The following is a 56477-nucleotide window of genomic DNA, read 5'->3' as shown; positions in this document are numbered from 1 at the left end:
GGGCCCGGTTCGAGGTCGCTCCAGCCCGTCTCCTCCCAGAGTTCGCGCCGGGCGCCGGTCCACGGGGTCTCGCCGGGTTCCAGCCCGCCGCCCGGCATGGTCCAGTGGACGCCGACCTCGTCGTTGTCCGAACGGAGCAGGAAGACCGAGCCGTCCTCGTCCAGGACCACCGTGCGAGCCGCCTGCCGGGGGACACGTGTACGGAGTCTCAGCAGATTTCGCATCGGATCACTCTCCCAGCACCCGGCCGGGCCGTCGAGCGGGTTTGACGCGCCGAAAGCCGCCGACGCCGCCCCGCCCGGGCCTTACCCTGACGGCCATGCCCGTACCCGCGATCCTCTTCCCCGCCGACCCGCTCAACCCGCGCCGGCCCGACCCGCACTTCGCCTGGGAGGCCAGGCTGCTGCGGGAGTTGGGCGGCGAGCACCACCTGGTCGACCACGACGCGCTGCTCGCCGGGCACGCCGGGCACGCCGAGCAGGCGGTCCGGCGGGTGCCGCAGGACCGGGGTCCGCTCTGGTACCGGGGCTGGATGCTTCCGTCCGCCCGCTACGCCGGTTTCGCCACCGCGCTCGCCGCGCGCGGCTGCGCCCTGCTGACCAGCCCCGCCGGCTATGCGACGGCACACGAACTGCCGGGCTGGTACGACGTGTTCGAGGGGGCGACTCCGCCCAGCACGTGGATCCCCACCGCCGCTTCCGCGGTGCCCGGGCCGGAAGAGCTGGCGGCCGCCGTGGCCCGGCTCGGCGGGAGCGGGCCGGCGATCGTCAAGGACTACGTGAAGTCGCGCAAGCACGAGTGGCACGAGGCCTGCTACATCCCCGAGTTGGCCGATCTGGCGAGCGTCGGGCGGGTGGTGGCGCGGTTCGTCGAGCTCCAGGGCGAGTTCCTGACCGGCGGGGTGGTACTGCGGCGGTACGAGGAGTTCGAGCGGCCGGCCGACGGGCCGGGCGGCAGCTCGGGCGACGACTCGGGGGAAGGATCGGGCGGAGGGTCGGATGACCGTTCGGGCCGTGGGAGCGGGCGGGCCATGGAAGCGCGGGTGTGGTGGCTGGACGGCGAACCCGTCCTGGTCGGGCCGCACCCCGACGCACCCCACCACGATGTCGAACCCGACCTCACCGGCGTCCGCCCCCTGGTCCGGATGCTCGGCTGCCGCTTCGTCACCACCGACCTCGCCAGCCGGGCCGACGGCTCCGGCTGGCGTGTGGTCGAGGTCGGGGACGGACAGGTCAGCGACCTGCCGCACGGGATCGACGCCACCGGACTGCTGGCCTCGCTGATCGCCGCCTGACGATCAGTCTGGCGGGCCGCCGGCGACGGTCCGCCAGGCTGATCGCGGGCAGTCGGCTACCCCGCGGCGACGGCCTCGACCGCCGGGTGGCCGTCCGCGATGAACGCCTGCCAGAGCCGGGCGTACGTGCCGCCCCGGGCGAGCAACTCGGTGTGCGTACCGTCCTCGACCACCCGGCCGTGGTCCAGCACGACGACCCTGTCGGCGCGCTCGGCGGTGGTCAGCCGGTGGGCGATGACCAGCGTGGTGCGGCCGCCACTGAGCCGGTCCGCGGCCTGGTTGACCACCGCCTCGGTGGCCAGGTCGAGCGCCGCGGTCGCCTCGTCGAGCAGCAGGACGTCCGGATCGACCAGTTCGGCCCGGGCCAGCGCGATCAACTGCCGCTGGCCCGCCGAGAGGTTGCGGCCGCGACCCGCGACCTCGTGGTCGTAGCCGCCGGACAGCCGGACGATCATGTCGTGCGCGCCGACCGCCCGGGCCGCCGCCTCCACCTCGGCCGGCGAGGCGTCGGGCCGGCCGTACGCGATCGCCTCGCGCACCGTGCCCGCGAACAGGTACGCCTCCTGCGGCACCACGCCCAGCCGGTGGCGGTACTGCGCCAGGTCGAAGCGGGTGAGGTCGACCCCGTCCACCCGCACGGTGCCCTCCGTCGCGTCGTAGAACCGGGCGACCAGCTTCACCAGCGTCGACTTGCCGGCGCCGGTCTCGCCCACCAGCGCCACCGTCTGCCCGGCCGGAATGTGCAGGTCCACACCGGTCAGCACGTTCGGGGCGCCGTCCGCACCGCCGTTGTAGGCGAAGCCGACACCCTCGAAGGAGATCTCGCCGCGCAGCCCCTCGGGCACCGGCACGGGGTCGGCCGCCTCGGCCGTGGCGGTCGGGGTGCGCAGCAGCTCCCGGATCCGGCCGAGGCCCACCGAAGCCTGCTGGTAGCCGTCGAACACCTGGGACAGCTGGTTGACCGGCGCGAAGAACAGATCGATGTACAGCAGGTACGCGACCAGCGCGCCGACCGTCAGCGTCCCGGCGTCGACCCGGGCCGCGCCCACGATCAGCACCAGCGCGGCGGCCACGCTGGAGAGGAACTGGACGAACGGGAAGTACAGCGAGATGTACAGCTGCGCGCGCACCCGGGCCTCGCGGTAGGCGACGCCCCTGGCGACGAAGCGGTCCGTGTTGGTGTCCAGGCGGCGGAAGGCCTGGACGATCCGCATGCCCGCCACGTTCTCCTGGAGGTCGGCGTTGACGGTGCTGATGAGGTCCCGGGACAGCTCGTACTGGTCCCTGGACTTCCGTCGGAACACCAGCGTCGCGATCACCAGCAGGGGCAGCACCGCGAAGACCACCAGGGCCAGGCCGGCGTCGATGATCAGCAGCGCGGCGAAGATCCCGCCGAAGGTCAGCAGGCTGACCACGGCGGTGACCACGCCGGTCTGCAGGAAGGACGTCAGCGAGTCCAGGTCGGTGGTCATCCGGGTCATGATCCGGCCGGACAGCTCGCGCTCGTAGTAGTCCAGGCCGAGCCGGTTGAGGTGGGCGAAGATCTTGAGGCGGAGCATGTAGAGCACCCGCTCACCGGTACGGCCGCTGACCCGGTTCTCGGCGCTCTGCACCAACCAGTCCAGCAGCACCACCACCAGCGCGGCGAGCGCGGCCACGGCCACCCCGGACATCAGGGCCTTGCTGACGCCCTGGTCGATGCCGTGCCGGATCAGCACCGGCAGCACCAGGCCGGAAGCCGCGTCGAGCGCGACGAGCAGCAGGGCCAGGGCGAGCGGGACGCGGAAGGGGCGCAGCAGGCGGCGGAGGGTGAAGTCCGGGTCACCGGCCTCGGCCTCGGCGCGCGGGACCGCCGGGGAGTCGGCGGCCGGCGGGAGGGCCGCGACCCTGGCCAGCAGGTCGGGGTCGGCGGTGCGGGCCGCCTTGACCAGGGCGGGGGTGGGGAGGTCGGGGGCAGCCGGGGCAGCGGGTTGCGAGGCGACGGGTTGCGAGGCGACGGGTTCCGGGGCCGGGGCCTGCGTGGGGGTCGGTCCGTCGACCTGCTCGGAGGCGGACCGCGCCTCGGTCTGCTCGGCGGCCTGCTCAGCGGTCTGCTGCTCGGGGGTCTGCTGCCCAGCGGGCCGCTCGGGGGTCTGCGGAGAGGTCTGCTCGACAGTCTGCGGGGCCTCGGACGACCGGGGTGTGCGGCCGGCCTCGGGGTCGGTGATCAGAGCCCGGTACTGGGGACATCGGGCGTCGAGTTCCTCGTGCGTGCCGATGTCCAGCAGCCGGCCGTGATCCAGGACGGCTATCCGGTCGGCGAGCTGCAGGGTCGAGCGGCGGTGGGCGATCAGCAGCGTGGTGCGGCCGGTCATCACCGAACGCAGCGCGTCGTGGATCTCCGCCTCGACCTGCGGGTCCACCGCCGAGGTGGCATCGTCCAGCAGCAGGATCCGGGGGTCGGTGAGGATCGCCCGGGCCAGCGCGATCCGCTGGCGCTGGCCTCCGGAGAGGGTCAGGCCCTGCTCGCCGACCTTGGTCTCGTAGCCGTCCGGCAGCGCGCGGACGAACTCGTCGGCCTGGGCGGCCCGCGCGGCCGCCACGACCTGCTCGTCCGTGGCGTCCGGACGGCCGTAGGCGATGTTGGTGCGGACCGACTCGGAGAACAGGAAGCTCTCCTCGGGGACGATGCCGACCGCCGACCGGACCGAGTCCAGGGTGAGGTCGCGCAGGTCGTGGCCGTAGAGGCGGACGGCGCCGGCCGCCGGGTCGTAGAAGCGCGGCACCAGCTGCGCCACCGTCGACTTGCCGGAGCCGGAAGCCCCGACCAGGGCGAGGGTCTCGCCGGGGGCCAGCTTCAGGCTGAGGCCGTGCAGGACGGGGGCGGGGTGCTCGGGGTCGTAGCGGAACTCGACCTGGTCGAACTCCAGGGCGACATCGGAGGTTCGGGGGCCTGCGGTGGCGCGGGTGTCTGCGGTGGCGCGGGGGCCTGCGGTGCTGCCTTCACGGACGCCGGTGGCGGCGCCTTCGCGGGTGCCGTCCCCGGTGAGGTCCAGGGTGAGCGCGTCCGGGCGCTCCTGGACCAGCGGGCGCTCGTCGATCAGCTGGAGGACGCGCTCCACGCCGGCCCGGGCCTGCTGGCCGACCGTGATGACCATGGTGAGCATCCGCACCGGTCCGGTCATCTGCGCGACGTAGGTGGAGAAGGCGACGAAGGTCCCGAGCGACACCTGGCCGTCGACAGCCAGCCAGCCGCCGAAGGCCAGCACCGCGACCTGCGCGAGCGCCGGGACGGCCTGCATCGCCGGGTTGTAGCGGGCGTTGAGCCGGATCGACCGGAGCCGGGCCGCGAACAGGTTGCGGGAGGCCCGCTCCAGCTTGTCCAGCTCCTGCGCCTCCTGGCCGAAGCCCTTGACCACCCGAACACCGCCGATCGCGCCGTCCACCACACCCGCGACGGCGGCCGCCTCCTGCTGGGCGGCCCAGGTGGCGGGGAAGAGTCGCTTCCGACTGAGGACGGTGATCCACCACAGCGCGGGGGCCATCACCAGGGCTATCAGGGTGAGCGGCGGGGAGAGCCAGACCATCACGGCCAGCGACATGACGAACATCAGCAGGTAGCCGGTCATCATCGGCAGCATCGAGAGCAGGCCGTTGATCAGCTGGAGGTCGGAGGTCGCGCGCCCGACCACCTGGCCGGTGTCCAGCCGGTCCTGGCGGTGGCCGTCGAGCCGGCCGAGCGAGCGGAACAGGTCGCTGCGCATGTCGTGCTGGACGTCCAGGGCGAGCTGGCCGCCGTAGTAGCGGCGGACCTGGGTGCAACCGAAGACGACGACGGCGGCGAGCAGCAGCACCACCGCCCAGGGGACCAGCGAACGGGTGTGTGCGGTGATGACGTCGTCGATGATCAGCTTGGTGACCAGCGGCACCAGCGAGGTGACGGCCATGCCGACGAGCGAGGCGCCGAAGGCGAGCAGCACGCTGCGGCGGGAGCGCCAGCAGTAGCCGACCAGGCGGCGCAGCCAGCCGACGGCCTGCGGGTCGTTGCCGTCCGGCTGCGGGTGGGCGCCGTCCGGCTGCGGGCTCGCGCCGGGGGCCGGTGAGCCGCTCGGGGATTGCTCCACCGTGGATCCGTGAGTCTCAGGCATATTTAGGGATGCTAACCATTTCGTCGGGTGGCCGCCATGGCGTTTCCGGCCCGGATGGGGCCGGAGCGGGCCGGGGCGGCCCGGATCGTCCGGTCCGGCGGACTGGCCAACAGCCTGCGGCCTGCGGTGATTCCCGGCCGAACGAACGCACGGCCCGCCGACCCGCCCGCCTCCAGGGTCGCCCGCCTCCGGGGTCGCCTGCCTCCAGGGTCGCGGACGGGCCGCCGAAGGCCCAGCGGCCCGGGGCGGGCGGGCGCCGTCCTTTGGTCCTAGACCTCCGGCCTCGGAGCCGAAGCGCCAACCTTGGGCCTGGACTGCCGAGCGGGCCGTCCGGGTGCGCAGGACTCAGGGCTGCGCGGACGCCGACTCGGCCGCCGCCGCGAAGGCGCCGTGGGCGAGGGCGTGCAGCAGGACGGCCATGCCGTCGCGCTGGAGGCCGGAGCGCTCGTCCTGGGCGGGGCCCGGGCCGAGGCTGTGCGGGGTCGAGTTGATCAGGCCGAAGACGGCGTGGACGGCGGCCCTGGCCACCGGTTCGGCGGCGGGGCCCGTCAGCTGCGGATAGACCTGCCGGACCACGCCCACCCAGAGCTCGACGTAGCCGCGCTGGAGCCGGCGGACGGTGCGGCGGTCCTCCTCCTTGAGGTTCAGCAGCTCGCGGTCGTGGAGGGTGATCAGGTCGCGGTCGTCGAGGGCGAAGTCGACGTGGCCGCCGATCAGCGCGTCCAGCGCGGCGGCCGGACCGTCGCCGCCCCCCGCCCGGCGCCGCCCCTCCTCCAGCAGGCGCTCGCTGATGCCGATCAGCAGATCGGCGAGCATCGCGTCCTTTCCGGCGAAGTGGCGGTAGAGCCCGGGGCCGCTGATGCCGACGGCCTTGCCGATCTCGTCCACACCCACCCCGAGGAAACCCCGGGCCGCGAAGAGTCGCGCGGCCTCCCGACGGATCTGGTCGCGGCGTGGGAGCGCGGAGGCTGCGGGGACGTTCGGCATGCTGCCCATCGTAGACAGTGGGGTTATCGGCCGTTAACCTGGGCGCGTAAGTTAACGTTAATTAACGTGGGGTCCATGGGCGCACCGCATCCGGCCGCCCGCCTCGTGCCGAGGGCAAGGGAGCTCTTGGGAATGGTCATCTCAACCGCTGGTGTACCCACCGGCGTCTATGGCAGCGCAGCGGCCGGCACCACGGCGGCGCCGGGTGCCGTACCGCCGGGAGCCGCTGCTCCCGCGCCCCGGCTCGGCACCGCGGTCGACCCGGGCTCCACCGCCTACCGCGCCAACACCGAGGCACACCGGGCCCTGGTCGCCGAGCTGCGCGAGAAGCTCGACGCGGCGGCCCTCGGCGGCGGCGCCAGGGCCCGCGCCCGGCACACGGCGCGCGGCAAGCTGCTCCCCCGCGACCGGGTGGACGCCCTGCTCGACCCGGCCTCGCCCTTCCTGGAACTGGCCCCGCTGGCCGCCGACGGGATGTACGACGGGGCGGCGCCCGCGGCCGGGGTGATCGCGGGCATCGGCCGGGTCGCCGGGCGCGAGGTGGTGGTGGTCGCCAACGACGCCACCGTCAAGGGCGGCACCTACTACCCGATGACCGTGAAGAAGCACCTGCGCGCCCAGGAGGTCGCGCTGGAGAACCGGCTGCCCTGCGTCTACCTGGTGGACTCCGGCGGCGCCTTCCTCCCCATGCAGGACGAGGTCTTCCCGGACCGCGACCACTTCGGCCGGATCTTCTACAACCAGGCCAGGCTCTCCGCCGCGGGCATCCCGCAGATCGCCGCCGTGCTCGGCTCCTGCACGGCCGGCGGGGCGTACGTCCCGGCGATGAGCGACCAGGCCGTGATCGTCCGCAACCAGGGCACGATCTTCCTGGGCGGGCCACCGCTGGTGAAGGCCGCCACCGGAGAGGTGGTCACCGCCGAGGAACTGGGCGGCGGTGACCTGCACTCCCGCACCTCGGGGGTGACGGACCACCTGGCCGAGGACGACGCCCACGCCCTCTCCATCGTCCGCACGATCGTGGCCGGGCTCGGCCCGCGCTCGGCCAGGCCGTGGCCGCTCACCCCGGTCGAGCCGCCGGCCGTGGACCCGGCCGGCCTGTACGGGGCCGTCCCGGTCGACCCGCGCACGCCCTACGACGTGCGCGAGGTGATCGCCCGGCTGGTCGACGGCAGCCGGTTCGCCGAGTTCAAGGCCGAGTACGGCGCGACCCTGGTCACCGGCTTCGCCCGGATCCACGGCCACCCCGTCGGCATCGTCGCCAACAACGGCGTGCTGTTCTCCGAGTCGGCCCTCAAGGGCGCCCACTTCATCGAGTTGTGCGACCAGCGCGGCATCCCCCTCCTCTTCCTGCAGAACATCACCGGGTTCATGGTCGGCCGGCAGTACGAGGCGGGCGGCATCGCCAAGCACGGCGCCAAGATGGTCAACGCCGTCGCCAGCACCCGCGTCCCGAAGCTGACCGTGGTGATCGGCGGCTCGTACGGAGCCGGCAACTACTCGATGTGCGGCCGGGCCTACTCACCTCGCTTCCTGTGGATGTGGCCGGGCTCGAAGATCTCCGTGATGGGCGGCGAGCAGGCGGCGTCCGTCCTCGCCACCGTCCGCCGCGACCAGTTGGAGGCCCACGGCGAGCAGTGGCCGGCCGAGGCGGAGGAGGAGTTCAAGCGCCCCGTCCGCGAGCAGTACGAGCGCCAGGGCAACGCCTACTACGCCACCGCCCGCCTCTGGGATGACGGCGTGATCGACCCGATGGACACCCGCACCGTCGTCGGCCTCGCCCTCACCGCCTGCGCCAACGCCCCGCTCCCGCCGCCCGGCCCGTACGGGGTCTTCCGGATGTGACCCCGCCCCGGCGGGTGTGACCCGCCCCCTCCCACGCGACCTCTCCTCTCCTGTCGGTGTGACCCCGCTCCTGCGGGCGTGACTCCCGCGGCGCCGGCGCACCCGGGCCGGCGCCCTCCTCTCCACCGCCGCCACCCCGCCGCCACCTCCTTCGTACGGCTCCCCTCGACCCGGAGGAACGCCTCCCATGTTCGACACAGTTCTGGTCGCCAACCGCGGCGAGATCGCCCTCCGGGTGATCCGCACCCTGCGGCGGCTCGGCGTGCGCTCGGTCGCCGTGTTCAGCGACGCCGACGCCGACGCGCCGCACGTCCGCGAGGCCGACGTCGCCGTCCGGCTCGGCCCGGCCGACCGCAGCGACAGCTCGGCGGCCGAGACCTACCTGCGCACCGACCAGATCCTCGCCGCCGCCCGCCGCACCGGGGCCCAGGCCGTCCACCCCGGTTACGGCTTCCTCGCCGAGAACGCCGGCTTCGCCCGCGCCTGCGCCGACGCCGGCCTCGTCTTCATCGGACCTCCTCCCGGTGCGGTCGAGCTGATGGGTGACAAGATCAACGCCAAGGAAGCCGTCCGAACCGCCGGCGTTCCGGTGGTCCCCGGCAGCCAGGCCACCGCGCCCACCGACGGGGATCTCCTCGCCGCCGCCGAGGAGATCGGCTACCCCGTCCTGCTCAAGCCGTCCGCCGGAGGCGGTGGCAAGGGCATGCGCCTCGTGCGGGACCGCGCCGACCTGCCCACCGAGATCGCCGCCGCCCGCCGCGTCGCCCGGACCGCCTTCGGTGACGACACCCTGCTGCTGGAACGCTGGGTCGACCGGCCGCGCCACATCGAGGTGCAGGTGCTCGCCGACGCCCACGGCACCACCGTCCACCTCGGCGAGCGCGAATGCAGCCTCCAGCGCCGCCATCAGAAACTGATCGAAGAGGCTCCCTCCGTTCTGCTCAATGCCGAGACCCGCGCCGCGATGGGCGCCGCGGCCGTCCGCGCCGCGGAGTCCTGCGGCTACACCGGGGCCGGCACCGTGGAATTCATCGTTCCCGGCATCGACCCGGACTCCCCCGCCACCGCCTCCACCGAGGGGGTGCGGGACTTCTTCTTCATGGAGATGAACACCCGCCTCCAGGTCGAACACCCCGTCACCGAACTCGCCGTCGCCGTCGGCGACGATTCAGCCCGACTCGACCTGGTCGAGTGGCAGCTGCGGATCGCCTCGGGCGAACGGCTCTCCTTCGATCAGTCCGACATCTCCTTCCTGGGCCACGCCATCGAGGCCCGGATCTGCGCCGAGGACCCGGAACGGGACTTCCTCCCCACCGGCGGCCGCATCCTCGTCCTGGACGAGCCCCAGGGCGAGGGCGTGCGCGTCGACTCCGGAGTCGCCCCCGGATCCGTCGTCACCAGCGCCTACGACCCGATGCTCGCCAAGGTCATCGCGTACGGGCCCGACCGCCCGACCGCGCTGCGCCGGCTCCGCGCCGCGCTGGCCGACACCCGCATCCTGGGCGTCACCACCAACACCGGCTTCCTGCGACGGCTGCTCGCACACCCCGAGGTCGTCGCCGGCCGACTGGACACCGGCCTGGTGGAACAGACGGCCCAACAGCAGCCCGCCCTGCTCTCCTCGCCGTACTCCCCGGCGAACGCGCCGAACGGCGCGAACGAGACCGGCGAGGCCGACAAGGCCAACGAGGCCGATGACGCGCACGAGGCCGACGCCACAACTGCCGACCCGCTGACGGCCGAGACGCCACCACCTGCCCACCTCCTCTACTACGCGGCCGCGCTGGCGCGGCACCTGGACCTCACCCCGGCCGCCGACCCCGGCGGCTGGACCGACCCCTTCTCCCTTCCCTCCGGCTGGCGCCTGAGCGGCACCCCCGCCTGGACCACCCACCGACTCCGTACCCCCGGCCAGGATCCGGTCTCGGTGCGCATCCGTTCGATCACTGCGGGCAACGTAGCCGATGCCACTGACAATCCCGCCGAGCTCACCCGCGAGGTCGAGCTCCGGCTCGGCGCCGGGCCCGTCCACCGGGCCCGCGCGACCCGGACCGCCGACCGGCTGCACCTGACCGTCGACGGCCTGCAGACCACGTTCGCGCTGGCCACCGACGCCGCTCCCGGCCCCGCCGCCGGCCCGGTGACCTGGCTCGGCATCGAGGGCGACGCCTGGTCGCTGCACGCCCACGACCCGGTGGGCGAGCGCGCCGCCGGAACCGCCGCCCACCACGGCGCCCTGACCGCCCCGATGCCCGGAACCGTCACCGTCGTCAAGACCACGACGGGCGAGACGGTCCGCAAGGGCCAGCCCCTGCTCGTGCTGGAGGCCATGAAGATGGAACACGTGATCGCCGCCCCGCACGACGGCGTGGTGGCCGAGCTGCGGGCCACCGCGGGCGCCACCGTCGCGATGGAGGAACTGCTGGTCGTGGTCGCCCCGGCCGGGGACGGCGCCGACGAGCAGGCCGCCCCCGCGCCCGCCGGGGTGCGGTCATGACCGCACCCGCCCGCGAGCCCGACGCGCTGGACCTGGGCCTGCCCGACCCCGTCCGCGCCCCCGGCCTGCCCGAGGAGGTCCGGATCCACGAGGTCGGACCGCGCGACGGGCTGCAGAACGAGGGCTCCCTGGTGCCCGTGGAGGTCAAGGCGGAGTTCATCGCCCGGCTCGCGGCCGCCGGGCTGCGCACCGTCGAGGCGACCAGCTTCGTCCACCCGAAATGGGTTCCGCAGCTGGCCGACGCCGAAGAACTGATGCCCCGGCTCGCCGGCCTGCCGGAGCGCCACCCCGGCCTGCGGCTGCCGGTGCTGGTGCCCAACGAACGCGGCCTCGACCGGGCGCTCGCCCACCACGCCACCGACGTCGCGGTGTTCGCCAGCGCCACCGAGACCTTCGCCCGCCGCAACCTCAACCGCTCGGCGGACGAGGCGATGGCGATGTTCCGCCCGGTCGTGACGCGGGCGACCGAGGCCGGGCTGGCGGTCCGCGGCTACCTCTCGATGTGCTTCGGAGACCCCTGGGAAGGTCCGGTCCCGGTCTCCCAGGTGGTCGGGTACGGCGTGCGGCTGCTGGAGATGGGCTGCGCGGAGCTGAGCCTCGGCGACACCATCGGCGTGGCCACCCCCGGGCAGGTCGGCGCCCTGCTGGCCGGCTTCGCGCGGGCCGGGGTGCCGGCCGACCGGCTCGCCGTGCACTTCCACGACACCTACGGCCAGGCGCTCAGCAACACCCTGGCGGCCCTGCGCGAGGGGGTCACCACGGTGGACGCGTCGGCGGGCGGCCTCGGCGGCTGCCCGTACGCGAAGAGCGCCACCGGCAACCTGGCCACCGAGGACCTGGTGTGGATGCTGCACGGGCTCGGCATCCGGACCGGGGTCGACCTGCGCGCGCTGGTCGCCACCAGCGGGTGGATGGCCGAGCGGCTGGGCCGTCCGAGCCCGTCCCGCACCGTCCAGGCGCTGCTCGGCGCCGCCCGGGGCTGACCCCGCCCCACCACCGCTCCCCGGTGCCGGCCGCGCGGAATCCCGGCCGCGGCCGGCACCAGGCACCAGGCACCACGTTCATCGTCCAACCACACCGTGCGACCGTCACACCGTCAGACGGACGCCGGTCGTCCCGCTCACGCCCGCGGCCACCCCGGCCGGGCTCCAGGAGGATCACCGTGTTCGACCACCGGCTCAGCAGCGAGTACGAGGAACTGCGGCGCACCGTCGCCGAGTTCGCCCAGGACGTGGTGGCGCCGAAGATCGGCGGGTTCTACGAGCGGGAGGAGTTCCCGTACGAGATCGTCCGCGAGATGGGGCGCATGGGCCTGTTCGGCCTGCCCTTCCCGGAGGAGTACGGCGGCATGGGCGGCGACTACTTCGCGCTGGGCATCGCCCTGGAGGAACTCGCCCGGGTCGACTCCTCGGTGGCGATCACCCTGGAGGCGGCCGTCTCGCTCGGCGCGATGCCGATCCACCGGTTCGGGACGGAGGAGCAGAAGCGCGAGTGGCTGCCCCGGCTGACCTCCGGCGAACTCCTCGGCGCCTTCGGCCTGACCGAGCCCGAGGGCGGCTCGGACGCCGGCGCGACCCGCACGACCGCGCGGTACGACGAGACCACCGACGAGTGGGTCATCAACGGCACCAAGTGCTTCATCACCAACTCCGGCACGGACATCACCGGTCTGGTCACCGTCACCGCACTCACGGAACCGATCGCTCGTTCGAGTGAAGAAGGCGAATTCCGCTCGCCAACGCGCGAAATCTCTTCCATCATCGTGCCCACCGGGACCCCGGGGTTCCAGGTATCGAAGAAGTACTCGAAGGTCGGGTGGAACGCATCCGACACCCGCGAACTGTCCTTTACCGACTGCCGCGTCCCCGCGGCCAACCTGCTGGGCGAGCGTGGCCGAGGCTACGCCCAGTTCCTGCGGATCCTCGACGAGGGCCGCATCGCGATCGCGGCCCTGGCCACCGGCCTGGCCCAGGGATGCGTCGACGAGTCCGTCAAGTACGCCGGCACGCGCCGGGCCTTCGGCCGGCCGATCGGTGCCAACCAGGCCATCCAGTTCAAGCTCGCCGACATGGAGCTGCGCGCCCACACCTCCCGCCTGGCCTGGCGGGACGCCGCCTCCCGGCTGCTGCACGGCGAACCGTTCAAGAAGGAGGCCGCGATCGCGAAGCTGTACTCGTCCGAGGCCGCCGTCGACAACGCCCGCGAGGCGACCCAGATCCACGGCGGGTACGGCTTCATGAACGAGTTCCCGGTCGCCCGTTTCTGGCGCGACTGCAAGATCCTGGAAATCGGGGAGGGCACATCGGAGGTTCAGCGCATGCTCATCGCCCGGGAGATCGGCGCCGGGTTCTGATCCGGCCCCACCGGAGCAACACCCCGCTCCTCAGGCGGCGTTGAGGAGCGCCCGACGCAGAGGAGCAGGCCAACGCCGGCGGGGCGGTCGACACCATCGGCGGCCGACACCAGCGGCCGACCTCATCGGCCGACAACGGGGAGACGCCTCCGGGGGCGCGGAAACGCGCCGCCCGACGGAACGTCAGGGAATCACGATCACCGGGCGGTTGGCCCGCCGCGCCAGCCGTCCGGAGACCGAGCCGAAGATCTTGCCGAGCAGGCCGTGCGTCGTGCCGACGACGATCGCGTCGGCGGCGTACTCGCGGCCGACCTCCTCGATCTCGTGGCAGATGTCGCCGCCCCGCTCGATCAGGATCCACGGCACCCCGGTGAGGAAGTCCGCGCAGGCGAGCTCCAGGCCCAGGACCTCGGTCCGGTGGTCGGGGAGGTCGACGAAGACGGGAGGTTCACAGCCTGCCCAGACAGTGGCGGGCAGGCGATTGGCGACGTGCACGATCACCAGGCCGCACTGCGAACGGCGCGCCATGCCCACCGCGTACGCGAGGGCGCGCTCGCTCGACAGGGAGCCGTCGAAGCCGACGACCACGCCGTGCTGGAAGACCGGGTCGAGGGAGCGCGCGGACGCGTCCCGGGCCGTCGACTCGGTGTGCGCGCCGGGCAGGCCGGACGCCTCCGGGCGCTCGGCGCCCGGGCCCAGGCGGCCCGTCACCGGAGACCCTGCAGGGTCGGCCGGGTGCCCGCCACGCCGCTGGCGAGGCCCTGGACGGTCGTGCCGGGCGAGGCCGCCCCGTCGGACCAGGCCGCACAGAGCACGCACGAGGCCCCGGGGAGCACCCGGCCCCGGGCCGGCTTCCTCAGCGCCCGGGGTGCGATCGGCGGCACCAGCGACACCCGAGGTGCCAGCCGGCGCGTCGGCTCGCTGGGCGGCGGCGTCGCCAACCCGCTCGCCGACAACCCGCTCGCCGGCGTGCTCGTCGACACGGTCATCAGCCCGCTCGCCCCTGCGCCCACCCCCGCGCTCGTCGGCCGGTGCGCAGCCGGGCTCGTCGGGTTGGGCGTCGACCTGGTCGTCGGCTCGGTCATCGGCCTGCCTACTGGCGGGCAGGCGACCCGATACATCGGCGTGCCCGTCGGCTGGAGCGAGGTCCGCGCGGCCGCCGTCGTCCCCGGCGCCTGCGCCTGCGCCTGCGCCCACGCTGCGGGGCGCGTCCGGCTCCACCGGTCGGAAGGACTCAAAACCAGCCATGGCTCACGGCTCTTCAGGGGAGAGGGGCCGACAGGAGAGGACAACGCCGCCCGGGCAGCAGGCCCGCCCACGGGATGACGTCGGTCTGCGCCGCGCAGCACCGTATGTGACCTGTTCCTTTCAGAGTACGACGGGTGTGAGGCCCAGCCCAGCGGTGAGGCCTCGGAGCGGCATTGTTCCCGCGAAAGGAGGATGCGCCCGCCGTCGGCAGTGCGCCCCGCCCGCAGGCCACGCGCCCCCTCCAGAAAGGAGGTTCCCTGGAGCTTGACTGAGCGGACCGGGCGACGCAACAGGCCTGCCGGACACCGTGACCGGACTGTCATGGATCGGCGACGATCCGTTGCGACACGTCGCGAACCGTCACGCCCCGCCAGCCTCAGCCGGCCCGCCCGGACCCACCCGTACGCCAGGTCCTGGAACCCGTTTCAGCCACTACGTACGGCTTCGCGACGTGGTCTGGCATTTGCCAGGTGCATAGGCGCGGCCGCTGGCACCATGCTTGGCATGCCCCTGCTCCTGTTCGACCTCGACAACACGCTGCTCCCCAGGGACGCCGCTTTCCGGGCCTGGGCTCAGGATTTTCTGTCCGAGCGCGACCTGCCGCCCGGAGACCTCGAATGGTTCGTCACTCTCGACGGCGGCGGCTACGTGCCGCGCAGCACCGTACTGTCCGCCGTCCGGCGCCGCTACGGGCTGGACGTCTCCACCGAGTTCCTGCTCGCCCACTACCGACACGGCATCAACTCCCACATCCACTGCCCGCCCGGACACGTCGACGCACTGCAGGCGGCACGGGCGGCCGGGTGGACGCTCGGCATCGTCAGCAACGGCGGCACCCGGCCGCAGTTGGAGAAGATCCGGCGGACCGGGCTGGGGCCGCTGGTCGACGGCTGGGTCATCTCCGAGGAGGCCGACTGCGTCAAACCGGATCCGCTGATCTTCGAGATAGCCGCCCAGCGGTGCGGCGTCGTACCCACCGGGACGTGGGCCGCGCACACCTGGATGGTCGGGGACCACGCGCCCGCGGACATCGCCGGCGCCGAACTGGCCGGCCTGCGCAGCGTCTGGCTGCACCACGGCCGACCCTGGGCCGAGAGCGGCTACCGGCCGACGCTGAAGGCGGCCGGCCTGCCGGAGGCCGTCGGCCAGGTGCTCGCCGCACGCGGCGCACCGTCGGCCCGGCCGGGTCTGCGCGCGGGCGGGCCGGTCCAGCGGCGGTCCACCGGGGTGTCGGTGCGCACGGGGGCGCTCCTCGGCGCGCGGACCGGCGCACGGCCGACAGAATCCGCCCCTGACGGCCCGTTCGCGCCTGCTGCCGTGAACGCCGGAACGGCCAGTGCCCCCGGTGGTTCGATGGCGGGGTCGGATGTCCGAAACCGCACCGGCGAGTTTGCCGTGGTCGCCGACAGCCGTCCTGGCCTGGTCCCGGGCGCGGGCCCGGCTACGGACCCGGGGGCGAGCGTGCTGCGCCCCGTCGCGGTGGCGCACCCAACGGCCGTCCGTACGGCGGCGGATGGGGCGGGGCCCGCGCGGACCACGTTCGCCGTGGCGCCGGCGGCGGCCGCCCCGTAGCACCCCGCTTGAACGCGCCACCTCGCACACCCCGCCCCACACACGCACCGCACGCCCTTCACGCACCCCGCCGCACCGCACCCCACCGCAACTGGTGCCCCGCACCGCAACCAGCGACGACCCCGCCGCGGGGCGGCCCGGCCGTCAGCCGTGCACGGAGGTCCGGGTCCACCAGCAGGTGCGGGCCTGCGCGGTGAACCCGAGCTTGCGGTAGAGCGGTTCGCCGAGCGAGGTGGCGACCAGAGTGGCCGGGCGGTCGGGGTGCGCGTGGGCCAGGGCGGTCTGGAGGACGGCGCGGGCCACGCCCTGGCCGCGCCGGTCGGGCAGGGTGGCGACCCAGTACACCCCGGTGGCCTGGCCGTCGTCGTAGGTGAGGCAGGTGCCGGCGGTGGCGCCGTCGACGCGGCCCAGCCAGGCCCGGAGCCCGGGTTCGCGCAGGAGCTGTTCCGGGAGCGCGTCGCCACGGGTCCAGGGCTGCCGGGCGGGCAGCGGGAAGCCGTCCACGATCGCACGCTCGACCTGCGCGAAAGCATCGCCGTCCAGCGCCTCATCGACCGTCAGGGAGCCGCCGCCGTGCGCCTCCGAGAGCGAGGGGAGGACGGCCGGGACGCCGTCGACCGGGCCGGGTTCACGGGTCATCACCGGCATGACCGGCATCCGGGTGGCGCCGAACCGGGTCAGGTCGAGTGCGCCGTACGGGTCCTCCAGGGTGAAGCAGATGGTCTCCCACTCCTTCAGGAGGTCCGCCAACTCACTTTCCACCAGCGCTGGTTCGACGTACGGACTGGTGACCACGAAGCGGTGCGAGTCTTCCGGGGTGCGGGCGCAGCGGACCGCCGCCAGGCCCGGGCGGGTGCGGAACCGCCAGCCGTGCACGCGGGCTTGGGCGAGCCAGAAGGCGGCGGCGTTGTCGTTGGCCTGTTCGAGCCGGCTGTTGGTGTTCACGGCAGGACGGTAACCCGGAGGTCGCGCCCCGGTTCCGCCGCCCCGGCCCTGGCCGGATGAAGCCTGGGAGGCGCACGAGCTCATTTCGTGCGCCCTCTCGTGCACCGCCGATTTTCGGTCAATTTCGCGCCGATCCCTCCCGCTTGGGCAAATCCGCAGCCCAGACCCGCCGACCGGGCGCGCGCGGGCCGGACGCCCCAGGACCGGCCCCGCGACAACCAGCCACCGTTGCACCGGCCCTCTTCCCAGAAGGGTCGACGGGTGCCACGCTTCGTGATCGAATGCATCACGCCAAATTGCCATGTCGACATAGCGTCGGATGGTGAACTTGTCACAACGGCAATGGTCCACCCGATAGATTTCGATCTTGGCGAGCAGCAGTGCCGCACCACCCACACCACACCACCGAGGGGGCTTGAGCGCCTTGAGCAGGGTGAGCAGGAGCGACGCGGGTCCTGACAGCGGCCAGGCGGCGGCCGGTATCGCGGCTCGGTCCGCGAGAAGCACCGGCACCTCCGCGACCGCCGCCACCACCCGCAACTCCGGCACCCCGGGCGCCGTCTCGCACTCCTCGTACCCCACAGTGCCTTCCCCCGGCACCGCCGCCACGGGCACCTCGGCGGCGGCCGCAGAGCACGGCGGAGCGGCACACGGCGGGCAGGCGTACGGCGGTCCCGCGTACGGCGGGTCGGCACACGTCGGAGCAGTGCACGGCGGGTCGGCACACGGCGGCCAGCAGGCACACTCCGGACAGGCCGTCAGCCGAGGCACCGTCAGCCCGACGCAGGCCTACGGCGCCGACTTCCCGGCCCATCCCGGCTACCCGGGGGCGGGCGGAACGATCGGCGCGAATGGCGCGATCGGCGCGAACGGCGCCCCTGGCCTGAACGGCGCCCCCACCGGTTCCCTGGGCGGCCCCCTCGCCGGCCTCCCCCTGGGCTCCCCCGGCCACGGCCCGCTGGGCCACGGCGGGCCGGGCGCGAACGGCTCGTCGACCCCGATGACGGTCTCCGCCCCGCGCAAGCTCTCCGGCCGCCGACGCCGGGAGACCGTCGCGGTGCTGATCTTCGGCGGCGCCCCGATCTTCGAGAGCTCGATCCCGCTGTCCGTCTTCGGCGTCGACCGCCAGGACGCCGGGGTGCCGCGCTACCGGCTGCTGGTCTGCGCCGGCGAGGACGGCCCGCTCGCCACCACCGGCGGCCTCACCCTCTCCGCTCCGTACGGCCTGGAGGCCCTCGCCCGGGCCGGCACGATCGTCGTACCGGCCTGGCGCTCGATCTCGCAGCCCCCGCCGGTCGAGGCGATCACCGCCCTGCGCAAGGCCCACCACGAGGGCGCGCGGATCATCGGGCTCTGCACCGGCGCCTTCGTCCTGGCCGCCGCAGGCCTGCTCGACGGCCGTCCGGCGACCACCCACTGGATGTACGCGCCGACGCTGGCCAAGCGCTACCCCCGGGTGCACGTGGACCCGCGCGAGCTCTTCGTCGACGACGGCGACGTGCTCACCTCGGCCGGCACCGCCGCCGGCATCGACCTGTGCCTGCACGTGGTGCGCAGCGACCACGGCGCCGAGGCGGCCAACGCGCTGGCCCGCCGCCTGGTGGTCCCGAGCCGTCGCAGCGGCGGCGGACAGGCCCAGTACATCGACCAGTCTTTACCTGAGGAGATCGGCAACGACCCGCTGGCCGAGGTGGTCACCTGGGCGCTGGAGAACCTCAACCAGCAGTTCGACGTCGAGGTGCTGGCGGCACGCGCGTACATGAGCCGACGCACCTTCGACCGGCGGTTCCGCACGCTCACCGGCAGCGCGCCGCTGCAGTGGCTGATCACCCAGCGGGTGCTCCAGGCGCAGCGGCTGCTGGAGACCTCGGAGCTGTCGGTGGACGACGTCGCCCGTCGGTGCGGGTTCCGTTCCCCGGTGGCGCTGCGCGGGCACTTCCGCCGCCAGCTCGGGGTCTCGCCGGCCGCGTACCGGACCAGCTACCGGGCGCGCCGGCCCGGGCCGCAGTCGGCGGTGCCGACCGGTCCGCACGGCGGCGACCTGCGGCTGCCCGGCGCCCTGCCGCACGCGGCGGCCACGGCCGGGTCGGCAGCGGGCGCGGCACTGTTCGGCGGGGCACACGGCAGCCAGCACGGCGCGCAACACAGCGCACAGCACGGCAGCCAGCACGGCGCGCAGCCCGCGTACCCGTTCCCGGCCGGGAACGGCGCACCGGCGCAGGTCGGCCCGCACGGCCAGCCGCTGCCGCACGGCGCGTCGCCGGCCGCGGCGGGGCAGCCGGGCCCGCACGGCCAGCCCGGCCCGTTCGGTCCGGGGCAGGCCGGGACGCCGGCCGACCGGGCCTTCCACGCCCGGGCCGGGCAGCCGTACCCGCACCAGCAGGCCGCGCAGCAGCCGCACCCCGGGCAGCAGGGTGCGGGGCGCGGTCCGGTGCGGTCGCCGCTGGTGCCGCCGCAGGCCGGGTCGGGGGCGGGGCGTCCGCCGCGCACCGCGGAGCACGCGGCGGCGGAGGACGGCCACCCCCAGCCGGGGGCGCGCGGCCAGGGGCAGGGGCACCGCAGTGCGGTCGAACGGCCCGCGGACGAGCCGGGTGCCGCGGCGGGCTCCGCCCGCGGTCACGGCTCGGCGACCGGCCGGGTGCCGGCCCCCGCCCCCGCCGGGCAGCCGGCGACCGGGGCGGGCGAGCTCCGGGGCCGGCAGGCGCGGGTGCCGCAGGCCCGTCCGCAGGGCGGCCGGGCGGCGGCGGCCGACGGCGCCCGGGCGGCGCGCGAGGCCCGTCCGACTCGGGACGGCCACGCGGTCCGGACCGGGCGGGAGGGCGAGCGGCCGGACGGCCACGGCCCGCACGGCGGCGCGGAGGAGCACCAGGCCGAGGGCTGTGCCCCGGAGCCCCGCTCGGCTCCGCCGGTCCCCGCGGCGCGTGATCGCGCCGTAGGGTGAGTTGTGTGAATGACCGTTTGGTATGGATCGACTGTGAAATGACCGGCCTCGACCTCGACCAGGACGCCCTGGTCGAGGTCGCGGCACTGGTGACGGACTCCGAGCTCAACATCCTCGGCGAGGGTGTGGACGTCATCATCCGCCCGCCGGCGGAGGCGCTGGCGGGCATGCCCGAGGTGGTGCGCGCGATGCACACCTCCTCCGGCCTGCTGGAGGAGCTGGAGCAGGGTGTGACGCTGGCCGAGGCGGAGGCGCGGGTGCTCGCGTACATCCGCGAGCACGTGCCGGAGGCCGGCCGGACGCCGCTGTGCGGGAACTCGGTGGCCACCGACCGCGGCTTCCTCGCCCGGGACATGCCGGCCCTGGAGAAGCACCTGCACTACCGGATCGTGGACGTCTCCTCGATCAAGGAGCTGGCCCGCCGCTGGTACCCGAAGGCGTACTACAACAGCCCGCAGAAGGGCGGCAACCACCGGGCGCTGGCCGACATCCGCGAGAGCATCGACGAACTGCGGTACTACCGCGAGGCGGTGTTCGTCCCGCAGCCCGGACCGGACACCGACACCGCGCGCGCCATCGCCGAGAAGTACCAGGCCCCGGAGGGCTGACCCGAGGAGCCCCGGGGAGGTGCCCGCGTTCGCCCGGACGAAAGCCTGGCGCGAGCACCCTCTCGGATCCTGTAGAGTTCTTCCTGTCGGAACGGGAACGCGGAAGCGGGAACGGACCGGACAGATGGTGGGTGTAGCTCAGTTGGTAGAGCACCTGGTTGTGGTCCAGGTGGCCGCGGGTTCAAGTCCCGTCACTCACCCCAGAGCCTGAGGGGCCGATCTCTTCGAGAGATCGGCCCCTCAGGCGTTTTCGCGTTCCCTCAACTCTCCACCGCGGTTCGGGTTTTCCCGGCGCAGGCCTGCCGCCAGAAGCTACCGGCTAGTAACATTCCTGCCATGACCACACCTTCGATCGGCCAGCTGCTCGACTCCACCGTGCCGATGGCGCACACCCTCAAGCTGGAGTACCTGGAGACCGCCCCGGACCGCGCCGTGCTGCGGCTGCCCGACCAGCCCGCGTACCACAACCACGTCGGCGGACCGCACGCCGGCGCGATGTTCACCCTCGCCGAGTCCGCCAGCGGCTGCATCGTGCTCGCCGCCTTCGGTGACCAGCTCTCCCGGGCCGTGCCGCTCGCGGTGAACGCCGAGATCGCCTACAAGAAGCTCGCCATGGGCGAGGTCACCGCCACCGCCGTCCTCGGCCGCCCCGCCGCCGAGGTCGTCGCCGAGCTGGACGCCGGCGGCCGCCCCGAGTTCCCGGTCACCGTCGAGATCACCCGCGCCGACGGCGCCGTCACCGGCGCGATGACCGTCACCTGGACCCTGCGCCCCAACTCCTGACCGCGCCACGGCCGGTGGCCCCGGGCAACCCGGCCCGGGGCCACCCGCGCGATGACTGTCCGTGACGGCGGGCGTGACCTCACGACCCGTCCGCTCGTTCTCAACTCACATGCGAGCCAATCACGCGACCAAGCCCCAGGAACCCGCCCCCCGCGGCGTCGGCGCACGGCGCGCGATCGGCCGGTGGCTGCCCCGCGTCCTCGCCGCCGGCGGCGCCCTCCTCGCCCAACTCGGGGGCTTCGGCGCGCAGGCCGCCTGCGCCGACCCGCTGCCGGACCAGACCCGACCCGCCGTCCGCCGCACCCTGGCCGGCGGGCCCGCGCCCGGCCGGCTCGTCCAGGCCGGGCGGCCCGCGTACGACGGTCCGTCGGCCGAGCGGTCCGACGACCCCGGGCGCCCGGCGGCCGAGGAGGCCGAACGCCCCTCCCCCGGGCTCGTCGGGGAACTGACCGGCGCCGTCCCCGACGCCGGGATCGACGGCGCCACCGGCACGGTCGGCAGCGTCTTCCAGGACCGGATCCGAGCCGGCGGACTCCCCCTGCCCGGGCAACGGGCCGCCGTCCCCGACGCCTTCGCGATCGCCTCCGGCCTGCCCGACACCGTCCCCGCCCAGGGCCGCCCCGCCGAGACCCACGCCTCCCGGGAGGGCGGGCCCGCCGAACTGCCCGCCACCGCACGGCCCGGCGCCACCGGAGTCCGCTCCGCCGCGCCGGCCGCCACCGCCCGCCCGTCCGGGGCGGCCGGCGCGCCCCCGGTCCAGGAGGCCACCGCCCCGGACGGGCGGAGCGCGGCCGGACCCGCCACGAGCCGTGACCGGACGGGCGCCACCACCGCCCTGCCGGTCGGGCCCGGCGCACCCGCCCAGCCGTCCGAAACCCTCGCGCTCGCCGACACCGCCACGGTGACGGCCGTGGGCGACGGTTCCGCCACCGCGACCGCCGTCCTCGCGCCGATCGCCGCCGGGCTGCTGCTGACCGGCGCGGCCATGTGCAAGCACCGCGGCCTGCCGCGCGGGCACTGACCGGACTCACGCTCCTGGCGACGGTTCCAGCGCCGGCCGCGGACGTTCACGCCCGGGGGCAACCCCTCGGGGTGGTCAGCGGAAGACGCCCGGGGGCGGGGCCGGGGAGGGGGCGGCGGTGGCGTCCGTGGCGGGGACGGCCCCGGCGGCGAACGCGGTGAGGGCGGAGCCGTGTTCGACCCGGCCGAGGGCGGCGTCGGAGGCGACGCGGCGGGTGAGGTCGGCGATCGGGAGGGGTGCGTGGGCGCCGGCGAGGACGAGGTTGCCGAAGCGCTTGCCGCGCAGGACGGCGGGGTCGGCGACCAGGCACAGTTCGGGGAAGACCGCGCCGAGGGTGGCGATCTGGGAGCGGGCGAAGGGCAGCGCCGAGCCGTCGGCGATGTTGGCCGCGTACCAGCCGCCGGGGGCGAGGGCGCGGGCGGCGAGGGCGGTGAACTCGACGGTGGTGCAGTGGGCCGGGGTGCGGGCGCCGGAGAAGACGTCGGTGATGACCAGGTCGACGCTGCCCTCGGGGGTGCGTTCGAGCACGCTGCGGGCGTCGGCACCGCGCACCTTGATCTGCCAGCCGCGCTCCAACGGCAGCTCGGTGCGGACGAGTTCGGTGAGCGCGGTGTCGATCTCGGCGACCTGCTGGCGGGAGCGGGGCCGGGTGGCCGCGACGTAACGGGCCAGGGTGAGGGCGCCGCCGCCGAGGTGCAGCACGGTGAGCGGGCGGCCGGACGGGGCGACCAGGTCGATCAGGTGGCCGAGCCGGCGCTGGTACTCGAAACCGAGGTGGGTGGGGTCGGCGAGGTCGACCATGGACTGCGGGGCGCCGTCGATCAGCAGCGACCAGGCCGCGGGGCGGTCCCGGTCGGGGCGCAGTTCGGCGAGGCCGGAGCCGACCGGGCGGGTGAGCGGGCCCTGGGCGTGGGTGCGGCCGCCGGGGCCGGTGACGTCCGGCCCGGTGTCGCGCTCGGTGCCGCGGCCCGCGCCCCGGGCTGCTCTGCTGCTTCGTCCCATGACCGCCATTATCGCCGCCGGGCGGGGCGGCCTCGCTGGTCAGGGAGGTCAGGGAGGTCCGGGAGGTCCGGGGGCATGCCAGGTGGATCCGGCCGGAGGGGCGGGCCAGGCTCGCGGGCCCGGCGGGATCCGCACGGCACGCCCGCTAGAACGGGCCGAGGCCGCCTGCGGTGAGCGTGCAGGCGGCCTCGCAGAGGGCGGAGCGGAGCACCCAGGCGTCGGTGGGGCGGGCGGCGCAGGCGGCGCCGGAGGGGGGCATCACCCACCGCGGGTCGGTGGCGGTCGGCAGCAGGGCGCCGGCGGTACAGGAGCTGCCTGGCAGGTGCCAGGTCTCGCTGGTGCCGACGGGGACGAGGAAGGTGACGGTGCTGCCGTTGCGGCTCTGCAGGACGGCCCCGCAGGCCCTGCGCAGCCGCAGGATGTCCACCGCCTCCAAGCCGTGCCGCAGGGCGACCGTCACGGTGTCGCAGCTGGTGACGAGGGTGTCCTGGTCCGGTCCGGGGCCGAGGCGGTGGCCGGGGTGCCGACCGCCGCGGGGGGCGCGTCCGCCTTCGACCGGGCCCCGGCCGGGGATCCGGTCGTCGGCCGGGTCGGGGAGCAGGGCGGGGGCGGCGCCGGCGAGCACGCCGCCGGCGGCCGGTCGGTACTGCGACAGTCCGGTGGCCATCATGGGCCCTCCTGTACCTCGTCGGGTCAAAAGCGCCGCCGCCCGGGAGGTGGGGGCCGCGGGGACGGACGGCAGGCCGGGGCGACGGCCTGGGCTTCCACGTATCAGGACAACGCGGCGGACACCTCACAGGCCACGGGGCGCCTTACAGCAAGGCATGGCATTTCATGGCGGATAACCCGCAACCACGCCCGCTTTATACCGAATTGGGGGCACATCTCCCATAAACCGGCTGTGGTCGACCGGTCACGCCCGGTACTGTCGGTGGCGGGTCACGACGACCCCACCGGCCACACCGGGCCGTTCCCGCACCGTCGCGCACCACCGTGCCGACACCCGGACCGTACCCGCACTTCGCCCCCGCACCCGACACCCGCGCACCTCCGGCGCCGCCGGCCGCGCGCCCGCACCACCACCCTCCGCACGACCACGGAGCGCACCATGGCAGCCACCCCACCGGCCGAGCCGAACCGCCCGTCACCCAACGCCGTGATGCGCGCACTGCGCGGCAACCGCTCACCCGGCGAGTTCGCCATGGCCGTGCGCCGGGCGGCCCGGGAGATCGGGGAGCACGTGTCCTGCGACGCCCGCTACGTCGGACGGGTCGAATCCGGCGAGATCCGCTGCCCCAACTACGCCTACGAGCGGGTCTTCCGGCACATGTGGCCGGACCGCACGCTCACCGAACTCGGCTTCTCCCCCCGGACCGCCGTCCGCCGCCGCCCGGCGGACGGCGCCGGCGGGAGGGCCCAAGCCCCCCCGCTCCACCCACCGTTCCCACCCCCGCCCGCCCCGCGCTCACCACTCTCCACTCAACTCCCGTACGCTGCCTCGCCGTACGCGGATCCAGCCGCTCCGAACAGGCCCCCGTGGCCGAGGGCCGTCGCGGCACCCCGGGGGCCTGATGGATCGCCCTATCTCGACGAGGAGAACGACGACGTGCGTCGCCGTACGTTCCTGGCCGGCGGCCCGACCGCGCTGGCCACCGTGATCGGCATCGACCGGCCGACCGTGGCCGCCGCCGCGGCCACCGGCGGTGCCGCCGCCGACCCCGCCGCGCCGGTGCTGTTCGAGCCCGGCCCCGGCGCCTTCGTGCCCGGCCGCCCCGGGCCGGTACCGCCACCCCGCAAGGTCGGCGCCGCCGAGGTGCTCGGCGTCGAGCAGGCCGTCCGGGAGATCCGGCTGGCCGACGACGCGCACGGCGGCGACACCCTGTTCGAACGCGCCGGGCAGTCGCTGCGCACCGCCTACCTGCTGCTCAACGAGGGCGAGTACAGCGCGGAGACCGAACGCCGACTCCAGGCCGGGGCCGGCGAACTCGCCATCTCGGTGGGCTGGTTGGCGCACGACTCGAACCGGCTGGCGGACGCCCGCTCGCTCTACGCCGAGGCGCTCGCCACCGCCCGCATGGCCGGCGACGCCGCACTGGAGGCGCACGTGTTCTGCAACAGCGCCTTCCTCGCCCGGGACGCCGGCCGCCCCCGCGAGGCGCTGCGCGCCGCCCAGGCCGGGCAGGTCGCCGCCCGCCAGCTGGACTCCGCCCGGCTGCTCGCGCTGCTGGCCATGCGGGAGGCCGGCGGCTGGGCGCTGCTGCAGGACCGCGCCGCCTGCGAACGCGCGCTCGCCCGGGCGTACACGCTGTTCGACCGCGGCCGCGCCGAGGGGGATCCGGAGTGGATGTCCTTCTTCGGCGAGGCGGAGATCGCCGGCCTGCAGTCGCAGTGCTGGTCCGCACTCGGCGACTGGGACCGCGCCAGCGAACAGGCCGCGCTGGCCATAGCCCTGCAGAAGCCGCACTTCGTCCGCAACCGGGTGCTGTACACCGCCGAGCTGGCCCACGACCGGCTCGGCCGGGGCGACTTGGCGGGTGCGGCGCACCACGGATCGGCCGCCGTGGCGCTGTTCGGCGAGGTCCGCTCGGCCCGGATCCGGAGCATGCTGGCGGACACCGCCGAACGGTTGCGCCCGCACGCCGCCGTGACCGAGGTCCGCCACTTCCTGACCGGGTACGACCAGGCGGCGGCCGCCTGAGGCGCGGCTCCTGACGGTCCGTCAGTGACCGGCGGCCAGGCCCTCCAGGTGGGAGAGGTCGTTCCAGACCTCCACGGCCGGCGCGCCGTACTCCCAGGAGAGCACGCAGAGCGCGGCGGTGCCGAGCTTGAAGCGCTGGGCGAACTCGGGCGGCAGGCCCAGCCAGCGCGCGGTCAGGATGCGCAGCAGGTGGCCGTGCGCGAACAGGACGACGTCCCGGTCCGCGCAGTGCATGACGGTGGTGTCCGGCTCGGGGACGCCGTGCTCCTCGTTGAGGCCGGCGAGGAAGGCGTCCACCCGGGCGGCCACCTCGGAGAGCTTCTCGCCACCGGGCACGCCGTCGCGCCAGATCAGCCAGCCGGGGTGGTCGGTGGCACGGATGTCCGCGCCGGTGCGGCCCTCGTACTGGCCGTAGTCCCACTCCAGGAGCTCCGGGCGCTCCACCGCCCGGTCGCCGAAGCCGGCCAGGGCGCAGGTCTCCTTGGCGCGGCCGAGCGGGCTGGTGTAGACGAGCGCGTCCGGCATCCCGTTCCAGGGGGCCTTGGCGAGGCGGGCGCCGAGCGCCCAGGCCATCGCCCGGCCCTCCTCGGTCAGCGGGATGTCGGTGCGGCCGGTGTGGCGGCCGGTGGCCGACCATTCGGTCTCGCCGTGGCGGACCAGCACGATTCGGGCGGGCATGACAGGCTCCTCGCAGCGGGGTGGTGGCAACGGTCGGTCTCACCCTTGAGCACCGGGTTCCATGATCCCTCACCCGGACGGCGGGCACGATCGCGGGCCGGTCCGAAACGGTCCGGAGGCGGCTCCGGATCGAAACGGTCCGGAGGCGGCTCCGGTCCGGAACGGTCTCGACACCCGGGCCGACCGGGGCGCGAGGTGTCCCCCATCCGGCACGCACGCGCGGTTCAGGCCGGAACAGGCCGGTCCGCACCGCATTGTCGGACCCGGGTGCGACACTGGGCCGCACCATGAACGTCTCGACGAACGTCCCGTCCACCGGGCACGCTGAGCCGCTCGCCCAGCGGCTCGCCGAACTGCGCGGTCCCGCGCCGCAGCGCAGCCTGAACGCCCGTTCCCTCGCCGCGCTCGCCGCCAATCCGGGCTGCCACCGCCGCGCCGTGCTCGACGCTGCGGGGGTGGACAAGTCGACGCTGGCCGCCCGGCTCGGCCGCCCCGCGCCCTTCGGGCAGTCCCCGTTCGCGATCGCCCGCGGCGTGATCTTCGAGTCCCGGCTGAAGGCGGACGACTACGCCGCGCTGCTGGAGCCGCTGCGCGGCCACCTCGGCGTCCCGGCGGACGGCGGCACCCCCTTGCAGGTGCCGGATCTGCTGCACCGCTCCGGGCCCGCCGTCCGGGCCGACCGGACGGTCGAGGCGCTGGCCCGGGCCGCCGCCGACCCGGACGCCTGGACGCTGCTGGACCACCCGATGCTGCGCCTGGACGTGGCCGGCGGCACCGCCTACCTGGAGCCGGACGCGGTCGTGGTGCACGGCGGCCGGTGCACGGTGGTCGAGATCAAGTCCTTCCCGGTGCTGGACGGCGGCGCGGACCCGGCCAAGGTCGGCGCCGCCGCCCGCCAGGCCGCCGTGTACGTGCTGGCGCTCCAGCGGACCGCCGCCGCCCTGGCCGGCCACCCGCTCACCGACGACCCGTACACCGAGCAGCGGCTGCCCGGCAGCCCCCGGTCGAGCGTGCTGCTGGTCTGCCCGAAGGACTTCGGCAACCGGCCGACGGCCGTCGCCGTCGACGTCCGCCGCGAGCTGGCCACCACCCGCCGCCAGCTGAGCCGGATGACCGGCATCGACCGGCTGCTGGCGGAGCTGCCGGCGGGCACCGACTTCGACCTGGCGGCCGACGAGGAGGGCGTGCCGGCCCGCTCCGCCGAGGAGCTGACCGCCTCGGTCGAGGCGGTGCCCGCCGCGTACGGCCCGGACTGCCTCTCCACCTGCGAGCTCGGCTTCCACTGCCGCGCCCAGGCCCGCTGCGGCGACCGGGTCGAGCAGCTCGGCCGGGGCGTGCGCGGCGAACTGGGCAGCATCCGGACGGTGACGCGGGCCCTGGCCGCCGCCGAAGCCGGCATCAGCCTGGACACTGACACCGCCGACGCCGACGCCGACGCGGACGCAGACGTGGACGTGGACGAGGCCGCCGAACGGCTGGCCTACGCGGCCGCGCTGCGCGCCGAGGCGCTGGGCAAGGCCCCGACGGCGGGTCACGCATGAGCGGGCGCAGCACGGCCGTGCGCGAACGCGGCGGGCCCGAAGCGGGGGCGCGCGCATGAGCCTGCTGACCACCCTCGCCCGGCTGGAGGCCGTCCGCAGCGGGCGGGCCGAGCCGCTGGCCACCGTCCGGCACCGGCACCTGTCCGACCGCCCGATGGTGGTCGTGCCGCTGACGGCCGCCGGTGAGGCCGGCGCGCCGCTGGCGGTGCTGCTGGGCACCGACCGGGACGCGCCCCGGCTGCACCTGGTGCCGCAGCCGCTCAACCGCACCCTGCGGTTCGACTTCCTGGCCGAGCTGGCCGCCGACCTGCTGCCGTACCTGGAGTCCTTCGCCGAGGACGTGGAGCAGATCGAGGGCTCCGAGAAGGACCCGGAGACCGGCGAGAAGACCCAGGTGTTCCGCGAGCTGTGCGCCGACGCGCCGCAGCTGATCGTGCCGAACGGCGCGGGCGTGCGGCACCTGGCCCTGCTCGGCCGCTCCACCAGGTTCCGCCGCACGGTCGAGGACGACGAGCCGGGGCCGTACCCCGCGCCGGTGCGGGTGCCGCTGCTCGGCCGCTGGCTGACCCACCTCACCGACCGCGCCCAGGTGCCCGGCACCAGCCTGCTGCTGCCGATGACCGGCCTGCTGGCCCGGCACTGGGCCACCGGCCAGAGCCACCTGGAGGACCAGCACCTGGCCGCCCACCTGGCCTGGCACGCCCCGCCGGGCGGCCTGACCGGTGCCGAGGCGGCCGAGCGCGCCGAGTCCGCCCGGGACGACCGGGGGCAGTTGCTGCACCCGCCGGCCGGCCCGGCCACCGATCCGCGCTTCGACGAGTTCGTGCTCGCCCCGGCGATCGCCCGCTACGACACCGCCACGGCCGCCCTTCAGCACAGCGCCGAGCAGCGCGACGAGGCCGCCGCCGAGCGCGCCCGGGCGGCCGTCCGGGCGGCGGTCGAGCAGTTGCGCGAGGTGCTGGCGGCCGTGCTGCTGCCCACCTGGCGGGACGTCTGGCGCGGTCTGGACCTGTTGCGCGGGCTGCCGCCCGCCGGGCACCTGGCGGAGCGCTGGACCGGCGACCGCTGGTCCTACACCGGCCACCGGGACCGGCTGGCGGCCGGCGAGCCGCCGCAGCCGCGGCAGGACGACGCCGTCACGGCCGCCCGCAAGCTCGCCCAGCGCGAGCGCGAGCAGACCCGGCTGGACGTCCAGGAGGCGCTGGACGATCCGCTGGCGATGGCCGAACACCGGCTGTCCGGCGAGGCGTTCAGCGGAGTGGTGACCGAGGTGGTGCCGGACTACGACACCACCGGCCGTTCCCCCAAGCCGCGCCCGCTGATCACCCTGCGCACCGCCGACCGCCCGCACGCGGATCTCGGGCGGGAGGCGCACCGGGTGTGGGGGTCCCCCCAGCCGGAGGCCGGCGGCGGCCGGTCCCCGCAGAAGGCGGAGATCGCGGCGGTCGACCCGGCCGGGGGCACCATCACCCTGCGTCTGCTGTCCGGCATGGGGCGCAGGAAGGAGCCCGAGCCGGGCAGTCTGCCCGAGCCCGGCGATCCGGTCACCTTCACCCTGTTCGAGCTGACGGTCCGCCAGTCCGCGCCGCTGCCCGAGCCGGACGACACCCCGTGGACGCACGGCGGCCCGCCCGGCACCGCCCCCGTACCCGCCCCGTCCGTCTCCGAGGAGTGGGAATGATGGCCGAGTTGAGCGCCGAGCAGGCACCGGGCGCGGCCGCCGACGCCGCCGTGGCCCGGATCCTGGCCGCGACCGTCCACCCGGCGGCCGGCGCCCCGCGCGGCGTGGTGGTCGATTCCCCGCCCGGCGCCGGGAAGTCGACGCTGGTGGTGCGGGCGGCCCGGGAGCTGGTCGAGGCCGGCGAGCGGCTGATGATCGTCGCCCAGACCAACGGCCAGGTGGACGACCTGGTCGGCCGGCTCGCCGAGAAGGCGCCGGACCTGACGATCGGCCGGCTGCACGCCGCCGACGCCCGGCCCGGCCCGGAGGTGCTGAAGCACGCCAACGTCACGCCCTCCGACAAGGTCGCCGAGCTGGTCGAGCACGACGTGGTGGTCTCCACCTCGGCGAAGTGGCAGTGGGTGCGGGCCGAGGCGCCGTGGCGGCACGCGATCGTCGACGAGGCGTACCAGATGCGTTCGGACGCCCTGCTCGCGGTGGCCCGGCTGTTCGAACGGGCGCTGTTCGTCGGCGATCCGGGCCAGCTGGACCCGTTCACCGTGGTCGGCACCGAGCAGTGGGCGGGCCTGTCGTACGACCCGTCGAGCAGCGCCGTGGTCACCATGCTGGCGCACAACCCGCAGATCGAGCCGCACCGGCTGCCGGTCTCCTGGCGGCTGCCGGCCAGCGCGGCGCCGCTGATCTCGCGGGCGTTCTACCCGTACACGCCGTTCCGCTCCGGCACCGGCCCGGACGACCGCCGGCTGACCGCCGCCGTCCGGCCGGACGGCGGCGCGCTGGACGCCGCGATCGACCGGGCCGCCGAGCACGGCTGGGCGCTGCTGGAGCTGCCCGCCCGGCACACCGTGCGGACCGATCCGCAGGCGGTGGCGGCCGTCGCGGCCGTCGTCCGGCGGTTGCTGGAGCGCGGGCTGACGGCCCGCTCCGAGCAGGGCGAGGCCCCGCTCACCGCGGACCGGATCGCGGTCGGCACCGCCCACCGGGACCAGGCCGCGGCCGTCCGCGCGGCCCTGCTCAAGGTGGGCGTCCCGGTGGACCAGGCGGCCGGCCCGGCCGTCACGGTGGACACCGCCAACCGGTTGCAGGGCCGCGAGTACGACGTCACGGTGGTGCTGCACCCGCTCTCCGGACGGCCCGACGCGACGGCCTTCCACCTGGAGACCGGCCGGCTGTGCGTACTCGCCTCCCGGCACCGGCACGCCTGCATCGTGGTGGCCCGGGCCGGGATCGGCGAGCTGCTGGACGAGCACCCGTCCACCGAGCCGGTCCAGCTGGGCGTCCCGGTCGCCTTTCCGGACGGCTGGGAGGCCAACCATCAGGTGCTGCACCACCTGAGCGGCCACCGGGTGCGGCTGGGCTGAGCGGCTGGGCTGAGCGGCCGGGCGGGCGGATCAGGCCGTGGTCTCGGTCTCGGTCTCGGTCTCGCAGGCGGCGTAGGCCTGGACGGTCCCGTGCCCGGCCCGCACCGCCCAGGTGCTCGGGTCGTCGGGGTTCGGCGCGTTGACCAGGACGGCGTCCCCGGAGCCGGCGGGCCGGAAGGCGTAGCCGCCCCCGGTGAGGTGGGAGCCTTCGGGGCAGGTCGCCGTCGACCAGCCGCCCGGGCCGCTCCACGGCCCGGTCACCACGGTGGTCGTCTCGGCGGCCCCGGCCGCAGGTGCTGCGGCCGGTCCGAGGGCCGGGGTGATCAGCAGGAGTCCGGCCGCGAGGCCCTTGCGTACGGGCATGGGTTCTCCCTGGGGTGGTGGATCGCTGGGACACCCGGGACAACGACGGCCCCGACGCCCCGACGCCACCGCACGCGCCCGACCACCCGAAGGAGTAGCGCGACCCCGGCGCGTACGGGGGAATAGCGCCCGCACGCGCACCGTTCCGTTACCGGCCGCCGCCGCGCGACAATGGACGGCGGCCACGGCCGTGCGGCGCGGCCCGGAGCAGCCGCCGCCCACCCCCACCGAGACCCGGAGGTGTCCGTCCATGCCCGACTCCCACACGAAGGCGTCCGACCACGGCGGTCAGGCCGACCCCGCGCGGCGTCTGCGTCCGGTGCAGCTGCTGTTCGAGCCGCAGTCCGCCGAGCCGGAGCCGGAACGATTCTTCGATCTGGAGTCGATCGACGACCCCACGGAGCTGCTGCGCCGCTCCACCGAGCTGGCCCTGGCCTTCCGGACGGCCGCCGAGCGGGCCACCGACTTCCAGGCGGTCGCCGCCGCGCAGCTGGCGGACCCGCGCCGCTTCGACGCGCTGTCCGACGCCGAGATCGCGCAGCGGGCGGACTGGACCCCCGACTACGCGGCCAAGATGATCGAGTACGGCCGCGGGCTGCTCCAGCCCCGCCGCCACGAGGACTGAGCGCCGCCGGGCACAAGGCGCCGGAGCGCCAGGCACCCGCTGCTCCGGCGCCCCGGCATCCGCCGCTGGCATATGCGCGAGCGGGGAAGGGTACGCCGTTCCCCGTCGTCCTGTCCGGCAAACCGTGCTTTCCCTCCCGTCCTGCCCCCGGACGGCACAGGCTGCTGTCCGTGGACATCTGGACGTATCAGTCGGTGGAGTACGTCACCGTGGCCGGCGAGGCCTGGCTCGCCTCCGCCAGCGAGTACCCGCGCAGCATGCGCGCCCTCTGGGAGGCCCGGCCGTGGGCGCCCTCGGTGCTGCCCTGCGGGCGCGCCTTCGACGTGATCAGCATGCCGTCGCTGTTCGGCCGCCGGGTGCTGGACGAGCTGTGGGCCTCCGGGCCCGGCTGCGGGCCGGTCGCCTCCTACCGGGGGCGGACGCTGCTGTTCGTCCAGCCCGGTGCGGGGCCCCGGCTGCGCCGGCTGCTGGCCTGGGAGGAGTGGGCCCGGGACGTGCCGCCCCTGCTGTGCCACGGCAAGGGCGACGCGGTGACCGTGCCGCCGGTGCAGCGGATGGTGAACGGCCCGGACTCCCCCGGGCTGGGCTCCGGCCGGTGGATCGTCGCCCCGGAGGACCGGGAGCCGTGGCTGCCGGGCGCCTCGGTGGTGCTGTGGGCGTGCGTGCGGGCGGCCCGGGAGCCGGCCGCGGCGGTGCCGGCCGGCGCGGCGGCCGTGACCGGAGGGTGAACGGCGGACGGCCGGTATTCGATTTTGGCGCGGACCCCGGGCGCTGCTAAAGTCTTCTCTGTCAGCAGGCGCCGCTAGCTCAGTTGGTTAGAGCAGCTGACTCTTAATCAGCGGGTCCGGGGTTCGAGTCCCTGGCGGCGCACAGACAGCCGAGAGGCCCCTTGCGAAAGCGAGGGGCCTCTCGGCGTTTCCCGCGCGAACCGCGAACCGCGAGCCGGCGAACAAGGAAGCAGGACCGGGCCGCCCGCCGGAGCGGACGGCCCGACCGGGGCTCAGCGGCCGCGCAGCGCGCGGTAGCGGGCGACCAGCTCGGCGGTGGAGCTGTCCAGCTGTTCCGCGCCCTCGCCGGTCAGCAGCACCGGCTCGATCCGCTTGGCGAGCACCTTGCCCAGCTCGACGCCCCACTGGTCGAAGGAGTCGATGTTCCAGATCGCGCCCTGGACGAAGACCTTGTGCTCGTAGAGCGCGACCAGCTGGCCGAGCACCGAGGGGGTCAGCTCGGCGGCCAGGATGGTGCTGGTCGGGTGGTTGCCCTGGAAGGTCTTGTGCGGGACGAGTTCGGCGGGCACGCCCTCGGCCGCCACCTCCTCCGGGGTCTTGCCGAAGGCCAGCGCCTGGGTCTGGGCGAAGAAGTTGGCCAGCAGCAGGTCGTGCTGGGCGACCAGGCCCGGGAGCAGGTCGGCGACCGGCTTGGCGAAGCCGATGAAGTCGGCCGGGATCAGCTTGGTGCCCTGGTGCAGCAGCTGGTAGTAGGCGTGCTGGCCGTTGGTGCCGGGGGTGCCCCAGACGACCGGGCCGGTCTGCCAGGTCACCGGCGAGCCGTCGCGGGTCACCGACTTGCCGTTGGACTCCATGTCCAGCTGCTGGAGGTAGGCGGTGAACTTCGACAGGTAGTGCGAGTAGGGCAGCACGGCGTGCGCCTGGGCGTCGAAGAACGCGCCGTACCAGACGCCGAGCAGGCCGAGCAGCAGCGGGACGTTCTGCTCCGGCGGCGCGGTGCGGAAGTGCTCGTCGACCAGGTGGAAGCCGTCCAGCATCTCGCGGAAGGCGTCCGGGCCGATGGCGATCATCAGCGAGAGGCCGATCGCCGAATCGTAGGAGTAGCGGCCGCCGACCCAGTCCCAGAACTCGAACATGTTGTCGGTGTCGATGCCGAAGTCCCGCACGCCCTCGGCGTTGGTGGACAGCGCGACGAAGTGCTTGGCCACCGCCTCGGTGCCGGCGCCCAGCCCGGTGAGCAGCCAGTCGCGGGCCGAGACCGCGTTGGTGATGGTCTCGATGGTGGTGAAGGTCTTCGAGGCGACGATGAACAGCGTCTCGGCCGGGTCGAGGTCGCGGACCGCCTCGTGCAGGTCGGCGCCGTCCACGTTGGAGACGAAGCGGACGTCGAGGTCGCGCTTGGCGAACGAGCGGAGCACCTCGTAGGCCATCGCGGGGCCGAGGTCGGAGCCGCCGATGCCGATGTTGACGACGGTGCGGATCGGCTTGCCGGTGTGGCCGCGCCACTCGCCGCCGCGGACCCGCTCGGCGAAGCCGGCCATCTTGTCGAGGACGGCGTGCACGGCGGGCACCACGTTCTCGCCGTCGACCTCGATCACGGCACCGCGCGGGGCGCGCAGCGCGGTGTGCAGGACGGCGCGGTGCTCGGTGTTGTTGATCTTCTCGCCGCGGAACATCGCGTCCCGCAGCTCGGCGACGCCGGTGGCTGCGGCGAGTTCGCGCAGCAGCTCCAGCGTCTCGTCGGTGACCAGGTGCTTGGCGTAGTCCACGTGCAGGTCGCCGACCTGGAGGGTGTAGCGGCGGCCGCGCTCCGGGTCGGCGGCGAACAGCTCGCGCAGGTGCGTCTCGCCCAGCGCGGCCCGGTGCTTGCCGAGGGCGGCCCACTGCGGGGTGCGGTCGAGCGGGGTGCGGGCGTCGGCACGGGTCTCCGACATCGGTGGTTCCTCGATTCATCTGGGTGCGGAAACCGGCAGGGCCAGGCGGTGAGGGTCTCGCGAGGTCGTGCGGGTACTGGTGGTACTGGTGGTGCGCCGACTCCGTTGACGGCCTGCCCGGGCTCAGCCTATGCAACCGCGGAGCCGGTCGCGCACATTCCGCCCGGCGGGGCCGGACAGGCCGTCACTTGCGTTCCGAGCGCAGGTCCAGCCCCCGCAGCACCTGGTCGACCAGCTCCGGGTCGGCGCCGAGTTCGCTGCGGGCGGCGAGCATCTCGCGCCGTGAGGCGGCGATCATCTCCTGTTCGACCTCCCGGGCGGCCCGCCACTGGCTGAGCCGCAGCTTGGCCTCGGCGGCCTCCTCCTCGGCGTAGTTCTCCGGGCAGAGCCGGGCCAGCCGGTCGTGCTGACGGTCCCGCAGGCGGTCGGCGACCTCGGCGGGCAGCCGGTCCTGCTCCTCCAGTTCGCCGAGCCGCCTGAGCCCGGCCTTGGCGGCCCGCCACCAGAGCTGGCGCACGGCCTGCTCGTGCTTGTCCTGGTCGATGTCCAGTTCGAACCGCTTGGCCAGCCAGGGCAGGGTGAGGCCCTGCACCAGCAGGGTGAACAGCACCACGCTGAAGGCGATGAAGACCAGGCGGCCGCGCTCGGGGAACTCCTCGCCGGAGTGCAGGGTGAGCGGGATGGCGAGGGCCAGGGCGACGGTGGCCACGCCGCGCATGCCGGACCACCAGAGGATCACGCTCTCCTTCCAGCTGAACGGGGTGTCCTCGTCGTCGCCGCTGCGCAGCTTCTTCGACAGCCAGCCGGCCGGCAGCAGCCAGAGCAGCCGGACCACCACGACCACGCCGATGACCACGGCGGCGTCGCCGATGAAACCGGTCCAGCCGCGGCCGGCCTCCTTGAGCACGGTGGCCAGCTCCAGGCCGATCAGGCCGAAGGCGACGCCGGTGATCAGGATCTCGACGACCTCCCAGAAGGCGTTGCCGACCAGCCGGAAGGAGACGGCGTCGGCGTCGGAGGCCCGCTCGGCGAGGTAGAGCGCGCAGACCACGACGGCGAGCACGCCGGAGCCGTGGATCTCCTCGGCGATGGCGTAGGCGGCGAAGGGCACCAGCAGGTTGAGCGCGACCTGCTGGGTCGGGTCGTCCAGGCGCTCGGCGAGTTTGGTGTTGACCCAGCCGAGGGCGATGCCGACGACCACGGCGAGCACCGCGGACAGGATGAAGCGCAGCACCGCGTGGCCGACCGAGAAGTCGCCGCTGACCACGGCCTCGATGGCCAGCGAGTAGACGACGATCGCGGTGACGTCGTTGAACAGGCCCTCGCTCTCCAGGATCGACACCAGGCGCCGGGGCAGGCCGACGCTGCCGGCCACCGCGACGGCGGCCACCGGGTCGGGCGGGGAGACCAGCGCGCCGACCGCGATCGCGGCGGCGACCGGCAGGGCGGGCAGCAGCCAGTGCACCGCCCCGGCCACCGCGGCCGTGGTGACCACCACCAGGGCGACGGCCAGCAGCAGGATCGAGCGGACGTTGGCCTTGAAGTAGCGCACCGAGGAGCGCCGGGCGACCGCGAAGATCAGCGGCGGCAGCACCAGCGGGAGGATCAGCTCGGGTTCGATGGTGACGTCCGGGATCTGCGGGACGAGCGCCATGACGATGCCGAGCAGGGTCATCAGGACCGGTTGCGGGACTCCGGTCTTGCGTGCGAGCGGCATGGTCACCACGGAGGCGAGCAGCACCAGGAAGAACAGGGGCAGCTGGCCCACGGAAACGTTCCTCTCGACAACGGACGGCTGAGCGCCGCCCAGGATAAATCTGACAATGCGCCCATCGGCGAAGACGCGCCGAACAGCGGGCCGAACAGCGGGCCGAACAGTGGCTTGACCTCAAGCGGACTTCAGGTCCGAGGATCGGGGGCGGTCGAACAGTCAAGCAGTCGAATGTCGAACATTCGAGAGGGCGGGAGCAGACATGAAGGCGGTCACCGTCACAGGGTCCGGCGGTCCGGAGGTCCTACGGGTCACCGAGGTGCCCGACCCGGAACCCGGGCCGGGCGAGGTGCGGGTGCGGGTCTTCGCCGCCGGGGTGCAGCCTGTCGACCTCGCGATCCGGGAGGGCTTCCGCCCGCCGGGGGCCGTCGTCGAGCCGCCGTTCGTCCTCGGCAACGAGTTCGCCGGAGTGGTGGACCGGCTCGGACCGGACGGCTCCGACTGGCAGGTCGGCGACGAGGTGCTGGGCTTCCGCTTCCTGGACAGCCAGGCCGGGCTCGTCACGGTGGACGCCGCCCAGCTGGTGGCCAAGCCCGCCGGCATGCCCTGGGAGCAGGCCGGCTCGCTCTCCGCCTCCGGCCAGACCGCGCACCTGGCGCTCACCCTGCTCGCGGTCGGCCCAGGCGACACCGTCCTGGTGCACGGCGCCTCCGGCGGGGTCGGCACCGTCGCCGTCCAGCTCGCCCGGGCCCGGGGCGCCACCGTGATCGGCACCGCGAGCGAGCGCAACCACGACTACCTGCGCGACCTGGGCGCGATCCCGGTCGCGTACGGCGAGGGGCTGGTCGAGCGGGTCCGGGCGGTGGCGCCGCAGGGCGTGGACGCCGCCTTCGACGCCGCCGGGCGGGGCGCGCTGGCGGCCTCCGTCGAGCTGGTCGCCGACCGGAGCCGGATCGGCACCGTGGTCGACTACCCGGAGGCCGAGCGGCTGGGCGTACGGGGGCTACGGGGGCCGCGCACGGCCGCGCGGCTGACCGAGCTGGTGCGGCTGTGGGAGGCGGGCGGGCTGCGGCTGGAGGTCGCCGAGGCGCTGCCGCTGGAGCGGGCCGCCGAGGCCCACCGACTGGTCGGCGCCGGGCACGTCCGGGGCAAGGTGGTCCTGGTGCCGTGACGCTGCGCACCCAGCCGCCCGGGCCGATTGTGTGTTTCGGCTGCTGACCAGGTAATGTTCTCCGCGTCAGCAGGCGCCGCTAGCTCAGTTGGTTAGAGCAGCTGACTCTTAATCAGCGGGTCCGGGGTTCGAGTCCCTGGCGGCGCACAGACAGCCGGAAGGCCCTTCGCGAGAGCGAGGGGCCTTCCGGCGTTTCCGCGCTCCCCGCCGGCGTCCCCGCCGACGGTGGCAGGAAAGGTGGGAAACGGGTCATTGCTGCCACTGCGGCCCGGTGACAGGCTGGTCGCATGAGAGCGCGCAGCGTGGTCGTCGTCCTCTACGAGGGCGTGCAGAGCCTCGACGTGACCGGTCCCGTGGAGGTCTTCACGGGGGCGGGCGCGGCCGCCGGGCAGCCGGGGGCGTACCGGGTGACCACCGCCTCCCCGGGCGGCGGGCCGGTGCGCAGCCACAGCGGGCTGCGGCTGCTGCCGGACACGGACCTGGCCGAGGTCGGGCCGGTGCACACCCTGCTGGTCCCCGGCGGGCTGGGCAGCGATCTCCCGGACGGCGCGCTGGTCGCCCGGATCCGGGAGCTGGCCGGCCGGGCCGAGCGGGTGGTGTCGGTGTGCACCGGAGCCTTCCTGCTCGCCGAGGCCGGGCTGCTGGCCGGGCGCCGGGCGACCACGCACTGGGCGTACTGCGAGGCGCTGGCCCGGCGGTTCCCGGACGTCGAGGTGGACCCGGACCCGATCCACGTCCGGGACGGGAACGTCGCCACCTCGGCCGGGGTCACCGCCGGGATCGACCTGGCGCTGGCCCTGGTCGAGGAGGACCTGGGACGCGACGCCGCCCTGCTGATCGCCCGCCACCTGGTGGTCTTCCTGCGCCGGCCGGGCAACCAGGCCCAGTTCAGCACCCAGCTGGCCGCCCAGGTGGCGGCCCGGCAGCCGCTGCGCGAGGTGCAGCGGTGGATCGCCGAGCACCCGGAGGCCGACCTGTCCGTCGAGGCGCTGGCCCGCCGGTCGGCGCTGTCACCGCGGCACTTCGCCCGGGCCTTCGCCACCGAGGTGGGGGTGACCCCGGGCCGGTACGTGGACGGGGTCCGGCTGGAGGCCGCCCGGCGACTGCTGGAGGACACCGCCGACGGCATCGAGGAGATCGCGCGCTCCTGCGGCTACGGCACCCCGGAGGCGATGCGGCGCGCCTTCGTCCGGTCCCTGGCCGCCCCGCCCGCCGAGTACCGACGCCGCTTCCGACCCGATCCTGTTGGAGGACACTGATGCGCATCGCCGTTCTGCTCTACGACGAGTTCACCGCCCTGGACGCCGTCGGCCCCTGCGAGGTGCTGTCCCGCATCCCCGGCGCCGAGGTGGTGTTCACCGCCGCGAAGCGCGGCCCGGTCCGCACCGACATGAAGACCCTGTCGCTGACCGCGGAGGCCTCCCTGGACGAGGTGGACGCGGCCGACGTGCTGCTCGTCCCGGGCGGGCCCGGGACGGAGGCCCGGCTGGCCGACCAGGCCGTGCTGGAGTGGATTCGCGCGGTGGACGCCACCACCACCTGGACCACCTCGGTCTGCTCGGGCTCCCTGCTGCTGGGCGCCGCCGGGCTGCTGGCGGGGCGCCGGGCCACCTCGCACTGGTGCTGCCTCGACGCGCTGAAGAAGTTCGGGGCGGAGCCGACCGGGACGGAGCGGGTCGTGGTCGACGGCAAGTACGCGACCGCGGCCGGGGTCTCGGCCGGGATCGACCTCGCGCTGACGCTGACCGGCCTGATGGCCGGGGACGCGACCGCGGAGGCGATCCAGCTGGTCATCGAGTACGACCCGCAGCCGCCGTACTCGGCGGGCTCGGTCGCGACGGCCCGGCCCGAGCTGGTCGCCGAGCTGCTGGCCAACGGGCTGCAGTTGCGCTAACCGCGGTCAGTCGGGAAGCCGTGTTGGCGGGCGCCGGTGACCACTGCCAGGACGGGCAGCATCAGGGCGAGCACCGTCCAGGGCAGGGCGTCGGTGCCCAGGCGGCCCAGCACCAGGCCGCCGACCACGCCGCCGCCCGCCATCGCGGCGTTCCACAGGGTGACCAGCACCGCCTGGGCGGCGTCCGCCCGCTCGCCGCCCGCGTCGCCGACGGCGGTCTGCAGCAGGGTCGGGGCGCCGCCCCAGCCCAGGCCCCAGAGCGCGGCGGCGGTGTACACCAGCGGCGTGCTGTGCGACCAGAGGCCGAGCAGGCCCGCGGTCAGGGCGACCAGCAGCGCGCCGCCGATCGTCAACTGCCGTAGCCGGCGGTGGATGTGGGCACCGGTGAACCAGATGCTCGCCAGCGAGGCCAGGCCGAAGACCAGCAGCACGGTGTCGGTCGCGTCGCCGAGGCCGGTCCGGTCGAGGAAGGGCGCGATGTAGGTGAACAGGATGGTGTGGGCGAGCACGAAGAGCACCGTCACGGTGAGCACCGGCGCCACCCCGGGCACGGTGAGCGCGCTCCGCACCGGGGCGCGCTCACCGGCGGGTTGTCCGGGCTGGTCCGGCAGCAGGGCCGCGATCCAGCCGATCACGCCGAGCGCCAGTGCCGTCATGGCCAGGAAGGGCACCCACCAGGCGAGCGCCTGGCCGAGGAAGGTGCCGACCGGCACTCCCAGCGACAGCGCCACCGGCACGCCCGCCATCGCCACGGCCATGGCCCGGCCCTGCTGCTCGACCGGCACCAGCCGGCGCGCGTACCCGGCCAGCAGCGCCCAGGCGAGGCCGGCCGCGACGCCCGCGAGGAAGCGGGCGGCCAGGGTGAGCGGGTAGTTCGTGGAGGCCGCGGTGACGGTGTTGGCGGCGGCGAAGCCGGCCATCGCGGTGAGCAGCAGCCGCTTGCGGCCCCAGCCGGCGGTGGCCGCGGTGAGCGGGATCGCGGTGGCGGCGGTCCCGAGCGCGTAGACGGTGACGGTCTGCCCGGCGGCCGACTCGCCGACGCCGAGGGCCCCGCTCATCCCGGGCAGCACGCCGGCGGGCAGGGTCTCGGTGAGCGCGGTGACGAAGACGGCGGTGGCCAGGGCGAGCAGGGCGGGCAGCGGGAAACCGTTGCGGATTGCGGGAGTCGGGAGCTGTGTGGTCGCCATGGGAACCATGCTCGATCCTCACACTGATGTCAGGTTCAAGCACGGTTCCCACCGGCGTCACCTCAGCGGCGGAAGTAGCCGTCGAAGTTCTTGGAGAACTCCCGGCCGCCGAACTGGTCCCAGTTGACGGACCAGGTCATCAGCCCGCGCAGGTTCGGCTGGGCGCCCGAACGCGGCACGTACGAACCGCAGTTGGCCAGCCTGGTGAGGCAGTCCAGGGCCTTGTTCACCTCGGCCGGGGCGACGTAGCCGTTGCCCGCGTTGGTGGTGGCCGGCATGCCGATGGCCACCTTGGAGGCGGGCAGCGGCGGGAACACGTTGTTCGCGTTGCCCGCCACCGGGAAGCCGTTGAGCAGCAGGTCGGTCATCGCGACGTGGAAGTCGGCGCCGCCCATCGAGTGGTACTGGTTGTCCAGGCCCATGATGGAGCCGGAGTTGTAGTCCTGGACGTGCAGCAGGGTGAGGTCGTCGCGCAGCGCGTAGATGACCGGCAGGTACGCCCCGGCGCGCGGGTCCTGGCCGCCCCAGGGGCCGGAACCGTAGTACTGGTAGCCGAGTTGGACGAAGAAGGTCTCCGGCGCCATGGTCAGCACGAAGCCCGGACCGTACTTGGCCTTGAGGGTCTTCAGCGCGGAGATCAGGTTGACGATGACCGGGCTGGTCGGGTTCTTGAAGTCGGTGTCACCGGTGTTGAGGGAGAGCGAGTGCCCCTCGAAGTCGATGTCCAGGCCGTCCAGGCCCCACTTGTCGATGATCGCCGAGACCGAGCTGACGAAGGTGTCGCGGGCGGCGGTGGTGGTCAGCTGGACCTGGCCGTTCTGGCCGCCGATCGAGATCAGCACCTTCTTGCCCTGGGCCCGCTTGGCGGCGATGGCGGCCTTGAAGTCGGCGTCGGACTCCACCGTCGGGCAGTCGGTGACGGAGCAGCGGTTGAACCGGATGTCGCCGGAGGTGACGGAGGTGGGCTCGCCGAAGGAGAGGTCGATGAAGTCCCAGGAGTTCGGGACGTCGGCCATCCGGGTGTAGCCGGCGCCGTTGGCGAAGCTGGCGTGCAGGTAGCCGACCAGGGCGTGGCTGCCGGGCGGCGGCGGGGTGGTCGGCGTCCCGGTCGGGGTGCCGGTCGGCGTTCCCGTCGGCGTCCCGGTCGGGGTGCCGGTCGGCGTTCCCGTCGGCGTCCCGGTCGGGGTGCCGGTGGGCGTCGGCGTCGGGCTGGGGGCGCCCGGCCCGTCCAGCGAGACGTCGTCCGCGTAGTAGGTGCCCTGGCCGTACCAGCCGTGGGTGTAGACGGTGGCGCTGGTCTGGGTGGCGCCGGTGGTGAAGCTGACGCTGAGCTTCTGGTAGCCGCCGCCGGTACCGGGGGTCCAGGTGCTGGGGCCGCCGCCGTCGACGCCCAGGTAGACGTACGAGCCGTTGACGTACGCGCTGAGCGTGTAGGTGGTGCTGGGGGCGACGGTGACGGTCTGGCCGCACTGGGCGGTGTCGCCCGCGGTGGCCGCGGCGGCGAGGGCGTAGCCGCCGCCGTGCACCGGGCTGGTGACGACGCTGCCGGAGTTGCCGGTGCAGCTCCAGGGGCCGAGCGAGCCGGATTCGAAGCCGCCGTTGACCAGGAACTCGCCGGCCGAGGCGGCGGGCGCCAGGCCCAGGGTGACGCCGACCAGGGTGGCCGCGGCGACGGCGGAGGCGGTGCCGGCGGCGAGCAGGGTGCGGGACTGCTTCCGGCGGGCGGGGGCGGGTGCGGGTGTGGTTCTGCGCATGCGGGGGCTCCTGCGATGGCACGGTCGTGGGGGACGTCCGAGGGCACGCCGGAGCACGCGCCAGTGGGGGGGGGGAACGGCCCGGCCTGGCACCCAAGTTGGACTAGACCACTGAAGTGGATTCGGCACTGCGGTGTCAATGGTCCAGACCGGTCCGCGACCTACGCACCGACCGCCCGGCAGCCCCGACGGGCCGCCCCGGTTGCCGGGGGTGACACCCCGTCGAAGGATGGAGGGGTGACCCCGCCCGGCTACCTCCGCTACCCCCACCTGCACGGCGGGCTGCTCGCCTTCACCGCCGAGGACGACGTCTGGATCGCCCCGCTGGACGCCGACGGCGCCACCGGCCGGGCCTGGCGGGTCAGCTGCGACCGCACCCGCGTCAGCCACCCCCGCTTCTCCCCCGACGGCCGCACCCTCGCCTGGACCAGCTGGCTGAACCTGACCCCCGAGGTGTGGACCGCCCCCGTCGAGGGCGGCGAGGCCGAACGGCTCAGCCACTGGGGCAGCCAGGACACCCGGGTGCGCGGCTGGCTGCCGGACGGCGAAGTACTGGCCGTCACCTCCTACCACGAGCCGTTCGGCCACTACACCTGGGCGCACGCCCTGCCGCCCGACGGCTCCCCCGGCCACCGGATGCCCTGGGGCCCCGTCGGCGACGCCCAGATGAGCCGCGAACGCACCGTGCTGCTCACCGGCGCCGCCCCGCACGAACCCGCCGCCTGGAAGCGCTACCGGGGCGGCGCCACCGGCCGGCTCTGGGCGGACGGCGAACAGATCCTCGCCGACCACCCCGGCCACCTCGCCTCCCCCATGCCCGTCGCCGGGCGGATCGCCTTCCTCTCCGACCACGAGGGCATCGGCAACGTCTACTCCTGCCGCCCCGACGGCACCGACCTGCGCCGGCACACCGACCACGCCTCCTACTACGCCCGCGAGGCCTCCACCGACGGCACCCGGATCGTCTACCAGCACGCCGGCGACCTCTGGCTGCTGGACGGCCTGGACGCCCCCGCCCCCCGCCGGCTCGCCGTCCCGCTCGGCGGCGCCCGGGCCGGCCGCCGCCCGTACCAGGTCGGCGCCGCCGCCCAGGTCAAGGACCTGGCCTGCGACCAGAGCGGCCGGGCCGGGGTGATCACCGTGCGCGGCAGCCAGTACTGGCTCACCCACAAGGACGGCCCGGCCCGCGCGCTCGCCGACACCCCCGGGGTGCGGACCCGGCTGCCGGTGATCCTCGGACACACCGGCGAGGCCGCCTGGATCACCGACGCCGAGGGCGCCGACGCGATCGAGGTGATGCCGCTGCCGGGGCACGAGGAGACCGAGAAGCACCGCCACCGGGTGCTCGCCGCCGACCGGATCGGCCGCGTCCTGGAACTCACCGCCTCCCCCGACGGCGCCCACCTCGCCGTCGCCGCCTCCGACGGGCGGCTGCTGCTGGTCGCCGCCGACGACGGCGCCGTCCGCGAACTCGCCGCCTCCGGCTACGGGCCGGTCTCCAGCGCCCGCTTCTCCCCCGACTCGCACTGGATCGCCTGGTCCCAGCCGGTGGCCGGGCGCTCGCTGCGCCGGATCCGGCTCACCCGCACCGAAGCACCCGGGCCGGTCACCGAAGTCACCGACGGCCGCTTCGAGGACGAGCAGCCGGTGTTCACCCGGGACGGCCGCTACCTGGCATTCCTGTCCTGGCGCGGCTTCGACCCCGTCCACGACGTGCACACCGGCGACCTCTCCTTCCCGCTCGGCTGCCGCCCCTACCTCGTCCCGCTCACCGCCGACACGCCGTCCCCGTTCGCCGCGCCCGCCGAGGACGGCGCCCCGCGCGGCAACGGCGGCGGCGACGGCACCGTCCTCGTCGACCCGCAGGGCATCGGCGAGCGGCTGCTCCAGTTCCCGGTGATCGCCTCCAAGTACTCGGCCACCGACGCGGTGCGCGGCGGCCTGATCTGGCTGCGCTGGCCGATCTCCGGCACCCTCGGACAGACCTTCGCCAGCCCCGACGACACCTCCGGCCGCCCCTCGCTGGAGTACTTCGACCTCGCCCGGGGCACCCGCACCACCCTGGTCGACAAGCTGGACGGCTACGCCGTCTCCGGGGACGGCGGCTCCATCGCGGTCTACTCGGCCGGGACCCTGCGGATCGTCCCGGTCACCGGCGGCGCCGGCAGCACCGTCGACCTGCGACGGATCACCCACACCGTGCACCCCGCCGCCGAATGGCGCCAGGCCTACCACGAGGCCTCCCGGATCGTCCGGGACCAGTTCTGGGACGAGCGGATGTCCGGCCTGGACTGGCCCGCCCTGACCGCCCAGTACGAGCCGCTGCTGGAGCGGGTCTGCTCACCCGACGACTTCGCCGACCTGCTGCGCGAACTCCTCGGCGAACTCGGCACCTCGCACGCCTACGTCACCCCGTCCCGGCGCGCCGAAGGCCCCTCGCTCGGCCAGCAGCCGCTCGGCCTGCTCGGCGCCAACGCCCACCGCTCCCCCGACGGGCGCTGGCTGGTCGAACGGGTGCTGCCCGGCGAGACCTCCGACCCGCGCGCCCGCGCCCCGCTCGCCGCCCAGGGAGTCCGGGACGGCGACGAACTGCTCGCCGTCGGCGGCCGCCCGGTGGACCCGGTGCGCGGCCCGCTGCCGCTGCTGGCCGGCACCGGCGGCACCACCGTCGAACTGGCCCTGCGCGGCAGCCCGGACGGCCCGGTACGGCGGATCACCGTCACCCCGCTGACCGACGAACGGGCCGTCCGCTACCAGGACTGGGTGGCCAAACGCCGCCTCCTGGTCCGGGAGTTCAGCGACGGCCGGTGCGGCTACCTGCACATCCCGGACCTCGGCGGCTCCGGCTGGGCACAGTTCAACCGCGACCTGCGGCGCGAACTGGACAAGCCCGCACTCGTCCTGGACGTGCGCGGCAACGCCGGCGGCAACGTCTCCGAACTCGTCCTGGAGAAACTCACCCGGCACGTCCTCGCCTGGGACTTCGGCCGGGACCGCCAGCCGGTCCGCTGGCCCCGGCACGCACTGCGCGGCCCGCTCGTGGCGCTCGCCGACGAGGCGACCAGCTCGGACGGCGACGTGGTCATCGCGGCGATCAAACTGCTCGGCCTCGGTCCCGTCGTCGGCAACCGGACCTGGGGCGGGGTCGTCGGGATGACCGGGCGGCACACCCTCGGCGACGGCACCCGGATCTCGGTGCCCAAGAACGCCTCCTGGTTCGAAGGCGGACTCGGCTGGTCGGTGGAGAACCGCGGCGTCGAACCGGACGTGCACGTGCTGCGCACCCCGCGCGACTGGGCCCGCGGGCGCCACCCCGAGCTGGTCGCCGCCGTCCAGCTCGCGCTGGACCTGCTGGAGGACGCGCCCGCCGCGGCGCCCCCGCCGGAGGACACCCCCCGGCCGGACCTGCGGCGCCCGCCGCTGCCGCCGCGGGCGCGGTGACGGGGGCTGGAGGTTTTGGGGTGCTGAGACTCCTGGGGTTTCAGCCCCAGGGGTCGCCCTCGGCCGTCATGTTCTCGGCCGCGCGCCGGTCGGCCTCCTCCTGGACGGCACGGGCACGCCGCTCCGACTCACGGGCCTCCTGGGTCTCGCGGGCCCGCTCGATCTCCGGGCTGTACGCGTCCGCGGCCTCGTCGTGGGCGATGGCGGCACGCTCGGCGGCGTCCTGCCCGGTCGCCTCGTGCGCCTTGTGGCGGAACCTGTCGAAGATGCCCATGACTCCTCCTCCGAACGGATACCAGGCTTCCCCCACTCTCACACCGGGCACCCGGAGCCGCACGTTGAGCCTTTGGTCCCTGGTGAACGCGCCCAACGGCCGTGGCGCGGAGGCGGCCGCCCGGCGCAGATTGGAGCCGTCGGCCGAACTGACGCCACCGTCTGGAGCCCACCGTGACCGTCGTACCTTCCGCCCGCCAAACCCGGCGCACCACCGAGGACCCCCACGACGGGCCGCGCCGGCGGGTCGGGCCGCTGGCCGCACTGGACGGGCGACTGCCCGGCACCCACGACCTGCTGCTGATGCAGTGCCCCAGTTCGCTGCACCCGCTGGCGGGCGGCGAGCTGCCGGACTGGGCGAGGGCCGTGCTGCGCGTGCACCCGTGGGTGACGGTCGGCCGGGCCCCCTCCCTGGTCGGCACCCCGGCGGACGTCCCGCACCCGCAGCGCTGCACCCGGGACCCGGAGGCCGCGCCCGAACAGTGGATCCCGGTGATCGTGCGCGGCCCCCGCCCCGGGCAGCGGCTGGACGCCCTGGCGCCCTGGGCCGCAGTCGCCCGGACACTGCGCCCCGAACAGCTGGCCGGGCGGTGCGGGCGGCTGGACCCCGAGCGGGTCGCCGGAATCCCGGCGCTGGCCCTGCTGCCGGCGGTCGGCCGGATCGTCGCGGACCACCGGCTGTCCTGGGGCCCGATCGGCGCGGTCGGCTACGAACTGGGCACCGGCGTACCGGTCGCCGGGCCGCTCAGCCCGCTGCGACTGGTCCTGCGCACCCCGCACCCGATCAGCCGCCGGGACGCGCTGCAACTGCGGCGGGCGCTCAGCAGGCTGCCGGTCCCGGTGCAGGCCGAACTGGAGACCCGCTACGGCTCGGTCCAGCTCGCCGAGTACGCGGCCTCGCCGTACACCCTCACCCTGCTGACACCGGACGGGCCCCGGGAGGTCCGCGACCCGTGGTTCCCACGCGGCCCGTTCGTCTGAGCTGTCCGCCACATCAGTTGGGCCGGTTGGGCGGCCGCGACGCCGCCCGGGGCCTACGGCGGGACACCGCCGGGATGCGGAGTCCGGCCATCGCCTCGAACGGCTGGTTCGCCAGGCAGCCCGCCGACCAGGCGACGCCCCACCGGGCGCAGTTCGGGCAGTTCCACGTCCGTCCGGCCGCGTTGGCGTCGTTGAGCAGATCGACCGGGGCCGCAGCAGTCCGGTGCGGGACAGGCGGGAGGGGCGGTCATCGGCGGCGGTCCCGGCCGAGTCGCCGCCGGGTGGCCCGCCGGATGAGGGGCATCGCGCCGGGGCTGCTTCAGACGTTGGACTACGCGCGGGCCATCGCGGCGGGGGCAGTCCGCCGAGGCAGCATCACGCAGGACCAAGCCGAGGAGCGGGTCGCCTACCTTGCGCGCCGACAGGCGAACTTGCGCCGGGAGACCCCGCCATCGATCCACGCCGTTCTGGATGAGAGCCGCATCCGACGGCCGGTCGGCGGAAAGTCCATCATGGCTGCCCAGCCCGACGAGCTTGCAGCCTTCGCCCGGATGCCCAACACGGTGTTCCAGGTGGCTCCGTACGCCATAGGCGAGGAACGAGCGTTCGACCTCCCGGTGAACATCATCACCCTTCCGGACCGATCGCTGATGTCCTACGCCGAATCAGCGCAGCAAGGGCACCTGGAACGGGACAGCGGCGCAGTACCGCCGATCCTCACGGCCTACCATCAGCTACAGGCCCTCGCACTCCCACAAGCCGAGTCCGTGGCCACGGCTTTCGGCGTTCTTCGGACCTGTGTTCCACAGCCGCAGCAGAGCCGCGGGCATCCAGAACGTCCATGCTGAAACGCGCCCTTGACGCTCCGTCATGTCACGCGAAACGGTGGCGTGCAGAACCGCGCAACCGACTTGGCACGGGAGGGCACCATGACCCTACGGTTCGGCGGGATCGACCCCAACACCGGCAAGGACGAGAGCCCGATGGTGTGGGTGGACGACGAGGAGAAGGAGTTGGTCCTTCAGGGCTGGAAGCCCGGCGGGCCCCTACTGACGAAGATCGGCAGCACGGAGTGGGTACCCGGCCACTCCGCTGGTATCCCCGACCACGAGAACGTGACCCGCATCCCGCTGCGCATGGCGGGGATCATCAGGAAGGCGCTCGACGATGCAGAACGTGCCGGACTTCTCGGCGATGCTGAGGCAGGCCCGCAGGTCGGCGGTCCATCTGGAGCTGAGGGATAGCTACGGGATCGCCGGCGAGGTGGAGGAATTCGCGGAGTTCCTGCGCACTGGCCACGTCGACACCGACCCGGAATCCGAAGGGTGGTCCGGCTGGGTTGCGCAGATCCGGGAAGCAGTCGCCCGCGGCGTGGTCGTACGCCGCGGGCGCATCGTCTCCGAGCCGGTCACCGACTACATCCGGTACGAGCATGCCGGAACGGTCGTGAACCTGGCGGCCGGCGAGCAGGTGCGCTGGCTGCCGCGCCGTCAGGCGTCGGATATCGCCCTGCCCGGTAACGACTTCTGGCTGTTCGACGAAACCGTGGTTCGCTTCAACCACTTCACCGGCGACGGCGGTTCTGCCGGTCCCACGCTCACCGACGACCCTGCAGTGGCCAAACTCTGCGCCGTCGCTTTCGAGGCTGTCTGGGAGCGCGGCATCCCGCACGAGAAGTACACCGTCTGACCCACCTGCATCAGGACCGCCAGCTCATGCCCGTCTCCCCGTCCTCCAGTGCCCAAGAGGCCCGTCTGGCCGTCGCCGCGCGGCTGCGCGAGATCATGCTGGACGCCGGACTCCTGGGGCAGGAGCTGGCGACCCTGTGCGGGTGGAACGGCGCGAAGACCTCCCGCATCATCAACGCCAAGACCGCGCCATCCGACAAGGACATCCGAGCGTGGTGCCGAGCCTGCGGGGCGGACGACCAAGCCGAGGATCTGATCGCCGCCAACCGCGCGGTGGACTCCATGTATGTCGAGTGGCGCAGGCTCACCCGCACCGGCCTTCGCATGCTGCAGGAATCAGCGGTACCGCTCTACGAGCGCACGCGACACTTCCGCGCCTATTCCTCCCGCGTGATACCCGGCGTCTTGCAGACCGAGGCGTACGCCACCGCGCTGCTCGCCACGGTGTCCGACTTCCGGCGCACGCCCAACGATGTCGCCGAGGCCGTGAAGGCCCGCCTGGCCCGATCCCGCGTAATCCGCACCGGTCACCACCGCTTCGCGATCCTGGTGGAGGAATCCGTCCTGTACTACCGCCTCGGCGGGGTCGAGACGATGGCTGAGCAACTGAAGCACCTGCTGACGGTGATGTCCCTGCCAGCTGTCTCGTTCGGCCTCATCCCCTTCGCCGCAGAGCGCACCATGTGGCCAGTGGAGACCTTCAACGTCTTCGACGATGCGGAAGCCGGGGTAGAACTGCTCTCGGCCCAGGTGACGCTCACCGCGCCCAGCGAAGTCGGCCTCTACGTCCAGGCGTTCGACAGGCTCATGGGATTCGCGGTGCACGGCGCACAAGTGCGGTCCCTGATCGCCAGGGCGATCGACTCTCTGGGCTGAAGTTCTGCAAACGGATGCAAGCACGTTGAGCGCCCGAGCCTCTGACGGCCAACCTGGTAATCCGCCACCCGGCGCGAGGTGAATCCGATCCCCCTCGGTTCCGTGGAAACCCGCCGGGCGGCGCACCACCCCACACCACTGCTCGCCCGCTCCAGGCGAGCAGAGCCAACCCGATGGGAGAGGCCGTGAGCACCGCCACCATCAAGTCCATCACCGAGCTGAACGAACTGGGCAAGTTCTTCACGATCGCCGCGCGTCGGATCGACGCGGGTCAGGCCGCGGCGGAGATGTTCTCCGCCGCCATCGACAACGCGTGGCACCAGCTTCTCAGCGATCCGGCCGCGCACGAGGCATTCGCCGTCCGGCACGGCGGACGCAAGCTGACGCACGTCGAGAGCGCGGGCGTCGGCTTCATCTCCTGGGTGGGCGCGTACGAGGAGGCGTACGGCCCCCTGCCGGAGATCTGGTTCACCGACGCCGACGGCACGGTCAACACCGTGGCCCTGGCCCGCTACCGCGAGACGGGCGAGGTCTGGGCCGAGTGGGACTGCTCGCCCGCGCCCGGCGACGGCGACGACCTGGCCCCGGCGGCGACCACCCGGTGATCACCGCACCGTCCGACGGAGCGTCCCGGCCGACTGCCGGGGCGCTCCGCCTCACCGAGGCCCGGACGGAACACCCGGCCGGCGTGGACGTGAGCGGTTATCTCCCCGCCATGCAGCAGTACTGCCCGTTCCTCCGGCCATCCGCAGCGCGCGGTATGACCGGGTGGACCGTTTACGAGATCTCGCGCGACACTCGCCGGTACGCCGTCGAAGCCGAACTGTTCTACGCGGGCGTACAGGCTGCCGAGTGGATTCGCCCCCTGATGGCCCGACCATTCGGCGCGCTGACCTGCGAGAACGTGGTGCTGATCGGGCAGTGCGCCGACGCCGACCACCGCGAGCTACTGGCCTGGCCGCACTGGGCCTTGAAGAACCTCTACGGGCCGGTCGGCGTGATGTTCGGCAAGTTCGTCCAGGGGGCTGCTGAGACCAGCAGGGCCGGGCACGACATCCCGCCGGCCCCGTTCTCGTTCCTCCCGGTGCGCGCGGCCGTCCGCCTCCTGGACCCGAAGCTCCTGACCAGCACACCCGATCTCGCGGCGGCGGTGGGCGGGGCCGTTGACGACGGCCACGACGTGTTCGAACACATCCCCTGCGAGTGGAAGGCAGTAAGAGAATGGGCGATTTCACTCCCGAGGCCACCGAAGCGCTGAAGGCCGCGGAGGCCGTATGCGGGCCGCTGGAGCTGGAGGAGATCAGCAACCGGCGGGGCTCGTCGGTCTGGAAGGCGACCGGGCCGCGAGGCCGCGCGAGCATCAAGCTCGGCACCGGCGAGGCCGCCGAGGTCACCGCGCGAGAAGCCTCCGTGCTGGACCAGCTCCCCGGCTACACCGTGACCGCCGGCCGGTTCGACGACGGCATCTGGCTCGTCACCCCATGGCTGGCCGGACCATCCACCTGGCAGGTCTTCCGTCCCGTACGCAAGGGCGAAGGGGGGCGGGACGAAGCCCTTGCCGCTGCCATCGGGCTGTGCCGCGCCGCGGCCGTCCTCCACGCCGACGGATGGGTACACGGCGACCTCCAGCCCCAGCACGGCGTCCACGGCGATGACGGAACCGTGCGCCTCCTCGACTTCGCCTGGTCCCGGAAGGTCGGCACCACTCCATGGAAGACCTTCGACGGCACGATGGTCCACCTCACCGCCCCCGAACTGGCCGCCCGGATCATCACCGGACCCCAACCCGTCGACACGACAAAGCCCGCCGACGTCTACGCCCTCGCCGGCACCCTGTGGACCTGTGCCACGGGCAACTGGCCGCTGGACTACGAGGCCGCCGGACTCGGCCGGGGCACGCCGGTCGAGGTGGTTCGCGAGGCCATCGCCGCCAGAGCCGTCCCAATGTCCTCCCGGATGCCCTGGCCCGCACTCCAGGCCCGGCTGCGGTTCGTCCTGCTGGCCGGGCCCGACGACCGGCCGACCGCCGCCGAGTTGGTCACCATGGTGCAGGCGGTGGGCAAGTGATCGTACTGCGCGAGCTGACCCGAAACGACGCCACCGCTCTCCAGCGGATCTACAGCCCGGAATCGACCAGGTTCCTCCAGCGAGGGCCGATGGACGCCGCCGAAGCCCGCAGCGCCGCACGCGACGCAGTGGCCTCCGCCGCTCAATCCCCGCGCACGCTCTACACCCTGGGCCTCGACTTCGACGGCGACCTGCTCGGGATCATCAAGCTCTGCCTGGACCGCCCCGTCGCCGCACTCGGCTACATCCTGCGCGCGGACACCTGGGGGAAGGGGCACGCCACGGAGGCGGTCCTCAGGATTCTCGCCCTGGGCTTCGGCCACCTCGGACTGCCCGAGATCCACGCCAAGCACCATCCGGACAACCCGGCCTCCGGTCGCGTCCTCCTCAAGGCAGGGTTCGTCCCGACCGGCGAGCACGCCGGATTCACCACCTACGCCATCCGGCCGCCCCAAACAGCGAGCGACCTCCGATCACGCACCCGAGGCCCCACTACCCGAGGCGGGTAGTGGGGCCTCCGCTCTGCCCGGCGAGGGTGACCGCCGGATGCCGACGCCGGGCGCGTCCGGCTCCTCGATCTGCTTGGGGCTGTGGCGAGTTGTCCGGTCGGGGGGTAGGCTCCGGCGGCACTTGGTGGGCGGGTGAACGGCCAGGAGCGGAGGCGGGTTTGACGTCCTTCGGGCGCACGTTGCGGCTGCTGCGTCGGCGTGCGGGCATGTCCCAGCCGAGGCTGGCGGCGAAGGTGTTCGTGTCCCAGTCGACCGTCAGTCGTTTCGAGTCGGGCGACCGGATGCCGGATCCGGCGCTGGCCCGGTTGATCGATGGGGCGCTGGGGGCGGGAGGCGCGCTGTCCGGCCTGATTCCGGCTGATCCTGATCGGGTCGACTTCCAGGCCCGCAGGCCGGGTCTGGTGGACCGGGCGATGATCGTCGAGGCAGAGTCAGGGCTCGTCCAGTTGCGGAAGCTGGAGGACATCTCCTCCTCCGCGGATGTGACTCCCATGGTGGCGGCGCGGACCGAGTTGGCCGTCCAGGCGGCCAAGGACGCGCCGTACGCCCTGCGGGCTCCGGCGATCGGTGCGGCCGCCATGGGGGCCGCGTACCTCGGCTGGTGCCACTTCGTGGCCGGGCGGTACGCGGCGGCGGAGCAGGCGCTGGACCGCACGGCGGCGCAGCAGAGCGCGGACAGTGCCGAGATCGACGTCCTCCGTGCGGCCCGCAGCCCGGGCGCGCGACCGGCGCCGTGCCGTTCACGTGTTCCCATGGTCGTTTCCCCGATCCTCCCCGCGCGGCCCTGACGCTTGAGCGGGGAATAGTCCGGAACTTCAGGCGCGATACCTTCTGCGTCTTGGGCTCACGGTAGGCAGGATCCCGGACGGCCATAAGGTCGGCAGGCGGATCGGAATACTATTCCGCGCCGATTCCGCGTCGAGCTGACGACCGATCAGATGCGGGTGGAGGCCCCGCCACCCGAGGGAGCGGGTAGCGGGGCCTGGGGCGTCAGCCGGTGATGCTGGGGGTGCCCGTTTCCAGGTGGCCGGTGAAGCGCTGGGACCAGGTGCTGTCGGCGTCCACCGTCACCGTGAAGTCGTACCAGCCGTTGTTGTAGGCCGCGGCGTTGAAGAAGTCGGTGACGTTGCCGCCGGCGGGGACCTGGTACGTCCAGGGGCCGTCCGTGCGGTAGTTGTTCGACGCGATTGTGAAGGTCATGGGCGTCGCACCGGAGTTGGCGAGCTTGAAGTAGACGGCGAGCTTGCCGGTGCCCGGCTCGACCGCGTACGACGCCGTGGCGGCCGCGTTCTTGCCGGCCTTGGTGGCGTCGCCCTTGAAGCGGCGCAGGAAGCGGTTGGGGCCGACGACCGTCAGGTCGTAGGGGCCGCCGCCGAAGTTGGTTCCGCAGTTGAAGAAGTCGCTGGTGGTGCCGCCCGGGTCGACGGTGTACTGCCAGGGGCCGCCGCTGCGGTAGGCGTTGGCGTAGGCGGCGAAGTGGGCGGACTTCGCCGCCGCCGTGCCCCCGTTGTCCATCGCGATCCAGACCTTCATGACCCCGCCGGAGCCGAATTCCAGGTGGTCCAGGTTGGCGTTCGGCTGGTACGGCAGGGCGCGGGCCGGCCGGGTGCCGGTCTCCTGGATCGGCAGCTGGTTGTTGACCGGGGCCGGGTTGGGCAGCGGGCCGCACGCCGACAGGCCGATGGTCTGCGAGGTGTCGGGCAGCCCGGGCAGGCCGTAGACCGGGTTGGCGAAGTCGAACGCGCTGGTCAGGTCGCCGCAGACGCGTCGGCGCCAGTCGCTGATGTTCCGGCATTGCGCGGGCGTGCCGAGGGCGGCGGTCCAGGTCTCCAGGAAGCGGAGCACGGAGGTGTGGTCGAAGGTCTCGGAGTTGACCCAGCCGCCGCGGGTCCAGGGCGAGACGGCGATCATCGGGACGCGGAAGCCGAGGCCGATGTTGGTGCCGTTGTAGAACTCGCCCGGGGTGCCGGCCGGGGCGGCCGGCGGCGGGACGTGGTCGAAGAAGCCGTCGTTCTCGTCGTAGTTGATGAACAGGACGGACGAGTTGAAGACGTTCGGGTCGGCGTTCAGCGCGTCGATCACCAGGTGGACGAAGTGCGCGCCGTCGGCGGGGGTGGCGTACGGGTGTTCGGAGGAGGCCTGGTCGGGGACGATCCAGGAGACCTGCGGGAGGGTGCCGTTCAGCACGTCGGCCTTGATCGCGGCGGCGATGTCGTCCGGGGTCCTGCCGGTGGCCTTGGGCACCGAGCCCATGCCCTTGACGGCCAGCGGGCTGCCGGCCGGGGCGCCGGAGAACTGGGTGAAGTACGCGAGGGCGTTGTCGCCGTAGTTGTCGGCGGCGTTCTGGTAGACCTTCCAGCTGACGCCGGCGCTCTCCAGTGCCTCCGCGTAGGTCTGCCAGCGCAGGCCCTTCTCGTCGCCGCCGTCGTACGCGGGGCCGCCGGCGCTGCCGGCCGGGTCGATCTGGCCGGACCAGTGGTAGGTGCGGTTGGGGCCGGTCGCGCTGAGCACGGAGCAGTGGTAGGCGTCGCAGATGGTCCAGTTCTCGGCCAGCGCGTAGTGGAACGGGATGTCCTGGCGGGTGAGGAAGCCGAGGGTGCGGACGTTGCCCTTGGCGGCGACCCAGGAGTCCATCTTGCCGCTGTTCCAGGCCTTGTGCTGATCGCTCCAGCCGTGGCTGAGGTCGCCGTTGCATTGGGCGAGGCGCTCGGGGTCGGCGCCGCCGGCCGGCTTGGTCTGGCTGAACTGCCACGGGTACTGGCGGCCGAGCAGGCCGTTGGGCTGGTTGAAGACGCTGTAGCCGCCGGCTATCTGGATGGCGCTGCGGTCGGCGAAGCCGCGCACCCCGCGCAGGGTGCCGAAGTAGTGGTCGAAGCTGCGGTTCTCCTGCATCAGGATCACCACGTGCTGCACGTCGTTGATGGTGCCGGTCTGCTGGAGCGTGGCGGTGGAGGCCACCGCGGGTGCGCCGGGGGCGGCCCCTGCGGCGCTGGTGCCGGCCACGGCGAGTCCCGCCGCGGCGGCACCGGACAGCGTGACGAACTTCCTACGACTCAGCTCGGCCATCGGCCCGGCCCGTCCCTTCACTGGCGATCTGGCGATGTTGTGTACACAAGTCGGGGCTCATCGATCGCGCAGCATCTTCCACCCCGGCCGGAGGCGCCCACCAGATGCGCGCGGCAGGGTTGGCGGACTGTTCGTCCGGGTGTCACCGAGCGACGCCGGGCTGAACGGGCGGCGGAAACGGCGGGGAGGGACGGAGCGGGCGGCTGGTCAGCGGTCCTTGACCTCGATTCCCAGCGCCTGGGCGAACTGCGGTGCCAGCTCCAGCAGTTGGGTGGAGCTGATGACCGCGCCGCGCAGCCCCTGGTGGCCGTCCGCGAGGCCCAGCCGGGCGGCCCCGCGCAGGTCGGTCTTCTTCAGGGTGGCGCCGCGCAGTCGGACCTCCTCCAGCGTGGAGCCGGGGAAGGACACCTCGGTCAGCTTGGCCTCGCCGAAGTCCACGTCGCGCAGCAGGCAGTCCTCGAACACGACGTCCCGCAGCACGGCCGCCCGCAGGTTGACCGCCTCCAGCTTGCAGCCGCGGAACACCACCCGGCGCAGCGCCGAGCCGTATCCGGCGACCCCGGCCAGCACGCCGCCGACGAAGGCGCTGTCCTGCCACTCGGTGTCGCTCAGGTCGCAGGCCACCCAGCGGCCGGCCTGCACCCAGACCTCGTTGAACCGGGCCTGGCGCAGCTTGACCCCGCTGAGCGCGACCCCGGTGAAGGCGCATTCCAGGAACGCCGCCCCGGCCGCCGACTCGTCGGTGTGCTCGCCGCCGTCGAAGTGCGTGGTGTCGTACCGCTCGTCACTGCGCAGCCGCCCGGCGTGGGGGCGGAGCAGGTCCGCGTACGGCAGGTCGGTGAGCTGGTCGGGGGCGGAACGCGGCATGGCGGTGGCACCTCACGGTCGGGGGCGAACGGGTCTCGCCCGCATGCTCGCACGCGGCACCGACAACGGTCGGGACGACGACCCGCCGGACGACCACCCGCCGAAGGGCGACGGCCTCCGGACGACGGCGCCCCGGCCCGGCCTCTGCGGGATGCGGCCG

46 protein-coding genes, 3 tRNA genes and 1 pseudogene (1 of these 50 running past the window's edge) are annotated in these 56477 nt (G+C 73.9%); 34 read left to right on the top strand and 16 right to left on the bottom strand.

What is annotated here, in order from left to right:
- Positions 1 to 224, bottom strand: the 5' portion of a protein-coding gene (locus ACFWPT_RS30515; protein ID WP_063349308.1) for an NUDIX hydrolase. Its footprint begins 310 nt before the window's first position; the window shows 224 of its 534 coding nt (coding positions 1–224); it begins with the start codon at positions 222 to 224; its stop codon lies off the left edge, out of view.
- A gap of 95 nt (positions 225 to 319) precedes the next feature.
- Here ACFWPT_RS30515 and ACFWPT_RS30510 point away from each other — a divergent pair, with 95 nt between their 5' ends.
- A complete protein-coding gene (locus ACFWPT_RS30510; RefSeq protein ID WP_380485673.1) occupies positions 320 to 1294 on the top strand; it encodes an ATP-grasp domain-containing protein in 975 nt (324 codons plus the stop codon).
- A gap of 56 nt (positions 1295 to 1350) precedes the next feature.
- Here the strand turns inward: ACFWPT_RS30510 and ACFWPT_RS30505 are convergent, their stop codons facing one another.
- Both ACFWPT_RS30505 and ACFWPT_RS30500 read right to left on the bottom strand, forming a co-directional pair.
- Complete coding sequence (locus tag ACFWPT_RS30505) at positions 1351 to 5421, bottom strand: ABC transporter transmembrane domain-containing protein (RefSeq protein WP_380485671.1); 4071 nt, start codon at positions 5419 to 5421, stop codon at positions 1351 to 1353.
- Positions 5422 to 5766: 345 nt separating this feature from the next.
- On the bottom strand, positions 5767 to 6408 hold the full coding sequence (locus ACFWPT_RS30500) for a TetR/AcrR family transcriptional regulator (RefSeq protein WP_380485669.1): 642 nt from the start codon (positions 6406 to 6408) through the stop codon (positions 5767 to 5769).
- A 132-nt stretch (positions 6409 to 6540) separates the two neighbouring features.
- Between ACFWPT_RS30500 and ACFWPT_RS30495 the strand changes: the two genes are divergently transcribed.
- From ACFWPT_RS30495 to ACFWPT_RS30480, 4 genes are all read left to right on the top strand, one after another.
- Positions 6541 to 8253 carry a carboxyl transferase domain-containing protein gene (locus tag ACFWPT_RS30495; RefSeq protein WP_380485667.1) on the top strand — a complete coding sequence of 571 codons (1713 nt, stop codon included), beginning with the start codon at positions 6541 to 6543 and terminating at the stop codon, positions 8251 to 8253.
- A gap of 187 nt (positions 8254 to 8440) precedes the next feature.
- Entirely contained in the window at positions 8441 to 10750 is a 2310-nt protein-coding gene (locus tag ACFWPT_RS30490; protein WP_380485665.1) for a biotin carboxylase N-terminal domain-containing protein, read from the top strand.
- Complete coding sequence (locus tag ACFWPT_RS30485; protein ID WP_380485663.1) at positions 10747 to 11733, top strand: hydroxymethylglutaryl-CoA lyase; 987 nt, start codon at positions 10747 to 10749, stop codon at positions 11731 to 11733. Before ACFWPT_RS30490 ends, ACFWPT_RS30485 begins: the two co-directional genes overlap by 4 nt.
- A gap of 179 nt (positions 11734 to 11912) precedes the next feature.
- Positions 11913 to 13103 carry an acyl-CoA dehydrogenase family protein gene (locus ACFWPT_RS30480; RefSeq protein ID WP_063349303.1) on the top strand — a complete coding sequence of 397 codons (1191 nt, stop codon included), beginning with the start codon at positions 11913 to 11915 and terminating at the stop codon, positions 13101 to 13103.
- Between the two features lie 183 nt (positions 13104 to 13286).
- Here ACFWPT_RS30480 and ACFWPT_RS30475 read toward each other — a convergent pair whose 3' ends face one another.
- Entirely contained in the window at positions 13287 to 13766 is a 480-nt protein-coding gene (locus ACFWPT_RS30475) for a universal stress protein (RefSeq protein ID WP_063351389.1), read from the bottom strand.
- Positions 13767 to 13838: 72 nt separating this feature from the next.
- Here ACFWPT_RS30475 and ACFWPT_RS30470 point away from each other — a divergent pair, with 72 nt between their 5' ends.
- Both ACFWPT_RS30470 and ACFWPT_RS30465 read left to right on the top strand, forming a co-directional pair.
- On the top strand, positions 13839 to 14429 hold the full coding sequence (locus tag ACFWPT_RS30470) for a hypothetical protein (RefSeq protein WP_380485660.1): 591 nt from the start codon (positions 13839 to 13841) through the stop codon (positions 14427 to 14429).
- Positions 14430 to 14855: 426 nt separating this feature from the next.
- Positions 14856 to 15923: an HAD-IA family hydrolase gene (locus ACFWPT_RS30465; RefSeq protein WP_380485658.1), complete on the top strand. Its 1068-nt coding sequence runs from the start codon at positions 14856 to 14858 to the stop codon at positions 15921 to 15923.
- Positions 15924 to 16067: 144 nt separating this feature from the next.
- On the opposite strand, the gene ACFWPT_RS30460 is transcribed toward ACFWPT_RS30465, so the two are convergent.
- Positions 16068 to 16868, bottom strand: a complete 801-nt coding sequence (locus ACFWPT_RS30460; RefSeq protein WP_380485656.1) for a GNAT family N-acetyltransferase — start codon at positions 16866 to 16868, stop codon at positions 16068 to 16070.
- Between the two features lie 1000 nt (positions 16869 to 17868).
- Here ACFWPT_RS30460 and ACFWPT_RS30455 point away from each other — a divergent pair.
- From ACFWPT_RS30455 to ACFWPT_RS30435, 5 genes and pseudogenes are all read left to right on the top strand, one after another.
- Positions 17869 to 18871 (top strand): annotated as a pseudogene (locus tag ACFWPT_RS30455) (helix-turn-helix domain-containing protein); the annotation flags it as partial.
- A gap of 943 nt (positions 18872 to 19814) precedes the next feature.
- The gene (gene orn, locus ACFWPT_RS30450; protein WP_063349299.1) at positions 19815 to 20417 is read left to right on the top strand and encodes an oligoribonuclease; all 603 of its coding nucleotides are present in this window, start codon (positions 19815 to 19817) and stop codon (positions 20415 to 20417) included.
- 127 nt (positions 20418 to 20544) lie between these two features.
- Positions 20545 to 20620 (top strand) — tRNA-His (locus ACFWPT_RS30445).
- A 133-nt stretch (positions 20621 to 20753) separates the two neighbouring features.
- Positions 20754 to 21200, top strand: coding sequence for a DUF4442 domain-containing protein (locus tag ACFWPT_RS30440; protein ID WP_380485654.1), 447 nt, complete (start codon positions 20754 to 20756; stop codon positions 21198 to 21200).
- Positions 21201 to 21309: 109 nt separating this feature from the next.
- Positions 21310 to 22221: a hypothetical protein gene (locus ACFWPT_RS30435; RefSeq protein WP_380372949.1), complete on the top strand. Its 912-nt coding sequence runs from the start codon at positions 21310 to 21312 to the stop codon at positions 22219 to 22221.
- 75 nt (positions 22222 to 22296) lie between these two features.
- On the opposite strand, the gene ACFWPT_RS30430 is transcribed toward ACFWPT_RS30435, so the two are convergent.
- Positions 22297 to 23232: a spermidine synthase gene (locus ACFWPT_RS30430; protein ID WP_079135867.1), complete on the bottom strand. Its 936-nt coding sequence runs from the start codon at positions 23230 to 23232 to the stop codon at positions 22297 to 22299.
- A 136-nt stretch (positions 23233 to 23368) separates the two neighbouring features.
- Entirely contained in the window at positions 23369 to 23893 is a 525-nt protein-coding gene (locus ACFWPT_RS30425; RefSeq protein ID WP_208869100.1) for a hypothetical protein, read from the bottom strand.
- A gap of 438 nt (positions 23894 to 24331) precedes the next feature.
- On the opposite strand from ACFWPT_RS30425, the gene ACFWPT_RS30420 reads away from it, so the two are divergent.
- The gene (locus ACFWPT_RS30420; RefSeq protein ID WP_380485652.1) at positions 24332 to 25921 is read left to right on the top strand and encodes a tetratricopeptide repeat protein; all 1590 of its coding nucleotides are present in this window, start codon (positions 24332 to 24334) and stop codon (positions 25919 to 25921) included.
- A 21-nt stretch (positions 25922 to 25942) separates the two neighbouring features.
- Here the strand turns inward: ACFWPT_RS30420 and ACFWPT_RS30415 are convergent, their stop codons facing one another.
- A complete protein-coding gene (locus tag ACFWPT_RS30415; RefSeq protein WP_380485650.1) occupies positions 25943 to 26599 on the bottom strand; it encodes a histidine phosphatase family protein in 657 nt (218 codons plus the stop codon).
- A gap of 287 nt (positions 26600 to 26886) precedes the next feature.
- Between ACFWPT_RS30415 and ACFWPT_RS30410 the strand changes: the two genes are divergently transcribed.
- From ACFWPT_RS30410 to ACFWPT_RS30400, 3 genes are read left to right on the top strand one after another with little or no spacing between them, the layout of a single operon-like run.
- Positions 26887 to 28140 carry a hypothetical protein gene (locus ACFWPT_RS30410; RefSeq protein ID WP_380485647.1) on the top strand — a complete coding sequence of 418 codons (1254 nt, stop codon included), beginning with the start codon at positions 26887 to 26889 and terminating at the stop codon, positions 28138 to 28140.
- 55 nt (positions 28141 to 28195) lie between these two features.
- Complete coding sequence (locus ACFWPT_RS30405) at positions 28196 to 29821, top strand: hypothetical protein (RefSeq protein ID WP_380485645.1); 1626 nt, start codon at positions 28196 to 28198, stop codon at positions 29819 to 29821.
- Entirely contained in the window at positions 29821 to 31182 is a 1362-nt protein-coding gene (locus ACFWPT_RS30400) for an AAA family ATPase (protein ID WP_380485643.1), read from the top strand. The genes ACFWPT_RS30405 and ACFWPT_RS30400 overlap by 1 nt, the downstream gene beginning before the upstream one ends.
- Positions 31183 to 31212: 30 nt before the next feature.
- On the opposite strand, the gene ACFWPT_RS30395 is transcribed toward ACFWPT_RS30400, so the two are convergent.
- Positions 31213 to 31545 carry a hypothetical protein gene (locus ACFWPT_RS30395; RefSeq protein ID WP_380485641.1) on the bottom strand — a complete coding sequence of 111 codons (333 nt, stop codon included), beginning with the start codon at positions 31543 to 31545 and terminating at the stop codon, positions 31213 to 31215.
- A 250-nt stretch (positions 31546 to 31795) separates the two neighbouring features.
- Here ACFWPT_RS30395 and ACFWPT_RS30390 point away from each other — a divergent pair, with 250 nt between their 5' ends.
- The 3 genes from ACFWPT_RS30390 (at position 31796) to ACFWPT_RS30380 (ending at position 33040) form a co-directional block, all read left to right on the top strand.
- Complete coding sequence (locus tag ACFWPT_RS30390; RefSeq protein WP_063349289.1) at positions 31796 to 32170, top strand: hypothetical protein; 375 nt, start codon at positions 31796 to 31798, stop codon at positions 32168 to 32170.
- 170 nt (positions 32171 to 32340) lie between these two features.
- A complete protein-coding gene (locus ACFWPT_RS30385; RefSeq protein ID WP_063349288.1) occupies positions 32341 to 32898 on the top strand; it encodes a bifunctional DNA primase/polymerase in 558 nt (185 codons plus the stop codon).
- 68 nt (positions 32899 to 32966) lie between these two features.
- Positions 32967 to 33040, top strand: a tRNA-Lys gene (locus ACFWPT_RS30380).
- Positions 33041 to 33170: 130 nt separating this feature from the next.
- Here ACFWPT_RS30380 and pgi read toward each other — a convergent pair.
- The gene (gene pgi, locus ACFWPT_RS30375) at positions 33171 to 34832 is read right to left on the bottom strand and encodes a glucose-6-phosphate isomerase (RefSeq protein WP_350882566.1); all 1662 of its coding nucleotides are present in this window, start codon (positions 34830 to 34832) and stop codon (positions 33171 to 33173) included.
- 184 nt (positions 34833 to 35016) lie between these two features.
- Positions 35017 to 36600 (bottom strand): Na+/H+ antiporter, encoded by a 1584-nt coding sequence (locus ACFWPT_RS30370; RefSeq protein ID WP_167745871.1) that lies wholly within the window; start codon positions 36598 to 36600, stop codon positions 35017 to 35019.
- A 205-nt stretch (positions 36601 to 36805) separates the two neighbouring features.
- Here ACFWPT_RS30370 and ACFWPT_RS30365 point away from each other — a divergent pair, with 205 nt between their 5' ends.
- The 4 genes from ACFWPT_RS30365 (at position 36806) to ACFWPT_RS30350 (ending at position 39608) form a co-directional block, all read left to right on the top strand.
- A complete protein-coding gene (locus ACFWPT_RS30365) occupies positions 36806 to 37714 on the top strand; it encodes an NADP-dependent oxidoreductase (RefSeq protein ID WP_380485640.1) in 909 nt (302 codons plus the stop codon).
- 73 nt (positions 37715 to 37787) lie between these two features.
- Positions 37788 to 37861 (top strand) — tRNA-Lys (locus tag ACFWPT_RS30360).
- A 140-nt stretch (positions 37862 to 38001) separates the two neighbouring features.
- Positions 38002 to 38973, top strand: coding sequence for a GlxA family transcriptional regulator (locus ACFWPT_RS30355; protein ID WP_380372923.1), 972 nt, complete (start codon positions 38002 to 38004; stop codon positions 38971 to 38973).
- Entirely contained in the window at positions 38973 to 39608 is a 636-nt protein-coding gene (locus ACFWPT_RS30350) for a DJ-1/PfpI family protein (protein WP_380372920.1), read from the top strand. The genes ACFWPT_RS30355 and ACFWPT_RS30350 overlap by 1 nt, the downstream gene beginning before the upstream one ends.
- Here ACFWPT_RS30350 and ACFWPT_RS30345 read toward each other — a convergent pair.
- Together ACFWPT_RS30345 and ACFWPT_RS30340 are read right to left on the bottom strand one after the other, a co-directional pair.
- Positions 39605 to 40795: an MFS transporter gene (locus ACFWPT_RS30345; RefSeq protein ID WP_380485638.1), complete on the bottom strand. Its 1191-nt coding sequence runs from the start codon at positions 40793 to 40795 to the stop codon at positions 39605 to 39607. The genes ACFWPT_RS30350 and ACFWPT_RS30345 overlap by 4 nt on opposite strands.
- A gap of 62 nt (positions 40796 to 40857) precedes the next feature.
- Positions 40858 to 42549: a chitinase gene (locus ACFWPT_RS30340; RefSeq protein WP_380372915.1), complete on the bottom strand. Its 1692-nt coding sequence runs from the start codon at positions 42547 to 42549 to the stop codon at positions 40858 to 40860.
- A 237-nt stretch (positions 42550 to 42786) separates the two neighbouring features.
- Between ACFWPT_RS30340 and ACFWPT_RS30335 the strand changes: the two genes are divergently transcribed.
- Positions 42787 to 45990, top strand: coding sequence for a S41 family peptidase (locus tag ACFWPT_RS30335; RefSeq protein ID WP_380485636.1), 3204 nt, complete (start codon positions 42787 to 42789; stop codon positions 45988 to 45990).
- Between the two features lie 40 nt (positions 45991 to 46030).
- Here ACFWPT_RS30335 and ACFWPT_RS30330 read toward each other — a convergent pair whose 3' ends face one another.
- Positions 46031 to 46264, bottom strand: a complete 234-nt coding sequence (locus ACFWPT_RS30330) for a hypothetical protein (RefSeq protein WP_063349281.1) — start codon at positions 46262 to 46264, stop codon at positions 46031 to 46033.
- Positions 46265 to 46437: 173 nt separating this feature from the next.
- Between ACFWPT_RS30330 and ACFWPT_RS30325 the strand changes: the two genes are divergently transcribed.
- The 10 genes from ACFWPT_RS30325 to ACFWPT_RS30280 all read left to right on the top strand — a co-directional run bounded on the left by ACFWPT_RS30325 (position 46438) and on the right by ACFWPT_RS30280 (position 53172).
- Entirely contained in the window at positions 46438 to 47244 is an 807-nt protein-coding gene (locus ACFWPT_RS30325; protein WP_380485634.1) for a phosphoribosyl-dephospho-CoA transferase MdcG domain-containing protein, read from the top strand.
- A gap of 293 nt (positions 47245 to 47537) precedes the next feature.
- Positions 47538 to 48092: a DUF5753 domain-containing protein gene (locus ACFWPT_RS30320; RefSeq protein WP_380485632.1), complete on the top strand. Its 555-nt coding sequence runs from the start codon at positions 47538 to 47540 to the stop codon at positions 48090 to 48092.
- Between the two features lie 81 nt (positions 48093 to 48173).
- Positions 48174 to 48488 carry a hypothetical protein gene (locus tag ACFWPT_RS30315; RefSeq protein ID WP_380372905.1) on the top strand — a complete coding sequence of 105 codons (315 nt, stop codon included), beginning with the start codon at positions 48174 to 48176 and terminating at the stop codon, positions 48486 to 48488.
- Positions 48412 to 48933, top strand: a complete 522-nt coding sequence (locus ACFWPT_RS30310; RefSeq protein ID WP_380485629.1) for a DUF6879 family protein — start codon at positions 48412 to 48414, stop codon at positions 48931 to 48933. The genes ACFWPT_RS30315 and ACFWPT_RS30310 overlap by 77 nt, the downstream gene beginning before the upstream one ends.
- A gap of 26 nt (positions 48934 to 48959) precedes the next feature.
- Entirely contained in the window at positions 48960 to 49808 is an 849-nt protein-coding gene (locus ACFWPT_RS30305) for a helix-turn-helix domain-containing protein (RefSeq protein ID WP_380372899.1), read from the top strand.
- A gap of 185 nt (positions 49809 to 49993) precedes the next feature.
- On the top strand, positions 49994 to 50413 hold the full coding sequence (locus ACFWPT_RS30300) for a hypothetical protein (protein ID WP_380485627.1): 420 nt from the start codon (positions 49994 to 49996) through the stop codon (positions 50411 to 50413).
- A 110-nt stretch (positions 50414 to 50523) separates the two neighbouring features.
- Positions 50524 to 51066 (top strand): hypothetical protein, encoded by a 543-nt coding sequence (locus ACFWPT_RS30295; RefSeq protein ID WP_380485625.1) that lies wholly within the window; start codon positions 50524 to 50526, stop codon positions 51064 to 51066.
- Complete coding sequence (locus tag ACFWPT_RS30290; RefSeq protein WP_380485623.1) at positions 51030 to 51875, top strand: hypothetical protein; 846 nt, start codon at positions 51030 to 51032, stop codon at positions 51873 to 51875. The genes ACFWPT_RS30295 and ACFWPT_RS30290 overlap by 37 nt, the downstream gene beginning before the upstream one ends.
- On the top strand, positions 51872 to 52384 hold the full coding sequence (locus ACFWPT_RS30285) for a GNAT family N-acetyltransferase (protein ID WP_380372890.1): 513 nt from the start codon (positions 51872 to 51874) through the stop codon (positions 52382 to 52384). Before ACFWPT_RS30290 ends, ACFWPT_RS30285 begins: the two co-directional genes overlap by 4 nt.
- A 158-nt stretch (positions 52385 to 52542) precedes the next feature.
- On the top strand, positions 52543 to 53172 hold the full coding sequence (locus tag ACFWPT_RS30280; protein WP_380485621.1) for a multiprotein-bridging factor 1 family protein: 630 nt from the start codon (positions 52543 to 52545) through the stop codon (positions 53170 to 53172).
- Positions 53173 to 53374: 202 nt separating this feature from the next.
- Here the strand turns inward: ACFWPT_RS30280 and ACFWPT_RS30275 are convergent, their stop codons facing one another.
- Together ACFWPT_RS30275 and ACFWPT_RS30270 are read right to left on the bottom strand one after the other, a co-directional pair.
- A complete protein-coding gene (locus ACFWPT_RS30275; protein WP_380372883.1) occupies positions 53375 to 55450 on the bottom strand; it encodes a phosphocholine-specific phospholipase C in 2076 nt (691 codons plus the stop codon).
- Positions 55451 to 55657: 207 nt separating this feature from the next.
- A complete protein-coding gene (locus ACFWPT_RS30270) occupies positions 55658 to 56317 on the bottom strand; it encodes a pentapeptide repeat-containing protein (protein ID WP_380372880.1) in 660 nt (219 codons plus the stop codon).
- Positions 56318 to 56477: the final 160 nt, after the last annotated feature.

It is taken from the genome of Kitasatospora sp. NPDC058478, from assembly GCF_042720345.1.
Taxonomy (GTDB): domain Bacteria; phylum Actinomycetota; class Actinomycetes; order Streptomycetales; family Streptomycetaceae; genus Kitasatospora.
This window is presented reverse-complemented; position numbering and strand designations above follow the sequence as displayed.

Bases quoted from the DNA above. Each gene is read 5' to 3' on its own strand.
- ACFWPT_RS30510 (WP_380485673.1), top strand. From the start codon at position 320: ATGCCCGTACCCGCGATCCTCTTCCCCGCCGACCCGCTCAACCCGCGC.
- ACFWPT_RS30505 (WP_380485671.1), bottom strand. From the start codon at position 5,421: ATGCCTGAGACTCACGGATCCACGGTGGAGCAATCCCCGAGCGGCTCA.
- ACFWPT_RS30500 (WP_380485669.1), bottom strand. From the start codon at position 6,408: ATGCCGAACGTCCCCGCAGCCTCCGCGCTCCCACGCCGCGACCAGATC.
- ACFWPT_RS30495 (WP_380485667.1), top strand. From the start codon at position 6,541: ATGGTCATCTCAACCGCTGGTGTACCCACCGGCGTCTATGGCAGCGCA.
- ACFWPT_RS30490 (WP_380485665.1), top strand. From the start codon at position 8,441: ATGTTCGACACAGTTCTGGTCGCCAACCGCGGCGAGATCGCCCTCCGG.
- ACFWPT_RS30485 (WP_380485663.1), top strand. From the start codon at position 10,747: ATGACCGCACCCGCCCGCGAGCCCGACGCGCTGGACCTGGGCCTGCCC.
- ACFWPT_RS30465 (WP_380485658.1), top strand. From the start codon at position 14,856: ATGCCCCTGCTCCTGTTCGACCTCGACAACACGCTGCTCCCCAGGGAC.
- ACFWPT_RS30440 (WP_380485654.1), top strand. From the start codon at position 20,754: ATGACCACACCTTCGATCGGCCAGCTGCTCGACTCCACCGTGCCGATG.
- ACFWPT_RS30435 (WP_380372949.1), top strand. From the start codon at position 21,310: ATGCGAGCCAATCACGCGACCAAGCCCCAGGAACCCGCCCCCCGCGGC.
- ACFWPT_RS30430 (WP_079135867.1), bottom strand. From the start codon at position 23,232: ATGGCGGTCATGGGACGAAGCAGCAGAGCAGCCCGGGGCGCGGGCCGC.
- ACFWPT_RS30425 (WP_208869100.1), bottom strand. From the start codon at position 23,893: ATGATGGCCACCGGACTGTCGCAGTACCGACCGGCCGCCGGCGGCGTG.
- ACFWPT_RS30420 (WP_380485652.1), top strand. From the start codon at position 24,332: ATGGCAGCCACCCCACCGGCCGAGCCGAACCGCCCGTCACCCAACGCC.
- ACFWPT_RS30415 (WP_380485650.1), bottom strand. From the start codon at position 26,599: ATGCCCGCCCGAATCGTGCTGGTCCGCCACGGCGAGACCGAATGGTCG.
- ACFWPT_RS30410 (WP_380485647.1), top strand. From the start codon at position 26,887: ATGAACGTCTCGACGAACGTCCCGTCCACCGGGCACGCTGAGCCGCTC.
- ACFWPT_RS30405 (WP_380485645.1), top strand. From the start codon at position 28,196: ATGAGCCTGCTGACCACCCTCGCCCGGCTGGAGGCCGTCCGCAGCGGG.
- ACFWPT_RS30400 (WP_380485643.1), top strand. From the start codon at position 29,821: ATGGCCGAGTTGAGCGCCGAGCAGGCACCGGGCGCGGCCGCCGACGCC.
- ACFWPT_RS30395 (WP_380485641.1), bottom strand. From the start codon at position 31,545: ATGCCCGTACGCAAGGGCCTCGCGGCCGGACTCCTGCTGATCACCCCG.
- ACFWPT_RS30390 (WP_063349289.1), top strand. From the start codon at position 31,796: ATGCCCGACTCCCACACGAAGGCGTCCGACCACGGCGGTCAGGCCGAC.
- pgi (WP_350882566.1), bottom strand. From the start codon at position 34,832: ATGTCGGAGACCCGTGCCGACGCCCGCACCCCGCTCGACCGCACCCCG.
- ACFWPT_RS30365 (WP_380485640.1), top strand. From the start codon at position 36,806: ATGAAGGCGGTCACCGTCACAGGGTCCGGCGGTCCGGAGGTCCTACGG.
- ACFWPT_RS30355 (WP_380372923.1), top strand. From the start codon at position 38,002: ATGAGAGCGCGCAGCGTGGTCGTCGTCCTCTACGAGGGCGTGCAGAGC.
- ACFWPT_RS30350 (WP_380372920.1), top strand. From the start codon at position 38,973: ATGCGCATCGCCGTTCTGCTCTACGACGAGTTCACCGCCCTGGACGCC.
- ACFWPT_RS30345 (WP_380485638.1), bottom strand. From the start codon at position 40,795: ATGGCGACCACACAGCTCCCGACTCCCGCAATCCGCAACGGTTTCCCG.
- ACFWPT_RS30340 (WP_380372915.1), bottom strand. From the start codon at position 42,549: ATGCGCAGAACCACACCCGCACCCGCCCCCGCCCGCCGGAAGCAGTCC.
- ACFWPT_RS30330 (WP_063349281.1), bottom strand. From the start codon at position 46,264: ATGGGCATCTTCGACAGGTTCCGCCACAAGGCGCACGAGGCGACCGGG.
- ACFWPT_RS30320 (WP_380485632.1), top strand. From the start codon at position 47,538: ATGAGGGGCATCGCGCCGGGGCTGCTTCAGACGTTGGACTACGCGCGG.
- ACFWPT_RS30315 (WP_380372905.1), top strand. From the start codon at position 48,174: ATGACCCTACGGTTCGGCGGGATCGACCCCAACACCGGCAAGGACGAG.
- ACFWPT_RS30310 (WP_380485629.1), top strand. From the start codon at position 48,412: ATGCAGAACGTGCCGGACTTCTCGGCGATGCTGAGGCAGGCCCGCAGG.
- ACFWPT_RS30305 (WP_380372899.1), top strand. From the start codon at position 48,960: ATGCCCGTCTCCCCGTCCTCCAGTGCCCAAGAGGCCCGTCTGGCCGTC.
- ACFWPT_RS30295 (WP_380485625.1), top strand. From the start codon at position 50,524: ATGCAGCAGTACTGCCCGTTCCTCCGGCCATCCGCAGCGCGCGGTATG.
- ACFWPT_RS30290 (WP_380485623.1), top strand. From the start codon at position 51,030: ATGGGCGATTTCACTCCCGAGGCCACCGAAGCGCTGAAGGCCGCGGAG.
- ACFWPT_RS30275 (WP_380372883.1), bottom strand. From the start codon at position 55,450: ATGGCCGAGCTGAGTCGTAGGAAGTTCGTCACGCTGTCCGGTGCCGCC.
- ACFWPT_RS30270 (WP_380372880.1), bottom strand. From the start codon at position 56,317: ATGCCGCGTTCCGCCCCCGACCAGCTCACCGACCTGCCGTACGCGGAC.